Genomic DNA, 57,671 nt, shown 5'->3' with positions numbered 1-57,671 from the left:
GTTCCTGGCAGCCGGGCGCACCGTCGTCGAGCAGAGGGGCATCTACACGGCGGCCGTCGAGGACGCGGTCACCCGCCATCCCCACGACATCGACCGGGCTCATCGCAGCGCGCGACGGTTCCTGGCGACCGTCGCCGATTGGCGACCGCTCCCCGGCATCGTCCTGCTCAACGTGGACGAACCGGAGGCCATGGTCGAGCGATTGCGCACACAAGACCACGAAAAGTTGCTCGACCCGGCCCAACTCCAGCAGAAGGCCGTCCTGTTCGAACGGCTCGCGGCCGACGACACGGCCCGCTTCCGGGTCTTCGACCGGCGCGAGTCGACCGACGCCACGTCGACCGGGGCGGCGGTACGGGATTGGGTGGGTCGGGTCTTGTCGGAAGGAGCCGACGCCCGGATGGTCTGAACGCCGACGCGCCCCGGTACCCGGGCACCCGACGCCCGGCGACACCCGACAGCGCAGTCCTTTGATTCCTACCCGCGCGTATACCCGTCCCGGGTGACCGACTCGCCCTTCCACGGACGCACGCGCGGCGCCAACCTGCCCCCGGACTCCCTCCGCCGATGGATCGAGTCGTCACCCCTCACCCAGTCCGGGGAGCAACACAGTGCAACGAAGTCACACCGACACGACGGCCGGACGAAGCCTGCCCGGCCGGATCGCCACGGGCCTCGGCGTCGGCGCCGCGGCCCTGGCCGCCACCATCGCGACCACCGGACCGGCCCAGGCGGCCGACGACGACGCCAAGGCGTGCGGGTCGGTCGCCATCGAATGGTCCGTCGACGCCGGGAAGACCTGGTCCAGGGCGGGCCTTTTGGGTTCGCTCGCCACGAAGGTCGACGTGCGCGTCGCCGGCAACGTGGCCAAGTCCTGCACGTACAAAGTCACCCTCGCCGCGTACAGCGCGGACGGTCCCACCTGGAAGACCTCCGGGGTGCAGCGATACCTCGGATCGCGCACGGTATCCCTCACCGGTGCCCATCGCGGTGCCGCTCTCGACATCTCCCGTTACGCGCCGCCGTGCTTCGGCCAGATCGATCTGTACGGCAACGACAAGATCTTCGACGGCAAGGCCAATCCCCTGCCGCGTTATCCCGACGCGAAATTCCCGACCGACCTGATCGCCGGTTGGAACGGTGGCAAGGAATGCGCGCCGTCGTCACCCAAGCCGTCCACCAAGCCGCCGACCACCACACCGCCCACCACGGTTCCGCCGACGACGGCCGTGCCGAGCACCACCACGTCGACCTCGAAGCCGCCGAGCCCCTCGGCCTCCGCGTCCGCGTCGTCCACGCCCACACCCGACAGGACGGCGACACCCACCTCGGCGTCGACGCCCCCCGACGACCAGCGCACCCCACCCGCGTCCGGCGACGTGCCCGGCCAACTGGCGCAGACCGGCGCGAGCGACGGTGTACTGCGGATCGCCGGGGCGTCGGCGGCCGTGCTGATCTCCGGTGTCGGTGCACTTCTGCTGATCGGCCGCCGCCCTCGTGGACGCGGCCCCCACCGGCCCGGCACCGCACGCTGAGTGGGCGGGCCCACTCTCCGAACACGCCCGCGCCGGGCCCGACATCCCGAACACGCGGATCCCCCGACGCTCCTCGCACCCCGGAGGACCCTGCTCTAGGCTCCCGTCGTCGTACCGCGCCGGTGTCCCCTCCGAGGCCGGACCGTGCCGGGTCCCGGCCGGATTCGAGCCCCTGCCGATCGCGGGTAAGTCGACTTCGGTTGCCTCGAAGTACCGTGGAGGGCTCTTGCGATTTCGTTCGCTCAAATCCGTGTTGCCCGCGTTCCTGTTGGTCGGCGGTGCCGTCACCTTCGGGGTCGCGTCGGGTGACTCGGACAACTCCAAGACGACGGTGCCCACCACCGAGAACGCCTATGTGAGTCAGGTGGCTCCGGCCAAGACCCACGACTCGCAGACCTGGCTGTCGGTGTGTCCGGAGACCTGCGAGGGGGTCGCGCGCTCCGAGCGTCGCGCCTTCCTGCGGTTCACCGTCGCGGGCGTGCCCGCGGGCGCCCGGGACGTGCGGCTGAGTCTGGACCTGTACTCGGCCCGGACCACCGACACTTCCGTACGGGTGCACAAGGTCACCGGTTCCTGGTCGGCGAAGACGCTGACCTGGAACCGGCAGCCGGCGTTCGGGGACGAGGTGGGCTCGCGCGACGGGTTCGCCGCGGGGCAGGTCGGGTCCATCGACGTGTCCTCGACGTTCACCGGCAACGGGTCGTACTCCTTCGCGCTGACCGCGGCCAAGGGCGCGCAGGGCGTCTTCCAGTCCACACGCGCGGGGGCCGCCCAGGCTCCCCGTCTCTCGGTCCGCTGGACCGATCCGTCCGCCCCCACCACCGGAGCGCTGCCCTTCGAGATGCCGTCCACGGCGGCGCTGCGCGCGAGCGACAAGAAGGTGTACGCGCACTACTTCACCCCCTACCCCGCCTCCCTCGACAACAAGGAGCCGAATCAGGACTACTACCAGCGCAATTACCGCGCCCTCGGCCAACTCGGGGCACACCTGGGTCGACATCTCGGACTACTACCTGGTCCGGCTCAAGACCGGGGCGTGGCCCGCGATCACCCGGGACACGGCGTATCTCACGCATCGTGTGCAGTTCGCCGCGGCCCGGCCGACGGGCGGTCAGACGAAGTTGATGACCCCCAGGGCGGGGACCGACCCGCCCAGGGACTCGGTGGAGGTGCTCACGTTCCTCGTCGCCCCGGCGACGGTGAACGCGACGATCGGGGGCGCCGGCCAGAGCTACCAGGCCGCCGCCGGTGTGCAGGCGAGGCTGTTCCCGCTCGCCTATGGCACCAACTCGGCGTCGGTCGTGCGCGGTGCGGCCACGGTCGCCACGGTCTCCTCCGCACACGTGGTGCGGAAGGACTTCGCCGCGCAGGATCTCGGCTACCGAGGCACGAGCAGCGGCCGGCCCGGCGCCGGCTGACGCGTCACGGCAGGGAGTACGACCGGCGGGGCCGGGTCCGAACGGGCCCGGCCCCGCCGCCTGTTCGGGCTGTCCTCGGCACGTCGTCGAAAGCCTCGCACGGTACGGACTCCGACTGCGGAGCCGGCCCGCAACGCACAAACACGACGGCCCGGGTGCGCGATGGGGGTCGCGCATCCGGGCCGTCGTGGACGCGTACGGGATCGGGCGGGGGTGAGACCCCGAATGCCGTACGGGTACGGGCGGTGCGGGCTCGGGCGGCGAGTGCCGGGAGGGTACGTTTCCCCCGCGCCATTGAGGGGGTACGCCCGGCCGTCGCCCGAGCCCGCACCGCTCAGTTCCCTGAAGCCGCCTCGGCGGACGTCGGGTAATCGGCCGACCGGTCGCTGAACTCGACCGACCGGTGCACGCTCTGCGGAGGCTTCGTGCCGCCGGTGCGAGTACCGCCTCGGGTGCCGCCTCCGCGGCCTTCGCGGCCTCCACCCATGGACGAAGCAGAGCAAATCATGTCGGATTTCCTTCCGTTCCCGAAGGATGGCGAGGGTAGGTTCGGGAGAACCGTCGGGTTCGCATCGAAGGCGAGCGCCCGCTGCAGTCGGGTCGAGGCCCTTCGATGCGACCAGCCTGCGCCATCTCGCGCATCGGGCCAAGTCCGCACAGGCTGAGGGAATGTGGCGTGCAGGACCAGCGGCTCTGGCGCTTGTCGGCCCGCCACGACTCCCGATCCTCGAACTCCGCGTGGGATGCTGGGTGGGCGTGGTGCACAGGCGCGACATACGCGCGGTGCGCGCGGTACGGACCACGACCACGGAAACGATGGGTCGGACGGGGGCTGCATGGGCAAGTCGTTTGGTCGCGAACTCGCCTCCCTGGACGCGGAGTTGGGTATCGCCCTGCACACGGCCGTGGCCCGGATCCGGCGAGCGCTGACGCCGGGGACGATTCGCTCCGAGCGCGAACTACGGGCGTTGGAAGAGCGGTTCGCCGAACACGGGGTGATCCTCCCGACCGCGCGAGGTGCCCTCGACGCCCTCGCCGCGGCCGACCCCACCGCCGCGACCACGATGTCCACGGCGGCCGACTGGGCGTCGCGCTCGATCCTGCGCTCCCTCGCGGCCGAGGCCGCCGTCGCGCACCAGGTGTGGGACATGGCCTCCCTCGGCGCGCTCGGCCCGGACTCGGCGGCCTGGACGGCCTCCTGGACCGGGACCGCCGACGCCGGCGACCTCACCGGTGTTCTCGATCGGAACCGCTCCGCCGAGCCCACAACGATCGGCGATCCCATCTCGACCTGGCGCCCGCCCGCGCCTGTCGACAAGGCCGCCACGATCGTCGACCCGGCGATCTGGCAGAAGCAAATCGCCGAACCCCTATATGCGCTCGACGAGTTGTGGGGCCTGGCCTACGGCGCCGTGCTGCTTCGGGCACCCGAGGCCGATACGTTGTTGCGCCGCCTGGACGCGCTGGTGCCGACCTCGGACATCGGTATCGGCCGCCCGCTGTCCGGGGAGCCGGGATTGCGGGTCCTGGGTACGCGCATCGCCGAGGGGGCGATCGCCTGGACGGTTCCGGGCTCGCCCGTACGCCCGGCCCCGATGTGGGTTCCGGCTGCCGACGGCGCGCACCCCTGGTTGCGGCAGCTGCCCGGCGCGCTCCGGGCCCGCGAGTTCGTCGTCACCGTCTCTCGCGTGTGGTGGGAGTGGTTGCGCGGACTGTGGGCGAGATCGAACCGGCGGCTCGCCGCACCCATGGTGTCGGCGATGGCTGAGCTGATGCGGCACCTCCTGGCCCGTTTGGTCGCGCTCTACTCGACACACCTGCGCCGGCCCCCGTCGGCATCCCGTTCGATGCCCGTGGCCGGTACCGTCTCCGTCGCGCCGAGTACCCCGCCCGCGCCGAAGGTCCCACCCGCGCCGCTCACCCCACCCGCGCCGCTCACCCCACCGGTGGGCGAACCCACCCGGGCCGCCCCGGCCCCCTCCCCGACACGTGCCACCGCCCCACGCCGGCCGCAACTCGGCCCCCTGCCGTCGGGTCCCGGCACCGAACCGGTCCACAACCGGGCCACACCCACGCCGCCGGCACCCGCCGCGTCGGCCTCGCCCCCGCAGCGGGTGTCGTCGGTACGCACTCTCTCCCGCGGTCCCGGCGGCTCCCGCGCCGTATCGGACCCCCACGCCATGCGCGTCGACGGCGGCTACGCCGCCTCCATCGCCCGCACCGGTCTGCTCCCCGTCTCCAAACGATCCGCCCGCCCAGCGAACTCCGGCCGCTGACCGCCGGGTCCGACGACACCGTGGGCTCCGGGGCGCCGTCGGCCGATACCCGCCTCCCTTTTCCCGATTCCGCGCTTTCCGACCTATCGGGGCCCACGACAGCGCCTTAGGCTCTTCACGCGCCGGCGCGGCACCGGTCCCACGCGTCCGTGCGCGCGCGTCCACGCGTCCCGGCGAACACCCGGACGCCGAAGCGCCGTCGCTCCGCCGACCGGAACGGAAGTCCGTGATTCGCCGACGCCCACCCCTTCCTCTGATCCTGATGGTCGCCGCGGCGCTGTTGCTCACCGCGTGTTCGGCCGCCGTGTCCGGTGCCCCCAGGGTGCGCAATCCCATCGCGGAACCGGCGAAGGCGGCCAAGCTCGTGGTCCCGGCCCCGTACGACACGACGAATGGTTGGCAGGCCGACGTCCGCGACCGCGTGTACGTGGTGGCCCCGAAGGTGGGCGCGCTGATCAGCGTCGACGGACGCGGCGACATCCCGTCGGCGCAGGCCAAGTCGCGGACTCCGACCAAGACCGCGGTGATCGCGCGCGGCGCGTCCGACGGCAAGGTGTGGTGGTGGTCCAAGCCGGTGCTCCCGCTGCGCGACCAGAGCACGCCGAGCCTGACGCTGGTGACCATTCGCGACGTGGAGTACGTCGTGCTGGTCCGCGTGGGCACGATCCCCGAGGACGGACTCGTCCGGGCCCGACGGGTCGTGGTGACGGACAGTTTCGTGGTCACCAGCAGTGGTCGGGACGTGGCTCCGCACCAGCACCTGGTGCGGGACGTGAGCGAACGACTGAATGAAGTGCCCACCAGGGTCGGCAGCGGCGGGGTGCTGTTCCCCGACGACACCTCCTCACGGCAGCGCGGTGCGATCGACAAGGGTGTGCTGTGGAACCCGGAGACCGGCGAGTCCACACCCGTCGGCGTCGACGGGCCGACCTCACGGCGCTGCCTGCTGGGCGCCACCTGCTCGATGCTCTCGTTCCCGCTGCTTCCCACCTGGGCCGGCATGCTCAACGAGACATGGCAGGCCGCGCCCGGCCAGAAGCCGGGTACGCCGCCGGAGCGGTGCCGCTCGACCTATTCACGCACCAACCCCTGTGCCCGCGGTTTCGAGGTCGCCGGCCGCTGGAACAGCGGTTCGGTCGCCCCTCAGGGACGAGCCCTGGGTGTACCGGTGAGCGTGACCGACACGGCCGTGGTCGCGGCGTGGTGGACGCCGGCCGAGGGAAACACGCCGCAGGAGGTGCTGTACGTCGTGCACGACCTGATCACCGGCGCCGCGCTGGCCCAGGTGCCGTGTCGCACCGCCCGGGACGACAAACCGGACGACCAACACCCGCTGCTCGTCGGGCGGCACTCGCCGGACACCCGCTATCTCGTCGTGGGACCGCTGGCCGTGGACATGCGCGGCACGGCCGTGTGCCACTCCCAGGACGACCGTAACAACGAGGTCGAATTGGCTTCCGTATCCGACACCGGCATCGCGTACGGGACCATCCGCAGCTCGGCGGACCGCCAACGGGGCACCGCCGGACTGGCGGCGCTGAACGTCGCCACCGGGGCGATCGACACGCTGCCCCAGGGGTCTCGGATCCCGGTCGCGATGACCGCGTCCGGCGTCGGGGTCTTCGAGACCACCAGGGAGCAGTCGAACAAGCAGGTGCTGACGACGCTCACGATGTACCCGCCGCGTCCACCTGGTTCCCCGCCTCCGCCCACGAAGAGTCGATGAGCCTTCGCCGTCCGCCGCTGTCCGCATCGCGCGTCGCTTTCGCGCAACTCGGATAGTTCGGCGTCACGCCAAAAGCAAGGATTGCCATTCGTTCCCTGTTCCGGGAAGAGGATCCATGTCCCAGTCCGCACATTCCGAGCCCGCGCCGCGTTCGGGTCGAGCCGTCGGCGCGACCGGTTCGATCGACTCGCCCCGCGGCCATCTCGCCCAGGCCGTGGCCTCCTTGCGCCGTGGCCGGGAACGTTCGACGACCGTCGTCGCCGTGGCCGCCGCGGGATCGCTGATCGCGACGTCGATCGTGATCGGCGTCGGCGCCGCGGGTGCCGACGCCGACCTCGCCGACATCGGCGCCTGGTTGCCGAGCGCGAACGGCAGCATGGTCCATGTCAACGGCCTCTCCGGCGACGTCACCGGTCGAGTACGGCTGCCCTTCGCTCCCGGCGCCGACTACCAGGTGAGCGAGGACGGTGAGACCGTCCTGGTCCTGGATCGCTCCAGTGGCCAGGTCACCCGGATCGATCCGGCTCAGCTGACCGCGCCGCTGTCGCTGGACATGGGCGACGCCGGCATGCAGTTGCTCACCGGCGGCGACCGGGCCTGGTTGGTCGACGCCGGCCTGGCACCGGAGGCCACGACCGCCGTGGTGCGGCCGATCGACCCGACCACGCTCGCGCCGCTCGGACCGCCGATTCCGCTCGGGACCAAGGCGATCGGCCGTCCCCAGGCGGACACCAAGGGCACCCTGTGGATCCCGATTCCCGCCCGCGGCGAGGTGGTTCCGATCCGCGGTACGACCGCCGGCGCGCCGGTCAAGGTCGCCGACCCCGGCAGCGCCATCACCCTGGCGCTGGTGGCCGACACCCCGGTGGTCGTGGACCCCGTCGCCGGCGCCGCCAAGGTCTTGGGCGCGAACGGCGTGGACCGCACCGTCACCCTGCCGTCGGAGGTGTTCAAGGGCGGGGCCGACAAGACGGTGATCCCCGGCCGGACGGAGGGGCAGGTGTTGCCGGTTCTCGGCAGCGCGAACGGCACGCTGGTCCTGGTGGACATCGCGGCGGGCAAGGTGTCCGCCGTGCCGCTGGGCACCGGTGACAACTCCCTGGGCGAACCCCAGGTGTTGGGGGCCAAGGTCTACGTCGCGGACAAGACCGCCGGTTCGCTGATCGTCTACGACACGCGGCAGGCGAAGCTGGAGGCGCCGGTCAAGGTCACCGGGGTCAGCGGCGATCTGGAGACGTTCGTCCACCACGGTCTGCTCTGGGTCAACGACGAGAAACACGCCGCCGCGGTGGTCGTGGACGGCGACGGCACGCTGCACCAGGTCAAGAAGTACGACGAAAAGGGCGGCGACCCGGTCCCCGGGGACGAGGTGCCGCCGAGCGTGCCGCCCACGACGCCGCCGCCGGACGACCGGCAGCGTCCGGACAACCCGGGGCGGGGCAACGTCCCGCCCGCCCCCGACACACGGGACCACGAGGGGGACGGCAAGGACCGGCCGGGCGACGGCACGCCCACGCATCGGCCGACCCAGGGCGGCGGCGCCACCTCCAGGCCCGAGCCCACCACGACCGTCACCGTCACCGCGCCGCCGCTGCCCACGGCTACCGCTACGACCACCGCCACGGCTACGGCCACGGCCACGGCCACGGCGAGTAGTACCCCGACCGCGTCCGCTTCGCCGAGTGCGTCGCAGTCTTCGCCTCCGGCCACGAAGACCCCCGATCCGCCCAAGCAGACCGCGCCGGGATCACCCAAGGCGTCCTCCGGGGCCGGATTCATCACGGTCACGTTCTCCCCTTCCCAGGGCGCGACCCCTGAGAGCTATCGGATCGACGGCCTCAAGGACGGCATGAAGGCGCAGCCGGTGACCGTCGGCGGCAAGGGTCCGTTCTCGTTCAAGGTCACCGGCGGCCAGTGCGCGGCGGAGTACAGCTTCACCGTCACCGCGCTGTTCGCCGACGGCGTCGAGAAGAAGTCGACCGCCTCCACGGCCGTACGCCCGTGCGTGGTGCCCGCCGCGCCGAAGGTGACGGCGGCCACGCCCGCGGCCGGCGGTCACGGCGGCACGATCAAGTGGAGCGGGACCGCCGGCTCGACCTACACGGTCACCGTCGGTGGCAAGAGCACGACGACCAACCAGGGCAGCCACGTGGTGACCGGACTCAAGAACAGCGCCGCCTACGACGTGACGGTGACCGCCCGAAACGAGGCGGGCACCAGCGCCAAGGGCACCGGGCGACTGGATCTGACACCACCCGCTCGGACCTACAAGGTCGGCCCGAACATCAACAACAACATCGCGATCGGCATCCGAACGGGCCCCTCGGTGGCGGGTACCTCACGAGCCGGCTACATCGGAAGCAGCTACGTCGGCGACATCAAGGTCTTCTGCCAGGTCAAGGGCGAGCACCAGGTCCGAACAGGAACCAATGTGAGCAGCTCGATCTGGGACAAGGTCGATTTCCGGGGTACGGGCGAACCCGCCACGGGCTGGGTCAGCGATCTCTACATCCGCACCCCCAATTCCAGCAGCGGCACCTTCTCGTCGTCGGACCTTTGGCAGTGCGAGTAGCGCCGGGTCCGTCCCCGACGCCGATCCTCGTTCCGACGCGCCACGCCTGACCACGCGTCGGATCACCCCACTCGCGTCGGTGCCCTCCGGACCTGTACGGAGGGCACCAACGCGTTCCCCGACCCCCTCGGCGATTGCACGCGCGCCACGACGCGGCAAGCCCCACCCCTCCTCCACGACCGCCCCGGCACCGGGCGGCCGGCCGAACGACCTGGAGCGCCGTGACCACGATGCCCTCGACGACGAACGACGATCGTCGAACCGCCCCCGCGTTCCCCGCCCCGGACGCACTCGCCCTGTTCGGCGAGTGCTTCACGGCCCTGGCCGACAACATCGAGCGGGTGGTCGTCGGCAAACGGGAGCAGATCGAACTGGCGCTGATCTGCCTGTTCGCCGAGGGGCACCTGCTGATCGAGGACGTGCCCGGCACCGGCAAGACCACCTTGGCCCGCGCCCTGTCGGCTTCGCTCGACGCCACCTGGCAGCGGGTGCAGTTCACCCCCGACCTGTTGCCGTCGGACATCACCGGCGTGTCGATCTTCCGTCAGACGACCAACACGTTCGAGTTCCTGCCCGGACCGATCTTCGCCAACATCGTCATCGGCGACGAGATCAACCGGGCCTCGCCCAAGACCCAGTCCGCGCTCTTGGAGGTCATGGAGGAGGGGCGCGTGACCGTGGATGGTGTCGCGCACCCGGTCCCCCGCCCGTTCCTGGTGATCGCCACCCAGAACCCGGTCGACATGTCGGGCACATATCCGCTGCCCGAGGCCCAGTTGGACCGGTTCCTGATGCGCATGTCGCTCGGATATCCGGACCTGCGCTCCGAGGTGGCGGTCGCCTCCGGAACCGGCGGCGCGCCGTCGATCGACTCGCTGCCCACCATTGCCACGGCCCGGCACATCGAGGAGTTCGTACAGATCGCCCGCACCCGGGTGAAGGCGGTCGAGTCGGTCGTCGAGTACGCGGTACGGATCGGGCACGCCACGCGCGAGTCGCCGTACACCCGCCTCGGCGCCGGACCACGCGGCAGCGTGTCGCTGGTTCGCGCCGCCCGGGTGCGCGCGGCCGCGCAGCGTCGGGGCCACATCCTGCCCGAGGACGTCAAGGCACTGGCCGGCCCGGTGTTGACGCACCGTCTGTTGCTCACGCCGGAGGCCGAGTTGAGCGGGATCACCGCCGCCGGCGTGCTCGACGAGGTCCTGGCGCAGGTGAGTGTCCCGGCCGCGACGGCGTCGAAGGCGAACGGGTGATGTTGTCGTCCAGCGGTCGCGGGGTGCTGGCCGGCGGCGTGCTCCTGGCCGGCGTCGGGTGGGGGCTCGGCTACCGCGAGGCGGTGGTCCTGGGCGTCGCCGCACTGCTCGCGGTGGCCGTTGCGGCCCTCTGGACGATGCGCCGCTCCTCCGTGGCCGCCGTACGCGAGGTGGTGCCGGCCAAGGTCGCGCGCGGTGATGTCGCCCAGGGCCGAGTCACGTTGGCGAACACCGGGCGGCGGGCGCTGCGCGGGTTGCGCGCCGAGGACCGGGTCGCGGGGCTGGTGATTCCCCCCGTGGATCTGCCGGCGGTACCGGCCGGCGGCGAGTTGCGGGCGCGCTACGCACTGCCTACGCATCGCCGCGGCCGGGTGGAGATCGGCCCGATGTACCTGGTGCGCGGCGATCCCCTCGGCCTGACCCGGCGCTCGCGCCGGCACGGCGAGTTGGAGACACTGCTGGTGCGTCCGCGCACCGTCGCACTGGCGTCGTTGCCGGCCGGGCGCACACACCACCTCGAGGGCCCGAACTCGGATACCGCGGACGACGGCACACTCACCTTCCACTCGCTGCGCGAGTACGTCCTGGGCGACGACCTGCGCCGGGTGCACTGGCGTTCGACCGCGCGCACGGGAACGATGATGGTCCGCACGCTGATCGACGTGAGCCTGCCGCAGACCACGGTGGTCCTGGACACCGGGTCGGCCGCCTACGCCGAGGGATCGGACGGCGACGCGTGCGAGGAGGCGTTCGAGGTCGCCGTCGACATCGCGGCATCGGTGTCGCTGGCCGCCGCGCGCAACAACTTCCCCCTGCGGGTGTTGACCGGCAGGGGCGCGCTGCCCGCTCCGGTGGGCGATCATCGCGGCGCCGAGCACTGGTTGGACCTGCTCGCCGACGTCTCCGCGAGCGAGGACCACTCCCTGTCGGCGGCCTTCGACGAGGTCGAACGCACCGCGGCCGGCGACACGTTGGTCGTGATCACAGGTGGCGTCGACACACCGGGGTTGTCTCGACTGGATCGGATCGGCGGCCGTTTCGACCGCGTGCTGCTGATCCGCAGCGTCCCGCCCACGACGCCCGACGGCGGCCGAAACGGCGCCGGGCGAGCCGAGGGCACGACCCCGAACGTGCTGCGGGTGGCGCAGATCCGGGTGTCGGGCCTGGAAGAGATGGCCGTGGCGTGGCGCAAGGAGATATCCCGGTGACCATCATTGTCGACGATCTCGCGGTGCGCCCGCGAGATGCCCGGGAAACGGGCGAACCGGCGGTGAGGCTCCACGAATCCGCCGCCGGGGCCCCGCCCGAGGGTGCCTCCACCGCCGGTGAGCGCGCGTGGCGTGACGCGCGGCGCCGGGCGCTTCGGTCCCTGGTGCCCGTGATGATGGCCGCGCTCGCCGTCGGTGCGGCGTTCGTCCGCATCTTCGAACCGCGCGACCTGCTGCCGGTGATCGTGCCGTGCGCGCTCGCCCCGGTGCTGCTGTCCGTGCTGTGTTCGCGGCCGACTCGGGCCGCCGCCGAGGACGCCGCGAAGTCGACCGCCGCTAAGGCCGCTTCCGCTCCGCGGGTCACTCGGCCGTTGTGGCCGTCGCTCGTGCTGACGGTCGTCTGCTGGTTGGCGGCGATGTCCGCGACGCTCTTTCGGGCGGGCGCGGTCGGTGGGGTCTTGCCGGGCGCCGGGTTGATCCGCGACATCGGCCGGGACCTCTTGGACGCGCCGCACGCGGTGTTGGGCGTGGTGGCGCCGGCGGCCGGCGATGCGCGGTTGCTGGTTCTGCCGGCGGCGTGTGTCTGGCTCGCCGCCTTCGCGGGCGCCGAACTGGCCCTGCGCACCGGCACGGTGGTCGTCCCGGCTCTGCCCGCGCTGGTCCTGTTCGCGGTCCCGGTGGTGCTCGGCGTCGGCGGTCCCGGCGACAATGTCGCGGCGTCGATGTTCCTGGTCGGCTCGATCGGCCTGCTGCTGTCGTCGCGGCGTCCGGGGCGCGGGTCGTCGCTGCGGAACCTGTCGGTGGGCGTGCCGCTGGTGCTCGCCTGCGCGCTGTTCGCCGGTCTGGTGGGTCCCGCGCTCCCGGGCGCGGATCGGCGGGCCGCGCCGGACCTGCACCGACTGGTCGACCCGCCCGTCGATCTGCGGGTGAGCGGTGCCAGTCCCCTGGATCGCATCTCCGCGTGGTTGCAGACCCCCGAGCGCCCGTTGTTCACCGTCGCGGGACCGGCGCCGGCGGATCGCACCTGGCGGCTGGCCGTGTTCGACACGTACGACGGGGTGCGCTGGGCGCCCTCGGTCGATCTGCGGCCGACCACCGGCCGGATCCCCGACGAGGCCGACACGCACGCGGTGGCGAAGCTGCGCGAGTCGCACCAGGTGACGATCCGCGAACTCGGCGGTATCTGGCTGCCGACGGCCGACCGGCCGAGCGAGGTGCATCCGGCCGGCGGCCCGGAGATCTCGGTGGACCCGGGCAGCGGCGCGGTGATCGCACACCGGCGGTTGACTCCGGGAACACGCTACGAGTTCGACGCGCGGATCCCGGTGCCGGACCCCAACCGCCTCCAGTTCCTCCGGGTCGGCGCGAATCCGGCGGACACCGCGTTGCCGGAACGGGATGCCGGCGGCGAGCCCTTCGCGGCCCTGCCGGTATTTCGCCGACTGGCCGAGGAGGCCACGGCCGGCAGCAGTTTCCCGTACCAGCAGGCGCTTCGACTCGCGACCTGGCTGCGTACCAACTACCGCTACGACACCGCCGCCACGCCCGGCCACTCGTATCGCAATCTCCAGTACTTCCTGGAGTCCGGCAAGGTCGGCACGTCCGAGCAGTTCGCCACCGCGTTCGCGGTCATGGCCCGCTCGCTCGGCCTGCCGGCCCGGGTCGCGGTCGGCTTCTCCGCGGGCACCGACGTCGGCGGCGGGGTCCGCGAGGTGCGCGCGGGCGATGTGATCGCGTGGCCCGAGGTGCAGTTCGCCGGCGCCGGATGGGTTCCGTTCTCCCCGACCCCGGGCCGGCGCGGCGAGTCGGGCGAGCGGGAGCGGGCACCGGGTCAGGACGTCGCGCAGCCCGGAACGCCGGCCTCGGCACCGCCGGCCCAAGTCTCCCGGGAGCAGGCGGACGCCGGCATCGAGGGCACCGAGCACCGCGCCGCGCCGAACGACCGGGCGAAGCATTCCGGTTCGGGTACGGACGCGGGGTTCGCCTGGTGGATCCTGCCGGCGGCGATCGGCGCGCTCTTGGTGCTCGGATACCTCGCGGCGGGCGCCGCGGTCCCGTACCTGGAACGGCGCAGACGGCGCGCGAAGCCGGCCGACGAACGCCTCTTGGCCGCCTGGCAGTCGATCGGCGGCGAACTGGGCCGAGCGGCCGGTGTACCCGCCGCGAGCGCGTCCACGGCCCGCGAGATCGCGGTGCTCGGCGGCGCGTTGTTGCCCGAGGAGGTCGGCACCCGGTTGTCGGCGCTGGCGGATCTGGTCAACGACTGCGCGTACGGCGACCGGGTCGCCACGGACGCGGAGGCGAACGACGCGTGGGAGTTGTGGGCGGTCGTGGCCGGTTCGGTGCGCCGCGAGGCGTCCGCCGCCTCGCGCCGCCGGCGGGCGCTCGCCCGGTGGCGACCGGGCACGGTCGTCGCGGTATGGGGTTTCTCGAAGGGACGACGGGCGTGGGGACAGTGAGCGATGGGGGCGGTTCGCGAGCGCGCGCGGTCCGGCGAAGGGGGCCGGCATCACTGGCCGCCGTGCTCGCGGGTGTGACGTTGGCGGGATGCTCCGTGACGGGGTTGGATCAATTGGCCGTCGACAAGGCCACGACCATGATCCGGGGCGGTTCGAGCGACTCGCTGGATCCGTCCTCGATCCCGGAGAAGTACCGCAAGTACATCCCCCAGTTGGAAAGGGCCGGCAAGGCATGTAGCGACCTGACCGCGCCCCTGGTGGCGGCGCTGATCGAGACCGAGACCAGTTGGGACCCCCCGGAGGTGAACGACGACCGGGGCCGGGCCCAGGGGCTTGGCCAGTTCATGCCGGACACCTGGGGAAAGGACGGCAACGGCGCGGGCCGCGACGGCGACGGCGACGGGAAGAAGGAGGTCGGGAACCCCGCCGACGCGATCATCGCGATCGGTGACTACCTGTGCTCGATCGCCGAGAAGATCCGCAAGTTCCAGGAGGAAGGGAAGATCCCCAACGTCCGGCCGGGGGACCAGCTCAAGATGCCCGATCTGATCTTCGCGGGCTATCTGCGTGGCCCCTACGTCTGGGTCAGCCCGCCTGCGGGGACGACGTTCGCCTCGGACGGCATGCCGGACCTGGAAGACCCGAAGAACATGAAACCCCGGGACTACGCGGACAAGATCATCCGCTTGGCCAGGGAGAAGTATTCACTGAAGGGTGCCGGCAACGGGGTGCCCGCGATCGTGGGCGCGGATCGGCAGGCCATCCTGGCGCGGGCCAAGGTGTGGACCGACGCGCACATACCCTACGACCAGGGCACCACGAAGATGGGTCTGATGGCCGACGGCAAGACCAAGCAGTACTACCGGACCGACTGCTCGGGCTTCGTCACCATGGCCTGGGGGGTGGAGGCCGGTCCGACCACGGTCACGATGACCGGGATGACCGTGGCCATCCAGAAGAACGAGTTGACGGCGGGCGACATCCTGCTCGACTCCGATGCGGGCAACTCAGGGCACGTCGTGCTGTTCGAGAAGTGGGTCGACGACGCTCGGAGTTCGTATTGGGCGTACGAGGAGGCGGGCGGTTCGGGCGCCGTCTACCGCAAGATCCCCTACCCGTATTTCCAGGGGCACGGGCCGTTCGAGCCGCGCCGGTTGAAGTCGCTCAAGTAGCAGACCCGGATCCGGGACGCTTCGGCAAGCCATGCGGCTCGCCGAAGCGTCGACGTCTGTCGCGGGCGCGGATCGGGGCTCGGCCGATCAGCGCACCGGGGCCACGTGTTCGCGGACGGCGCCCTCCGCGCGAGTCGGCCCCCGGGTACCGCCGCCGGCGAGGCTTCGCTCGAGCGGTTCGGCCAGGCCGTCCTGTCCCAGTTGCTCACGGTAGGACTTCGGCGTCACCAGCGGTTGCACCACGGGGTCGAATCCGCGCGGTTTCGGGTCCGGCGCGGATGAGCCCGCCCCGGACCGGGCGCCGGAGCGCATGCCCAGCGGACTGAAGCCCCTCCCCCACCACACGCTCGACCCGGGTGCCGTCGGCGATGCCGCCACCCCCCGACTCGCGTCCGCGGTCCAGGGGTTGGCCTCGTTCGCCGACGGCCCGCTCTGCTTACTCACGTCGCCTCCCGGCCCGGGACTCCATCATCCGGCCACTATAGGTTGAACGCTTCGCGCGCCCGCTCGGGCACCCGGCCGTGCGGCATCAGTTCCTGCAGCCGCTCGCGCGCGGGCGCCGCATCCGCGGCGAACCCGGCCGCCCTGCGTCGCGCGGCGGCCGACTTCTGCCGTGACCGGACGGCCTTGCGCGCTGCCGCGGCCTGACGGCGGGCCGCGCTGCTTCGCTGGAGTCCGGGGGCGAACCGGCGGGTGTTGCCGGCCGCGATGTCCTGGAGCAGCATGATCTGGGCCCGGCTGCGGCTTGCCTGCATGCGCGCCTTGGCCTGGTTCGAGTCGCCCTTCCTGGCCTGGTTCTCGAACTTGCGGTAGGCACGAGCGCCGGCCCGCATCCCGGAGTTCTGCGCGTACAACTTCGCCGTTCTGGCCCGGTCCACGGTGTTGGTCGCCACGCGCCGCGCCGCCGCGGTGATGGGTTTGTAGTGTGCTTTGCGCTTGTTCTTCAGGAAGCTGCGTGCCTTGTCAAGGCGCTTGGAGACGGCGGAGACGATGGGCTGGAAGGTGGCGACCGCGTCGCCGATCGACTGGGGGCCACCGTTGGGGCCGAATTCGACGGCCTGGGTCATCGCTCATCCCTTCTGTCACCACTGGGGCGTCCGCGGCGGCTCACGGCCCGCCGACCCGGTTGAGTTTGCCCTTTTGGAGGTCGTACTGCTCCTTGCGGATCTTCGGTTGTTCCGGGGGTGCCTCGGCGTCGGCCTCGATGTCCTCGTCGGCGTCGGGGGCGGCCTCGTCGTACCAGGTCGCGTCGGGGTCGCGGGGCGCCACGCGGAACGCCGGGTCGTCCCACATCTCGGGCGGCGAGGGCTCGAGGGGCAGTTCGGCGAGGGGGCGGTCGGTGTGACCCTCCCGCGGGTCGCAGGCGACGAACGGGCCCATCTCCGGGTCCATCAGCACGCGCAGGTGCGGATCGGCGTGCTGGAGCCACCAGTTGGACATCCCCAACGCCGCGTCGTGACGCAGGTATTCGAAGGCGCGCCAGATCGCGGTGAGCCGGATGACCGCCTCGGGGTGCCGCCACCAGCCCGAACACCACATCAGCGAGGAACGGTTGAGCCGCCGTTCGATCACCTTGGCGAGGTATTCGACGACGAAGGCGTCGACCGATTCGAAGACGAACTCCGGTTCCGGCTCCTCGTCGTCGAAGTCGGGGTCCGGCTCGGGCGCCGGGTCGCGCGGCACGCTCGGGGCCGGGGCCGACCGGGCGGCTGCGTCCGTCGGCGCGACGCTCTCGCGCAGCCGCCGGGGAGCGTCGCCCTGTCCCCAGACGTCGTCGTCCGGAAGCTCGCCGCTCATCCCACGGCCTTCGCCATGTTCACCTTGGCCGCCACCATCACCTGGGACGGGTCGTAGGTGGCGATCGACTCCCGGATCCGGTCGGCGTATGCGGTCTCCCACCACGGCACCGTGCGCACCAGGGTCGGCCGCGAGCCGCTGATCTGGACGAAGGCCCTGCCGCGCGGCATGGACATCAGGTCGGCCGCGTCCAGCACCGCCTCGGCGCGGGTGGCGCGGCTGATACCGCGGTGATCGCCGAACTTGTGGCTGGTGGAGGTGGTCCGCGGCTCGAACACGCCCGCGGACTTGGCGAGGTTGTCCAGGAAGGAGACGTCGGAGACACCGCCGCCGTAGACCCGGATGTTCGCCGAACCCCACAGCTTGGACATACCGTTCTCGCCCCAGACCGAGACGCCCTGGGCCCAGGACTGGAGGATGACCATCACGATGACGCCGCGCGAGCCGAAGTGGGTGTACTTGTCGGGCAGGGCCTTCCACGGGCACACGTTCGCGGCCTCGTCGAGCACGAACAGGGCCGGGATGGGCAGGCGTCCGTTGGGCGAGTCGCGGGAGTAGTTCTCCGCCTCCTCGGCCAGGATCGTGGTCAGTGCCATCACCAGCGGGGCGGCGATCTTGTTGGTTTCCTCGGACAGCAGGTACAGGGTGTCCGACGGGGATCGCACGAAGGCCATGTAGTCGAACTCGGGCCGGCTGGGATCGCTGCCCGGCGTCACCCATTCGTTGATGTTCTCGGCGACCAGGAAGGACGCCATCTGGATGGCCGTGCCGTACACGCCCGCACGCTGGCGATCGGGCTGTCCGATCACCGACTCCACGGCCTCGGCGGGCATCCGGTGGCCCTGCTCGCGCAGGATGCGTACGGGCGTGTCGTCGGTCGGGCGGGTCAGCCAGACGTAGACGTCGGTGATCGGGCGCTTGTCGATCGAGGCCGCGAGCAGCATGTTGGCGAACAGGTCCTGCGCGGCGGGCTCGAAGTAGGCGTCGCTGCGCGCGTGTTCCTGCCGGTTGACGGAGACGAAGCGGGCGGCGAGCTTGACCGCTTTCACGATGCTGTCGCCGACGTAGGTGAGCGGGTTCCACCAGAACACCGGTTTGCCACCGGCCTGGTTCTGCGGGTCGAAGATGTAGACGGTGCCCATGTCCTCACGGATGGCGCGGGTGGCGTCGACCACGTCGCGCTTGTTGGAGGTGACCACCACGGCCCCGGGGGCGGCGACGATGTTGGGAATCGCCCTGGTCGCCGTCTTACCCGTACGCGGGCCCCAGATGTCGACGTGCATGTCCTCCCACGAGCCCCACAGCTCATTGCCGCCGCGCACGGTCTTGCCGATGAATACCCCGGGGGTGGTGTCCTTGTCGAGGCCGAACTTCCCCGCCGTACGCCGGACCTCGGGCGTGGTGGAGGGCCGCAGTTCGCGCGGCGAGGCGAGGTAGCGGATGGCTCGGTCGATGCGCTCGCTGCGGCCCCTGGTCTTGTTCCACACCGACCATCCGATGCCGATCAGAACGAGCACGGCGAGCAGTTGCAGGCTCAGGTACACGGTTGCCGCGGCACCCGGCCACCGATAGTCATCGGTGGCCAGGCGTACCCCGAGCACAAGGGGGTTGCCGCCCGGCTGCTCGGTCGGCCCGCCGCCCCAGGAGGCGGCGAACCAGGCCATCACGTGCACCGCCACCAGGGCGATCAGGCCGAACAGGAAGACCAGCGCCTCGAGTTCGACGTTGGGTCCTCTGCGCTTCTGCGTGGCGCTCATGTGCTACCTCCTGTCTCGGGCACGACGGTCGCGAACCCGGGTGCGCGCGGCGTTCACCAGCGTTGCGGTGCCGGGGCGCCGCCGGCGGGACCGCCGGGGGTGAGGACTCGAATCTGCTGCTGCGGGAGTCGCGGCTCGCGGTACTTGGGTTCGATCCGGAACGGGTTCTCGTCACCTCCACCGCTCTTGTTCAACTGGTGTTGGGCGGCCATACCCAGGCCGGTGTTGGAGGCGGCGAAAGCGAGCTTGCCGGTGCCGGGAGGCAGCCCGGTGAAGCTGGGGAGCGCGGCCTGCGCCACGAACTTCGCGGCCGTGTTGATCGCCGCGGATTTCGGCACCGGGGGCGGCGTCGGGACAGAGGGCGGCATCGGCGGTGCGGGCACCGGAGGCTGCTTGACCAGGGAAACCGGTGCCGGGCTCGGCGGGTTCGGCGTCGAGCGGTCTCGCGACGGACTCGACGGGCCGTTGTTCGACGGGCCGGTATTGGACGGTCCGGGCCGGCGGTTGGGCGGCGGCGGCCGATTCCCGCGCCGGTTGCGGGCTCCCTTGGCCATCGCGGCGGCCGCGCCCGTGCCGCCCGTGGCGGCGACCGCGCCGAGTGCGGCCACACCCTTGGCGCCCGCCGCCAGGGTTCCCATCACCGCGCCGTGGGCTCCCTTGCCGTCCTCGGCCACGAGTCCGACCAAAGGATTGACCATGCGCATCGTCGCCGGCAACGAAAGGGTGCCCGCGCCCAGGAGGATCACGCTGGCCAGGCCCTCGGCCGTACTTCCGTCGGCGGGATCCGCCCACATGCGAAACACCGGGACGATCACGAACGCGGCCGTGGGTTCGAGCAGCGCGAAGCCGACCGCGAAGCTGAAGCACTTCAGCAGCGCCGCCTTGCCGGTTTGCGTTCCCGACCCGGCCGCGAATATCGGCATGACTCCCAGGAGTAGGGTCATGCCGATGAGTCTCGCCAGCATGTACAGATAGAGCATGACGCCGGTGACGATGAGCAGGACCGCCGATATCAGGAACAGCACGAAGTTGATCGGGTGTTCCGTGCTGCCCATCGGCGCCACTTCGAGGTACTTCTGTACGGCGTTGCAGACTTCGGCCTGATTGATCGCGGTGTCGCCCTTACCGGACAAGCCTCTGATCATGAACCATTGCGTAAAGGTATGCCCCGCCTTGAGCAGTAGACCGAAGAACGCGATGCTCGACGTGGTGACCACGACCAGCGTGAACATCGCCTTGGCCATCGCTCCCACGGCCATCGGGTTGCGCGACAACGCCATCTTCCCGGCCACCCACAACAACGACAGCACCGCGACGATCGTCGTGATGAAGATCGTGTGACTGCGCAGCATATCCGTGATGCCGGAGGCGTTGCGGTCCTTACCGCCGGTGAAGGGGGCGTCGACCTTGAGCCACCAACTCAAGACCTCCGTGGCGAGTTGGCTCAGCTCGAAACGGGCCCACTCGATCGGCTGACCGAGGAAACTGTAGGGGTTGTTGGTCTTGTCGCTGGCCCACTTCCTGACCGCCCACTCCCACTCGCTGTCCTTGAGGGTGCAGGCGCTGTGCCAGTTGAAGCTTTCGTCGGGATGGAACTCGTGGCAACCGATCTTGCCGATCGCGTACGTGTCGGTCCAGGCGAAGTCACCCCGGACCAGTTCCCCGGAGTCGTATTGGTTGTCCTTGAGTTTGTCGGCGATGTTGGGGCCGTACGGGTTGACCGGCGCGAAATCACACATTGCCCCACCGCCTGTTCGTGTTGTTCACGTCGAGTTCGGCCGGGGTGAGATCGACGTGGACCGGAATTCCGGGCCGGCCGCCGACCTTGACCATGAAGTTCCCGAGCCCGGGCGGCGGTGCCTCCTCGCCGCGCGTGGAGTCCCAGGACGGCGGTGTGGACCAGTCCTCGATCATGCGTTGCTCGGCGCTGGTCATCGGTACGACCGAGTTGAGTTGCGGCATCTCCGCCGCGGGCAGACCGCCGGTGATCACCATGCCCGCTCGCTCGACGAAGCCCTTGGCCTTCATCCGGTCCTCCTCCGTCGGCAATGCGAGGAGGTCGGACATGGTGTGGGTGATCATCGCCATGCCCACGCCGCGTTGACGGTTGAGTCGGGTCAGCGCGTCCACCCGGTCGACCAGACCGCGACCGGCGCGCAGCACACGCCAGAGTTCGTCGAGAATGACGAAGTAGTTGCGTCGCGGTTCCAATCCCGCGTCGGCCAGGGCCTGGGCGACGGAGATCGCGCCGAAGCCGTAGCTCCAGCAGGCCAGCAGCGCCGCGGCCTGGAGGGAGCTCTCGCCGTCGTCGATGGCGCTGACGTCGAAGCAGACGGGGCTGTCCCGGCGCATCGGTTCGGAGGTCGGCTGGGAGAACATCTCCCCGAGCCGGCCGTCGCCGAGCAGGCCGATCAGCGAGGATTCGAGGTTTTCGGTGATCTCGCGATAGCGGGACAGGTCACCGCGGTCGAGGGCGACCGAGCGCAGGGCCTCGGGCGCCTCCTGGATGACCGCGAGCAGGTCGCCGAGCACCGGTACACCGTCGAAGCGCTCGTCGAGCAGTTTCAGCGCCGTGTTGAGGATGGTCTCCTCGCGGTCGGCGGGCGGATTCCCGCGCAGCACGGTGATCAGCGACGCGACCGCGTTCAGCCGCCGGCCGTGTGCGTCGGCGAGCAGCGAACGCCGCGCGGCCTCGGGCAGACGCGCCGCGGCGGCCCTGGACTCGCCCGGGTCGAGCACGTTGAGAAAGCCGCGACCTCGGCCGAGCGTGATCACCTGGCCGCCCAGGGCCCGGATCAGGTCGGCGTAGTCGGGCTTGAGGTCGCCGAACACCACCGGGTTGACGCCATATCCGGCCAGTCCCAGGGCCTGGCGGCGCACGATGGTCGACTTGCCCAGGCCGGGCTTGCCGAGCACGAACTCGCTGGGGTTGAGGATGAGTTTGGCGCGTTGGAACCAGCTGATCGGGTCGCAGCACAGGGTGCCGCCGCCGGTGAGCGAACGACCCAGCGGGACACCGACCGCCGGTGTCCCGGATCCGGCCGCGAACGGCCACAGGCCGCAGACCTGGACGGTGGTGCCGCGCCACTCGGGCGCCGCCTCCACATATCCGACCGAGCCCGCGCCGTAACCGGTCCAACCGCGCCAGCCCGCGGTGCGCGGACGCACTACGCGGGGCTTCTTCTCCTTCTTCGGCGCGGTCGGCTGCGCCTGCCCGTGCGGCAGCGACTTCTGCCGCTTGCCGCGCCGGCGACCGGCCTTGGTCGTCTCGTCGTCCTCGGGGACGACCCCCGTGGGGTGGTACGTGGTCATCTCGCCCCGTTCTCCCTGGCGCGTGCGCGAGCGCCCGGCGCATTCGCGGTCGGTGCCGGGTCGGCACTCACATCGCGTCCCGGATGGTCTGCGGCACCTTGAGGTGCTTCGGCAACACCAGGCCCAGCGGCAACGCCGCGGCGAACGCCGAGGCCTGCGAACCGTAGACCCGGCGGATGGCGATTCGCGCGGACGCGGACAGGTTGTCCATCGCCGACGCGGCCAGTTCCAGACCGTCGGCATCGTTCACCGTCGCGGTGACGAGCATGCCGAACTTCACCAGTCCGGCGCCGGTGGCCTCCTCCTGGGCGCTCTGCTGGGCGGCGCGCACCGCGATCGAGTCGCGGGCGTTGCCGACCTTGGCCTGCTTGGCCTTGAACATCGCGTCCTTGACGTCGCGCTCGACGATGCCGGCGGCGGTGGAGGAGTCGTGCGGACGGTACAAAAGGGTGACCCGCTTGCGGTCGATGTCGGGGTGCGGGCCGAGCAGTCGGGCCAGCACGTTGGAGAACACCTCGCCGCGCGGAGCGTCGGACATCGCCCAGGTCACCGACAGCGCGCCGTCGTGGCGGTAGTGGTCCCACGCCTCCTGGGTGGCGCTGGGCCCGGCATCGCTCCAGGTGATGCCGGCGCCGCCTTCGGAACGAGCCTGGTCGATCAGGCCCGCGACGCTGGGGTCGTACGCGACCCGGACGGCCTCGGCGAGGTCGCCGCCGCTCATCGGGTGCGCCTGTCCGGCCCCGGTCATCTGCAAGGTGGCGCACAACCCGGGCAGGCGGGTGCCCAGTTCGGTGGCCATCTCCTCCGGGGTGCGCTTGGGTACCCCGGGCCGGGGAGCTCCGGAGAAGGTCAGCGCGACGCGGGAGGAGACCCGGGCCGAACCCACCGGGTACAACTCCACCACCTCGTTGAGCACGTGGCGGGAGAGTTCGGGCGAGTCGGGGCGCAGGTGGTCGAAGACCTCGCGACGCAGGCGTTCTCCGGTGTCGAGGGCGGTCTCCACGGTGACCGAGGCGGCCACGATCCCGGGTTCGTTGCCCAGCGCGGCCAGCCACTGGCCCCAGTAGGCGACCCAGGTGTCCACCTGTTCGGTGTCGACCAACGAGCCGCCGTCGGCGTCGCATTCGATCACCACGGTGTGGTCGTTGGTCGAGGGCACGGTCAACAGTGCGAACGGGCGCTGGTAGGCGTCGCGGGCCTCGTACAGGCGTGACGCGGCGGCGAGCCCCGGCAGCGTGCAGGTGCCCAACGGGACCCGGCCGAGCGGGCCGGATCGGTAGAGGTGTTGCCCCTTCATCTTTCCCCGAGACCATGCTCCTCGGGCCACCAGCCACTGCAAACCCGTACGTCCTTGTCGGTCTCGATACAGCAGGGGGGCGAGCACGACCACGAGCAGCACCGCCAGGAACATCGCGACGACCAGCGAGATCATCATGCCGATGATGATCATGATCATGCCGCCGAGCAGGATCAGCGTCCCGGCCAGTCCCAGGCCCATGACGCCCGGCGAGGTCGGCTTGCGCCAGTTGCCGTAGGTGCGGATCTCGGGTGCGCTCACGTTCGTCTCCTCGATGCCTCGACCGGTGCCGCTCGTACGAGCGCGGTCGGAAGGTGCCCGATGCCGATCCGGGGATCGTCAGGGCGTCCACGCGACATAGCCGGCGCGTGACGGCACGGATCGAGCCGACGGGCGGCTGCCGTCCGGGGGCAGTTGCAGACGCCAGCCGTCGTCCCACACCACCGTCCAGGTGGTGGCGTCGAACGTGGCCGCGCGCTCACGCATGCGGACCAGGGTGACCGTGGCCGCCTGGGCGGAGTAGCCCTCCACTCGGAAGCCGACGAACTGCGGCTTGTCCTCGTTCGCCGGACTCTCCGCCACGGCGCGCGAGGTCGCCGCGGACCGGGCTCGGGCCAGGAAACTCTCCCGCCCGGGGCCCGCGGCCAACATCGTGCCCGCGGCCAGCGTCGGGGATTCCGTCGTCTCGTACCGTTCGCTCGCCTGGGCCGCGGCGATCAGCGCGCCGACGGGGGTGTGCGCGTAGCAGCGGACCGTGCCGGAGTCGGCGAGGGCCGGGCCGGCCGCCCGCGACACCGGTAGTCCGACGCCGTGGTAGGGCTCCCACACCACGCCGTCGGGTTGCCGCGTGGTGGGAATGCTCTGGTCCTGGTCGGACAGGGCGGGACACCGACCCACCGTGTCGGCCGGACCCGCTCCACCCGGTGCCGCCGGTCCGCCGGCACTCGTGGTCGACGAAACGCTCGGCCCCGATGTCGTGGCTCCTTCGGCGGCGCGCCCCGACGAGGGCGCCCCGTCGGGTTCGAAGACGATCACTCCGAGCGCGACGACGCACAGGAAGCCGAATCCCGCCGCGGCGGCGATGAATCCCCGTTGCGTGAACGGGTTTCCGTCGTCCCCCATCCGGTCGCCGGACTTGTCCCGCCGTAGAAAGGCCACTGTCGTTCCCCGGGGACCCGTCGGCCTACTTCTTCACCAGCAACAACTGGGCGAGCGTCGCGGAGCTGCCGACCAGGATGGCGGCGACCATGATCCAGCCGAGGCTCATGATGTGCTCGCCACTGCCGCCGCTCTTGTGCGACATGGCCATCCGCGCCGCGCAGGCGAGGACCGCGATCACACACACCACGGTGACGATCCACGCGCCGTAGCTGAGCAGGGTGTTGATGCCCTCGCCCAGTCCGGCGGGCGCGGTCGGCTTCGGGTCCTCGATGGTGTCCGATTTCCCGTCCTTGAACCCCGTGAGGGTCGCTGCGATCAGAGCCATTGTTACTCCCCGCTGTTTCGGTAGTTGGTGAGGTCGGCCAGTTCGGATGCCAACTTCCGTACGTCCTTGCCCGAGTTGCGCGCATCGGGCCACTCACCGAGCCGCCACGCCTCGTTCCATGAGACGCGCCACAGGCGCGGCACCCCTCCGGCGATCAACTTCAGCCACTGCTGGAGGCTCTTGGGCAGTGGACCGGGTGCGTCCGCCACGGCGACCAGTCCGAGCAGGTCTATCCCTTGCAACGCACCGGACGCCCACTGCCTCCCCGCGGTCTGCGCGGCGTGCAGGCCACCCGCATGGGTCCTGGCCACCAGGACCACCCCGGCATGTCCCCCCGGCGGGGGAATCGGCCACCCCCTGCCCTCCGCCGCGGCGCCCTGCGAGGCTGCCAGCGCGAGCGTGCTCTCCCCCGCTCCGCCATGGCAGCCCACCCACCACCAGGGGGGTCGGGCCGACTCCGGTGGCGACCAGGTGGGCAGTCCGCCCGCTCCGGGCGGCGCGATGCCGCCTTGAGGAGTCTGCGGTCCGAGGCTGACATAGGTGGGCGCCTCCACCGCGGGTGCCGCCTCGACCACGACCGCGGCGCGGGGCAACCATGGGTTTTCCTTCGGCTCTTCCGTCCGACGTGACACGGGTCCCCCGGCGTTACAACGGTCGGCGAGGCGTGACGAGGACGGCCAAGCACCGGTCCCGAGGACGCCCGGTCACACGATCGCCTTCGCGATCGATGCCGAACTCCCGGCCAGGGCACAGGCAACCATGACCCAACCCGCGCCGAACAGGGTCCCCTCCGCGTCGCCGTCGCGATACGTCATCGCCAACTTGGCCGCGGACAGCAGGAATCCCACCACGCAGACGACGAGGACCATGTAGAAGCCGTAGTCGACGATCGTCTGCAACGGTCCCGCGAAGGGCACGCCCGTGCCGGGATCCGGAGGCAACGGCTTCTTGACGTCCGACGGCACGATGTAGGTCGGTGGCGGCGGATCGTCCATCGGCAGCAGGTCCCACGGCACGATGCATGTCTCCAAACGTTCGGCGTTCGGCATCGCGGCCCACCGGCGAGCCCTCGCGCGCGTGCCCTCGCGCGACGGACCGACCTCCACGCATCGGTGTCGTCGGTGGCAACCGGCCGAGAGTGGGGTCTGTCACGAGATGGTGCTCCGTAGGACTGTCGGGGCCGAGTGATGCAAGGCGCACGCCGACAGTAGCCGGCCCCCTCACCACCCACTATCCAGATCGCGTGAGGCTCTACGCGCCAATGGGATGGCCTGCGCGCCGCGCCGCGCGTCCTCGGCCACGACCGTCCGGATCGATCAACTCCTGGGTTGAGTCGTGGGTTTGTTGCCCGCGGGGCACACCGGTTCGCCTCGGGCCACGCGCACCCCGTCGGCCTCCCCGATCAAGGTGGTCACCACGAAGCACGACGTGCTCGGGGCCTGCGCGAACACCGCGACGTGCTCGTCGGCGCCGACCAGGACACGCTCGATGAGACTGCCCGCCGGAGTCTGCGCCACGGCCACATAGCCGCTCACGTTCCGCGCGTCGACCGGTGCCTCCCAGGACAGCTTGAACGTCTTGTCGAAGCCGCTCACCGCTACGGAACGGGCCTGGCGGGCCGCGAGTTGGGCCTGGTCGACCGGACGCGCGGTCTGGGTGACCCATCCGCTCGCCGAGGCGGACGGATTCGCCGGCCCTGCGGGCCCCTTGGCCGCGGAAGGGGCCGGCTTCACGGTGCTGGGCAGGGCGGGGCCGGCGCTCGGCTTCTTGTCCTCGCCGCCCGCCAGCAACACCACGCCCACCCCCACCACCAACAACCCGGCCGCTCCCGCCGCCACCAGGAACATCGGCTTGAACTTCCGGCGGTCCGACTTCTCCTCGGCCCATTCCCAGTCGTGCGCGCGCGGGAAGTAGCCGGCGGTCGCCGCACCGTCCGAGCCGGTCGTCGGCTCCGGGTCGGCGACCGGGTTCGCGCCGGTGGGCGACGGGATGTCGTAGGTCGGTTCGTCGTCGTCGAGGCCGGCGTAGGGCGAGACGTAGGGGGGCGGCGGGTCGTCCGGGTCCGCCGGCGCCGGGGGGAAGGCGGCCTGTCGCGGCGGCGGGTCCTCGTCCAGGTCCTCGTAACCGGCGTACGGCGAGACGTAGGGCGGCGGATCGTCCGGGTCGCTCCCGGCAGCGGACGACGCGGGGGAGGTCGTGGGGGTGCCGGCGGTCGACGTGGTGGGGATGGTGCCGGCGGGCGGTTCGGGGGTCGCGACCTCGGCGGCCGGGGACTCGCCGACCGAAGGCTTGGCGAACCGCACTTCGGTGGCCCCGGGTTCGGGCTCGGCCGGTGGGGCGGTCGGGGATGAGGCGGCGAGTCCAGTCCCGACCGGGGCTGCCTCCAGGGGCGGCGGCGCGCTCGGTGGTGCTTCACGCAAAAGCGCGCTCTTGGGCCACCACAGGGGAACCGACGCCCGGTGCGGGGGTGTCCACCCTCCGGCGGACCGCGCGCCGGCCGGCGTCGCCGCAGCAGCCTCGTGGTCCGCCGCGTCCGCCACGGGCCACCAGTCCTCGTCCGGCGGCAGCAACCCGTCGCCGGTCGCCGGCTCGGGGTGGTGCGGGGCAGGGGCGGGAGCGGGCCACCACAGGTCGTCCGGAGGGATCAGCGCGCTCGGCGTGCGACCCGCCGGTTCCGGCTCACGCGCATCGAGGTCGCCGCGGTCGTATGTGCTCGTGACGCCGTTCCCGGCACCGTCCGGACGCTGGACCATCAGATCGTCCCACCTCGATGAGTCGTCGGCCCGAGGACCGCTGCTGACAGGGACTGCGCCGCCGGGCGACGGGTCGTCCCCGCCTCGCGCCGTCGCGACCGATGCCCGGGCGGGATCGCCCGGGCCTGCCCGGACCGGATGCGGGCCTTCCGGGCTCGTGCCGACGAGGCGACGCGCGCCCATGTGACCGGTCCGGCGGCGGTGTTCGCCGATGCGGGGTCGAACGTGCCCGCGCTCGCCCCCGGTCGATGCCGTCGGACACCGCCCCAGCGGGAGTATGCCCCACGGACCGTCCGCCCGGCACGACACCGGCCGGGCCCCGGGTATCGAATCCGGGTGACAGGGGCCGTCAGTCCAACAGGCGCAGCTCTTCCAACCAACGCCGAGCGACCTCCGTCGCCGGGTCGTCGGCTCCGTGAACTCTTACCTGGGCCCGCAGCACCGAGGGGCCGACGTCGAGGCCGGCCCGCAGCCGTGCCACGCGCCGCCAGCTGGTGTACGCGTTGCCCGCGAGCCGCCGGAGCACCGCTTCCGATTCGGTGTCCGCCTCCGGCTCCAGCACCAGCTCCGCGTAGATCCGAGCGGCCAGTTCGGGCTCGCCGCTCAGGGCCGCGACATATGCGCGCACTTCCCGGGCGCCGCGCGGAGGGTGGGGGTCGTCCGCGATGAGCTGCTCGGCGCGGGCGCGCGCCTCGGTCCAGTCCCCGGCCTCCACCGCGGCGCGGATCCGCACGAGCAGGTCGTGTCGGTGCTCGGCGACGGCGGGTTCGGGAGCGGATTCGGCCACGGGCGGCGCTGCCGCGGACACCGCCGGGGGTGCGGGCACGGGCGCCTGGACGGGCTCGAGGGCTCTCGCACGCGGGACCTCGACCGTCTCGAACCGCACCGGCGCCGCGACGGGTTGCCGGCCGGCCGGCCGAGCGGGAGCTTCCTCGACGGGGCCCCCCGGCGGACCGGGCCGGGCGTCCGGGGTCGGGTGCGCGTCCACGGCCGTCACCTCGCCGTCCACGTCGACGATCAGCGGCCATCGGGTGCCGTCCGCCTCCACGGCCACGGCCCGGACCGGCCGACCCAGGCTCAACGCCTTGACCGAGACCCAGCGGATCGCCTCCGCGCGGGCGAAGTCCGGTGGCGCGGGCACGAGAACGCCGTCCACCGCCGTCTCGCCCCGGTCGGTCATCTCGATCACGGTCACCGGTATGGCCGGCACCGAAGCCGGGTCGATCATGTGCGGCTCCCCCCTGGATCCTCGACGCGCGCCGAGCACACGCCGTCCGGTCTCGAGCGAGACCTCCCTGCGCGCCCGACAGTGCGAGTCGGCGCGCGCATCGGGGACACCATAGGGCCATCCGCGTCCAAGGGCGCGTATTTCCACGCCGAAATCGGAATGCCGCCGGTATACCCCGGTCGCGCAGAATGGATATTCGCCATCCGTCCTTGACGTCGGGATCCGCGCTTTGCTTCACTGTGGCGGGCGAATGGATCGGTAATACGGCACCGCCCCTCTCTTTTGGCGGGCCGGTCGCAGGCCGTCCGGCTCGCGGCAGTCGGCGCCCACGGTGGAGCGACGCTCACGCGTGATCGCGTCGGGGTGGCGCCGCCGGACCGATCGGTCCGATTTTCTCCCGATTTGGAGGCGGTACTCCTCCCGTAGTCCCCTTGAAGCACGTGCCGGAGTTCCGCTCCCACCGCACGTCCGCTCCCCGAGTGTCGCGCCCTTCCCAATTTCCCGCGGCATTTCGAATCGGCGATCTCGGCCACCGCCGGACCGCCGTCTCGAATATCGGAAACCCGACCCTGCATCGGAAAAGAAACCGGTCCCGGTCACGCGTCAGACGTCGATCGAACCGATCAAACCGCCTCCTCGAGGTCGGCTACCGGGGCCGCTTCCTCTTCGGGCATCGACCGGATCGACTCGTCGGCGCGCACGAAACGGCCCTGCAGGCATCGCCCGGCGAGCACGAACGCGTCCAGGGCGGCCTTCAGGAGCGGATTGTGGTTGGCGGTGCGATACAGCGCGAACACCCGGCGGTGCGACGGGGTCTGCGCCAGCGGTATGGCGACCATGCCCTCCCGGGGCTGGTAGGCCAGACCGGGCACGATGGCCACCCCCGCGCCGGCCGCGACCAGACCCTGGACCACGTCGTAGTCATTGCTCCGGAAGGCCACCCTGGGGGCGAACGTGTGCGCCGCGCAGATCCGGAACAGGCTGGTGGCACCCGCGGTTCCCGGCCTGCTGGCCACCCAGCGCTCTTCGGCCAGGTCCGCGAGGTCGATCCCGTCGGCGCGCCGCAGCGCGTGATGCCCGGTCGGTACCAGTACGACCAGCGTCTCCTCGATCAGCGGGAACACCGTGAGTTCGACGGGCCACACCCGCGGCACCAGGTCGTAGGCGAAGACCAGGGTCAGGTCCAGGTCGCCCTTTTGCACCTGCGGCAGCAGGTCGTCGGGCTCGGCCTCGTCGAGCAGGATCTCCGCGCCGGGATGCGAACGGGTCAACTCCGCCACCGCCGACGGGACCAGGCGTTCCCCGGCGGTCGGGAAGGTGCCCAGGCGCAGGCGCCCGCTGCGGCCCTGGACCACGTCGCGGATATCGCGCTCCAGGCTGTCCAGCACGGCGATCGACTCGCGGGCCCGTTCGGCGATCGTGAAGGCCATCCCGGTCGGTCGGATCCCGTGCGCCTCGCGCTCGAACAGCGGCGTGCCCACCGCCCGTTCCAGTGCGGCGATCTGTTGGGACACGGCGGAGGCCGTGTATCCGGTGCGGCGTGCGGCACGGGCGAACGATCCGGTGACCACCACCTCGACGAGCGTGCGCAGATGCAGGGGGTTGAGCATCACATGTCCTTGGCCTGGCTCGAACGGGGGTTGAGCATCAGAGTTCCTTGCCCTGGCTCGAAAGAGGTCGCGGTCTGGCGGATCTTGGCACCCGTGGTGTCGGCCACGACGCTGTTGGAGCACGTCGACCGAATCGATCGTTGGGCCTCGAGGAGTGCTTCGCCATGTCGGATGTCCTGTCGCTGATGGATCAGTGGGGGCCGGAGAAGGTCGTCTCCGTGTCGCACACCCGAACCGGTATGAAGGGCGTGTTGGTCATCGACAACACCGCCCGTGGGATGGGCAAGGGCGGTACCCGGATGTCCCCGACGGTGACCACCGGCGAAGTGGCCCGGTTGGCTCGGGTGATGACGTGGAAGTGGGCCGCGGTCGACCTCTTCTACGGGGGCGCCAAGGCCGGGATCGTCGGCGATCCCACCGGTCGGGACAAGGAGGCCGTCCTGCGGGCGTTCGCTCGGGCGTTGTCGAACGAGGTGCCCGCCGAGTACGTGTTCGGCCTGGACATGGGGTTGACCGAGGACGACGCCGCGATCATCCAGGACGAACTGGGCGACCGCGGGGCCGCGGTGGGCACCGATTCCGTGCTGGGCGGGGTGCCGTACGACCGACTCGGGGTGACCGGGTACGGGGTCGCGGAGGTGGCCGACGCGCTGGCCGCGCGCATCGGCCTGCCCCTGGCCGGGGCGCGGGTGGCGATCCAGGGGCTGGGCGCGGTCGGTTCGGCGGCGGTGCGCCGGTTCGCCGAGCTGGGCGCGACGGTGGTCGCGGTCTCCTCCGTGCACGGGGCCTTGTACGACCCGGCCGGTCTGGACGTCGAGCGCCTGTCGCGTCTGCACGCGGAGTTCGGCGATCTCGCGGTCAAGGAGTACGCCGGCGGGGTGGTGCAGGCGTTGGGGTCCGAACTGGTGGTGCCGGCGGAGGTGTTGGTCCCGGCGGCGCTGCAGGACGTGATCGACGAGAAGGTGGCCGATCGCATCACCGCCCGCTTGGTGGTGGAGGGTGCCAATCTGCCCACCTCGCCGGCCGCGCAGCGCGTCCTCGCGGAGCGCGGGGTCGTGGTGGTACCCGACTTCATCGCGAACGCGGGTGGCGTGGTGGCCGCCGGGTTCGCGATGGACGCGCGGTATTCCGCGTTCCGGCCCGACGCGGAGGTGATCCGGGCGAGCGTGTCCACGAAGTTGCGGGAGAACGCGGTGCGGGTGTACGAGGAGAGCGCGCGTCGTGGGGTCACGTCGCACGAGGCCGCCCGCGCGTTGGCGCAGGAGCGGGTCCTGGCGGCGATGCGGCTGAAGGGGCGGGTGGCCTCCTGACCGTGGCGTCGCGGCGCGAACTCCGGCTTCGGGTCCGCCCGTCGGCGTGCGCGACGTGCTCGCGCGGTGGCGCCGGCGAGGTTCCCGGGAATTCATCCGGCTCAGGTGTTGGTGTCCACGGACGGCGGCGTCTGGCAGAAAGTCTCGATTTCCTCCTGGAGTTCGCGCACCCGCGTCTCGCGCACGCGCATGGGCCGGCGAAGACGCCCGTGCACCAGCATGACGAGGGAGCGCAGTCCGTCGACGCGCCAGGACGGTTCGATGCGCAGCACGGGGCGCAGTGCCTCGGTGGTCGCGTCGATCTCGTCCAGGTTCGCGTAGGCGAGCGCGATGGACACCCGGGCGATCATCTCGTCGGTGCTCGAATAACGTTCGGGTGTGATCGCGGCGTACATGCCGAGCGCGGTCTCGCCGCATTCGATCGCGCGGCGTTCGGCGCCGGGGATGAAGACCCGGGTCAGTGCCTCGTAGGCGCTTTGTTCGGCCGGGTCGAAGGCGAGCAGGCCGCCGATCTCGTCCAGTTCGTCGCGGCGGCCCAACTTGCGCGCGTCGGCCGCCTCGCGCAGTGCCGCCGAGGCGGCGAGGGCGTCGCCGAGGGTGGCCTGGGTGAGGGCGACCAGGGAGTGCAGCCAGACCGATGCGGTACCCACCCCCATGTCCCGTACGGAGGCGCCCAGTCGGGCGTAGCGCAGTGCCTCGTGGACCCAGCCGGCGCGGTAGGCGATCAGCGACTGTACGCCGCGCAGCCAGACCTCGGCGCTGGGGTCGCGCGCCTCCACGACCGCGTCGAGCAGTCCGGCCTGGGCCATCGCCAGTGCCTCGCGCGTGTCGCCGAGGTCGTGCAGGGCCCATGCGGACACACCGCGCGCCAGCGCCTTGGTCAGCGGGTCCACGCGCGAGTCGTCGGGGTCGCCCGGTGCCCGCAGGGTGGTGGCGTGTCGCCGGACGGCGACCAGTTCCTCGTGGATGCTCGGCAGGGCGGTGTGCGGGTACACCGCCGCGAGCCGCCGGATCGCCGCGGCCGTCCGGGCCGGGGACGGGAACTCGATCGTGTCCCTGGGCCCGCCGAGAACGTCGACCTTGTTCGTGAGTTTCATGCGTCGTCTCTCCGCCGATGCGAGATCGTGCCTGGCGGTTGCCAGGATCCCGGCGCGCGGGGGACGCGCAAAGGTCGCCACGGTTACCCGTTCTCGGTAAACCGAAAGGTAACCGCATGGAATGCGGGACATTGCGGACCCGGGCCGCCGGGTCGCCCCCGGCGGGCGCCGCCCCGGGGGTGCCGACGGATGGTAATACGCCGGAAACATCGATGCCGTGAATCGGCCGCCGGGAAATATCGGAACCCAAGAGTTCGACGTCGAACTGTTGCGCCGTTCGAGGTCCTGTCGCTGTTCGTCGAACGCTGTCCTATGTATGCTCCGATTCTGTTCCGCTCGGTTCCGCCCCGTTTCATTCCGGCCGAGGTCGCCGTCGACGGCGCCGAAGGCATTCGATCGCGCCCCCGTGGATCGGCGCCGTAACCGGATTTCCACTGCGCGTCACCGTCGTGTCGCGTAAGAGCCGATTCTGATATCGAGGAGCCTTTCGTGGCAATTGACGTCGCAGCCGATCAACCCGTCGTCCTCGTCGAGATCTCGGCCGATCACTCCGTGCGCGTGGCCGGCGAGGTGGTCGCCGTGGCCCCGGGCGGCGATCCGCGAGGGGCCGCGCTCGCGGTGGTCGCCGAGCGGGCGCGACTGCTCGGGCAGCCGGTGCGAGTACACGCCCGGGAGCCGGACGGCACGATCTTCCCGTTGGACGTCTACGCGGATCGCTCGATCGCCGAGGCGGGAGCACCGATCCCGCCCATGCGTCGTCGCGGCATGTTCGGCCTGCGTCGACCCGGATCCTCCTCGGCGGCCGAGCCGACCGAAACCGAGGTCGCGCCGCCGCCGACGGTGGCGCCGTCGGCGCCGACCGGGGCCGGGACCGACGTGGCGCCCCCCTCGTGGACCCCGCCGCGGTCGGCCGCGAACGCACATCCGCCGGCCCCCGCGCCGCACCCCTTCGGCGCCGGCGTACCGACACCCGGCGCCGAACAGCGCCGACTGCTCGACCTGATCCGGTCGGCGATGGGCACCGGGGACCACGCCGGCGCGTTGACGCTGGCCGCCGAGTTGGACTCCCGCACGGGCACGACGGCGGCCGGGCCGGCGGAGCGCTTGGCCGCGCGCGAGGTCTACGGATACGTGGCGCTGGCCACCGGGCACCCCGAGGTGGCGGTGCGGTTGTACGCCGAGGCGGCCACACTCGGTGACGGCGGGGCCGGGGATGCGCCGGCCCGGATGGCCGCCAACGCGCACTTTTGCTGGCTGCGCGTGACCGACCCGGTCGCGGCGGACGCGGCGGGCGCGTTGGTGCTGCACGCGTACGCCGTCGGCGGGGTCACGGACTCTCCGGGGGCGCGCGCGGCACGGCGGCGACTGACGGCGGCGCGGGCCGGCTCCTGAGCGGCCGACCGGGCCCGATCATGGGCCCGGTGGGCGGGGTCGGAGGTGGGCAAGCGGGCGCGGCGGCGGCGGGTTTCCACTGCCGCCGACGCGCGGCCCCTCGGCCCAGAGGCGGTGCAGGTCGTCGGGGATCAGCGGGCTGCGGTAGGCCGCGCGCACCACCTCGTGGGCCACCGGGCCGCCCTCCTCGATCAGTCGGACGAACCAGTCGAATCCGGCGGGATACGCCCACAGGTAGGAACGCAGGAGCGGGTTGGCCCCCCGGTCGCCGATCAGGTCCGCGATCTGCTGGTCGTCCCAGAACGGCACCCGCGCGCGGGCGTGCGCCGCACACGCGCCGACGCCGACGCCCCGATTGATCGCCAAGTGCAGTTCGCTGCGCACCAGTTGCAGATAGTGGTCCAGCCGTACACGGGCGATCAGCACGTCGTCGTCGGGTGCCACGAGCAGCGGCATCGCCTGGGCCAGGCCCTCCAGGACCACCTGGGTGGGCCCGTGTACGGACAACACCCGCACCCACGGCACGTCCTCGCCGCCGCAGCGGTCCGCGAAGCTCGCCGCCTGGAGGCCGTGGCCGAGCACCTCGTGCAGGGCGAACTGCCGGGTGCCGGCCCGGGTGAAGCGGGCGTTGCGCGGATTGAGCCGCAGCCGCACGTTCAGCCCGGCGCCGTCGAGCCAGTAGGCCCAGTAGGCGTCGACGTCGACACATTCGATGCTCAGCTCGTACGCCGCGTGCGCGCCGGTGAGCGCACGGACGGCCGGCTCGTACGCGGCGGCGGCCGCCCGGATCCCGGCGGACACCTCCTCGGGGGCCACCGGCTCCTCCAGGACGCACAGATCCCGATCAGTGGCCCCGTGCCAGCCGATGCCCAGCTTGTCCAGGAGCCGCTGGGCCAGCAGGCCGCGTTCGCCGACGTAGTCGGCCGACCAGCCCGCGACCGCGCATCCCTGGGTGGCCCGCACATACGGACCGAGCGCGGGCCGTTCGCCCAACTGCGTTCCCAGATACGCGAGATCGGCGGCCAGCCGGCCGGCCAGGCCGGGCACCTCGGCCACCTCCGGCGCCGCCGCGAGCGCGCTCAGCCGCGCGTACACCTCCAGCCGGCTGCCCGCGGCCGGCACCGGATCGGCCGGCGGAAGGAAGTCGAATTCGATGATCGCGGCACCGCCCCGCTCGATCTCGAAGCGGTGCCAGGCGCGGATCGCCGCCTCGACCTCGTCACGCACTGTCATGAACCACATCCCAACGCAGCGTCACGTATTCGTTGGCCACCAGGTCCTGCCTGGAGAGCGTCACGTGCAGTCGGTCCTCGTCGAGGCTCCAGCGGGTGTGCTGGGTGATCGAGTTCTCCGAGCCGTCCGGATGTTCCTCGACCGCGCCGCACCCGCGGAACTCGGCGACGCCGTGGTGGGTCACGCTCAGGGAGAACTGCCGCGTGGGCCGCGCGATGGCCTGGTGCCAGTACGTCGCATCCACGAACAACCCTCCCTCGCACACGTATTCGATGACGGTAGTCTCCCCGGGCGGCACCGGGGGTGAGATCTGGCAGGCGAACTTGGTCAGCCCGGTGGTGTCGTACAGCCGCTGGATCGCGATCTGTCGGTCGCAGGCGTCGGTGGGGGTGATGGTGAGTCGGCCGCGGGTGCGCTCGAACCACAACTCGCGGACCATCCGGGTGAGCGGGCGGCCGGTCAGGTTGAGCACCACCTGGCGGTAGGTCAGCCGCACGTGCCCGTCCCGGTCCACCACGATGTCCACGTCGAGCGAGAGTTCGACCGCGTCGCCGAACGGGTGCGGCGCGTGCGGGGACGTGTCCCGGGAGGTCGGCTCCCAGTAGTCGGCCACGCCGCGCTGCCCGGGCTCGCGGCGGTCGGTGTCGGCGCTGCGCGGTGCGGGGGGCCGGGTCCCGGGCGCGACCGGGTCGGGCGCCTGCGCGGGCACGTCCTCCTCCCACGGCTGCGGGGCCAGACCCAGCATCTCCCCGGGAATGCGCAGGCCCTGGGAAACACGCTCGACCACGTGCTGTTGGCGGACCTGGGCCCTTCCCTTGACGTAATCGGCGACGCGGCTCGGCGTCATCTCGCACAGCCGCGCCAATTTGCTCAGAGTAAATCCGAGGTCTTCCTGGGCGAGCCGGAATATGGCCCCCAGATCGCGGTCGGCGCAGGCCCTGATCATGGCCGGGGTGGCCAACAACGCGGTAGGCAGCGGGTTTCGGTCTTCAATTTTCGACATTCTGAGCCCCCGTGACTGAGCCGACCCTACGCGGCCCACGTAGTTACCGGTGAATTTACCAGTCCTAGGTAACGTCCTCGACCTTATGTCGATTCCCGCTCCGATACACAATCTACAAACCGGCGTTCAATCGAACGCGGTCCGTGACATTCGAATGTCCCAAACGATCGGCGGACGCAATGCGGGACGGGCAAATGGGGCCGACGGGTACGTATCACCGGCGCCCGATTCTCCCGCCCACGGGCAGCCGCGCCGCTGCCCACGGCCCGGTCGCCGGGTCGCCGATCCGGGACCCGTCCGTCGCGTCGGTGCGCCCGCCGCGCCGCGACGACGGGCGCACCGTATCCCCCGTGAACCGTACCCGCGACGTGAAAAGCCAGGAGATCATGTCCGCATCGACAGACTTTCGACCCGTCCTGGTCGAGCGGAAGCAGGGCGGCCCCGGGTCCGCGCCCGCGATACCGCGCCCCCGGCCGACCGATGCCGGCCCCCACCGACGTGTGCTCTACCGCGGTACCGACCCGGCCGCGGTGCATGCGGCGGTCGCGTCCCGCCTGGGCCCGCACCGCCTGCGCGTGCCCGGCGGTCGGATCAACGCCACCTTCCGGGCCCTGCACGAGGGCATCGTCACGATCCACGAACTCGCCTACGGCGCTCGGGCCGACGTGTACCTCGACGGCAGCTCGCCGGACTACCTGATTCCCATCCGCCACCGCGGTTGGGGCCGGGTGCTGATCGACGGCACGGAGAACACGCTCTCCCCCTGTGTCCTGGGCCCCGACCGCCCGTCGCGCCTGTCCTGGGAGCCCGACACGTCCGTGGTGCTCCTGCGCATCCCCGGCGAGGTGATGCAGCGCGCGATGGGCAACGGCGTGGTCCGCTCGCCCTGGGGTTCCCGCGAGTTGGGGCCCTACCTGGACGCCGGCGACCTCGGCGTGCGGCAGTGGCTCTCCCTGGCCCGAGACTTCGCCACGATGGTCGACTCCGGCGGCGGCCACCTGGTCGGTTCGCGCACGGCGACCCGGCACTTCGAGCAGGTCCTCGTACACGGCCTGCTCTCCTGCGCGCCCGCCCACGGCGCCGGTCCGCTGCGGACCGGCTCGGGGGCGGACGAGCCGAACGGGCTGCGCCGGGCGTTGGCGTACTGCGCCGAACACGCCGGGGAGCCGATCTCGGTCGGCGCCGTGGCCGCGGCGGCCGGGATGAGCGTGCGCACCCTCCAGGAGAAGTTCCGCGTGCACCTGGGCGTGACCCCCGTCGGCCACCTGCGCCGGGTGCGCCTGGCGGGCGCGCACGCCGACCTGATCAACGTGGCCGAGGGCAGGTCCCGGGACACCGTGACCGACATCGCCCTGCGCTGGGGCTTCGGCCACCTCGGGCGCTTCGGGTCGATGTACCGCGAAACCTATGGGCAGTTGCCGTCGTACACCCTGCGGCACGGGGCCGCCGAGGACAAGGTGTCGCGCGCCGCGGGATGAGGCGGGCACGATCCGGCGGTCGGCGGCGTCGCCGGCCGCCGGATCACCACGACGGCAGCGGCACCGTGGCCCGGAAGTGCTCGCGGGCATCGGCGGTGCGCCCGTTGCCGTATACGCGCAACACCTCGGCCAGGCCCGGATGCTCCGCCGCGAGCAGTTCGGCCGCGGCCTCGATCTCGGCGGCCGAGGCCGCCGCCCGCAACACGGCCTGCACCGAGACGACCGGATCGGCGGCCGGCCCGGTCAGCACCTCCGGCCCGTTCAGGCGCAACGCCGTACGAGTACTGGGCTGATGCGACCTGATCCGCTCCAGCGCACCGGCCCGCTCGGCGTCCGGCAGGCGCTCGAAGTCGGTGGAGGCGACCAGCGCCTCGATCTCCTGGAGCCGCGACAACACGGCCGGATTGCCGATCTTGGCCCGCTGCCCGGACATCAGTTGGGAGAGCATCGGCGCGGACAGGCCCAGCACGGCGGCGAGTTCCAACTGCGACGCGCCCAGGCGTCCCAGGAGCCGGCGGAAGCGATTCTGCAACGGCTCGCCGTACCACTGGGTTTGCCGCGCGCGGTTGCGCGCGATGGCTTCCTCGTCCCCCGGTGCCTTCGTCATCGTCGCATGATGCCCCTCGAACGACCCGTTTGCAATTGCAATTTCGGGGTCGGTGACGGGCCCTCACGTGGCCTTCGGCACAGGGTAGGGATCGGGGCCGGCTCCGACTCGGGTCACCGGATCCCGAGTGGGGTCCAGCGAAACGTCCCGTCGTCGCCGTAGGTACAGCGCACCCACGCGCCCGAGGTGGTGCGCGCCTCGGTCGACACCTCGTAGAAGGCGCACGGGGCACCACCCGCGACGGGCGTCGAGGGGCCGGTGCCGCGCGGGGACGGGGCCGATCGGTTGCCGGGGGACACGGCCTCCGTCACGGCGGCGTCCGTCATCTGCGGCGTCGGCTCCGGGACGGGCGGCTCGGCCGAGTCGTTGCCGACGGTCAACCACGCCGTGGTCGCCGCCATGGCGAGCAGCCCGCCCAGGAGCAGCCACCCGCGCCGCCGCACGACACGTGTCGACGGGCGTGGATCCCCGGCCTGCGGCGAGAGAGGCGGGAAGGGGCCGGAAGACGTGCCGGGAAGGCCGGGGTCGCGGCTTGGCGGCGTGGCGGGGGTCGGTGTGGGTGGGGGCGTCGGTGCGGGCGTGGGCGCGGTTGCGGGCGCGGAAGTGACGCCGGACGTGGGTCCGTAGACAGGTGGCGGCGTGGGTCCGGGCAGCGGCACGAATCGCAGCGCGGCGCTCCCCCGGGCTCCGGGGCCACCGTCGATCCGGATCTCCGGGTCGCGCGGCATGCCCCGCAGGACCGGACCCACCGGGGCGTACTCGGGCAGCGGACCGAGCACGTCGAAGACCTCGATCGGCTCCCCGTCGGCGGTGAACGCCGGTACCACCGAACTCCGTTGCCCGGCACCGCCCTCGATTTCGCGCAACCGGGCCCGCGCCCCCGCGGCGCTCTCGGGCCGCTCGTGCGGGTCGGCGGCGGTCAACGCGGCCACCAGGTCCCACAGCGGACCGACCTCGGTCGGCAAGGTCGGCGGCTCGTCGGTCGGGTCCTCGTGGCCGGTGAGCAGTTGCCACGCCAGCACGCCCAGCGCGTACAAGTCGCGCCGCACGTCGGGCGCCGCACCGAGTGAGGCCTCGGGCGGCAGGTAGCCCGGGGTGCCCACCACGTGCCCGGACTCGGTCAGTCTCGGTCCCTCCCGGGGCAGCGCCAGACCGAAGTCGCCCAGCAGACAGCGGGGCATGTCGTGTCCGGTCACGTCGAGCAGCACGTTCGCCGGTTTGACGTCGCGATGCAGGAGGCCGACCGTGTGTACGTGATCCAACGCGTCGAGGAGTTGGCCGAGAATCGCCGCCGCGTACGCCTCCGGCAGGGCGCCGTAGTCGCGGATCAGCGACTCCAGCGATCCGCCCGCGAACAGCTCCATCGCGATCAGAACATCACCGTCGGCCACCCACGTGTAAGGCGACGCGACGTGCCGGTGCTCCAACCGGAAGCCCTGTTCGCGCACCACGCGCAGCAGTAGACCCGCGTCGGTCGGACGCACCAGCTTCGCGGCACAGTAGCCGTCCAACCGATGGTCGAACGCCCGCCATACCGAGCCGGACATTCCGGTCCCGACCGGGTCGACGAGGGTGAAACGGCCGGCGAGCGGTGAGGGCACGGCGTCACCCTAGCGCAGGGGTTGCGACCTCCCTTCACCCCGTTACCGGTCGGTAGTCGACGATGTGTGGACGCAATCCGGATCGTTGCCCCGCGTGATCGGGACAACCCGGTTTCGAAGTCGCGCGCCGGGGGGTGTCGGACCCCGTTCAGGGCTACTTCGGACTACCCGTCGGACAGGCGGGAGCGCAGTGCGCGCATACGGTCGCGGACCGCCTCGCGCCCGGGGGCGTCGGGCACGGTCTCGTAGGCCCGCAGTACGGTCGAGCCGAGGTCGTACGCGGACTCCGGCTCGACGACGCGCAACCACGAGAAGTGCGCGTTCCGGGCCATCCGGGCGGTCTCCTCGGGCAGATCGAGCCAGGCCGGGGCGGCATCGGCGTACAACTCCACCGCGAGTCCGGGCCGGTCCGTCATCAGCGCCACGTACGCGTGCACCTCACGTGCGGCGGGCACGGCCCGATGGTCGGTCCCCGCCTCGACGGCCGCGTCGAGGGCGGCGGCCAGCGTGATCGCCCGCTCGCTGTCGCCGGCTTGGAGCAGCCGAGCTATCTCGGCGACGGCGCGGGCCTGTTCGATGGTCGGTCCGGGCGGGGAGGCGGGGGCCGGCGCGGGCGCCGGCGTTGGCGGTACGGAGGGCTCCGCCGCGAACGAGAACACCTGCGGCTCATCGTCCACCGACGCCGGCGCGGCACGCCGGGCCGGGGGCTGCCAGGAGGGCACGTCGGGAAGGGGGTCGACCACCTCCTGAGCCGGCGGGGCGACGGCGTGCACGAACGAGGTCTGCTCGGGGGCGGGCTCGGCGGGGACTGCGGGCGCGGAAGCCGCTGCGAGAGTGGGCGTCGGGGCCGGGGCGGGCGCCCAGGCGGGCGCGGGCACGTCGGGCGAAGCCCCATCGGGGACCGAACCCGGAACCGAGACCGAAGGTGCGCCCGACCCGAAGTCGACCCCCGCCCCGATCTGTCGACCCGCCGTCGAAGCGGGCGCGGGCGCGGCCGTCTGAGCGGGCGCGGGCGCGGCTGTCGGCGCGGGCGCGGGCGTCTGAGCAGGCGCGGGCGCGGGCGTCTGAGCAGGCGCGGGCATCGGCGCGGGCGCGGGCTCCGCCGCTGCCGGTGTCGGCGCACTCGCCGCTGGTGTCGGCTCCACCTTCGGCAGCGCGAACCCACCTGTCGGCGGCACGAGTTCCTCCGGCGCCATGGGTATGGGCGTCAGTCCGGTGCCCCGCCCGGCCGAGACACCCCGCTTCGTCGGTTCGGGACCGCCGAACATCCCCGTCGCCCCGCCCGATCCAGCGGCCTCCCGAGCGGGCGCAGCCGCGGCCTCCGAGCCCCGCTTGCGTCGGCCCGGCCGCGAGCGCCGTTTCTGGGGCGGGGAAACCGGATCGTCCGCCGCCGCCACCTCACCATCCTCGGCGACGATGAGCGGAAACAGGGTGCCGTCCGGCTCGATTGCGTCGGCTCGCACCGGACGACCCAGAAGACGCGCCGTCGCCGAAGCGGCCTCCAACGCGGTCGCGCGCGGGTCGGCACCCGCCGGCACCGGAACCTCGGTCCCGTCCACCCGGACCCTGCCGTCCGTCGACAGTTCGATGCGGACGACGGGCCACGCGGGCACCGCGGAAGGGTCGGTCACGAGGGCTCCTTCGGTCGGGCGAAGTGCGGCGCGGCGCGGCGCGGACGGACGACTCGACCACGGTCCGGCGGGACCGAGCCGGGCGCCGCGGACGCGGCGTCGACATCGACTTCGGCTTCGATTTCGGTCAGGGCTTCGATTCCGGTTTCCTCGTCGCGCCCTTCGGCGGCGTCGCCCCGGACGCACCGGGCCCACCCGCCGCGCACACCGGTCCGCCCGGGGCCACCTTCATCCCGGGTGCTCCGCCGACCAGGGTCACCACGACCACACACGAGTCGGCGTTCACCGGACTCCCCGAGAGCAGGGCGTCCATCGTGTCCCGAGCCGGGAAGGCGGTCTTCTGGTAGGCACCGGACGGACTTTGCGCGATGGCCAGGTATCCCGCGATCCCTTCGGTGCGCGTGGGCGCCTGCCAGGTCACCCGGATCCCGCCCTCGACGGCGCGTCTGGTCACCTGCTGTGGCTGATAAACGGCCAGGAGTTCGCCGGCGAGCGGGCTCGCGGTGTTCGGGGCCGACGCCGGCGCCGGAACCGAACCGGACGCCTCCGAGCCGGGCGCCCCCGAGGTGCCCGGCCCGGAAGACGTCGACCGCGCGGGTGACGCCGCCACGTCGGCGGAGTCGTCACCACCGGTCAACAAAACGGTGGCGACGACGGCGCCGGCGACCAGGAGCAACGCCGCGAGCACGAGCCTCCCCCGAGACCCCCACTCCTGGTCGACGAACTCCCGGCTATGGCGGCCCCGTTCGTCCGGAGCCACGGGTCGGCCGTACCCGAACGGCCGGTCTGTCCCCGCCGCTGTTCCCGGTGCGAGCGGGATCGGCGGCGGCGCGAACGCCCGTCGGGACGTGCGATCCGACCTCCGGACGCGCACGGTGTCCCCCTGGATGGCATGGCGAATGAACGGGTCGAACACCCGCGTCGACGCCCGGGGCCACGGCCGAATATCGGCCCGACGCCCCACGATCCCGGTGGAACCCATGGGGAGTCTAGAAACCGCCCGGCGCGGCCGATAGGCCGAAACGCGCGCGGCAACCCACCCCCCGCACGCGATTCGGCTGACCCCCGGCCTCCGGCCCCGGCCGCCGCGCCTCCCTACCGCCGCACCCGACCCCGCCCCGTCACAGGCGACAGCTGATCTCCATCCCGTCCTCGACCGGGAAGCTCACGCTCTCGTAGCCGTTGCCCGAGTCACGTACGTAGTCCAGGTACGGCTGCATCGAGCTCTGGTCGATGTCGTCGGCCACCACGAGCGTGCCCGGCCGCAGGCGCGGCTCCAGCAGGCGCAGCACCGGCAGGCACAGGTCCTTCCAGCCGTCGAGCAGTACGAAGTCGGCGGGTGCGTCCAGTGCGGCGAGGGTGTCGAGGGCATCTCCCTCCAGCACGGTGATCAGGTCGTCGACGCCGGTCTCGGCGAACGTGCCGCGGGCGGCGGCGATCTTCTCCTTGCTGAGTTCCGTGGTGAACACGCGTCCGGTGCCGTTGTCCCGCAGGGCCGCGGCCAGGTGCAGCGTGGAGATCCCGAACGACATGCCGAACTCGACCACCGTGGTCGGACGCGTGGCCCGGACCAGGTTGTAGAGCAGCACCCCGCCCGCGGCGGAGATCGGCATGTGGATCCCCGCCGCGGCGTCGGCCTTGTCGTGGGCCGACATCGAGGCGTAGCCGGCGGGAAGTGTCGCGGCGATGGCGTCGTCGCGCTCGGCCAGGGCGAACATCCGGTCGAGGGCGGTGCGGATGCGGGGGTCGGCAAGCGTGTGAGTGAATGTCATGTCGGCTAGCGTAGACGCAACGTCGCGTCTACGCTAGCCGCTTTTTCCGGATGCAATACCCTCGACCCGAGGAGGCGAGATGACATCGAGGACACCGGGCGCCGACGCCCGCACCACCCCCACCGTCGGCGGATCGGACGCTCCCGGCGGATCGGCTCGACAGCACCACGGCAACCGACACGGGCGCAGCGAACAGGCCCGCCTGGCGGTGATCGAGGCGGCCGACGACCTGCTCGTCGAGAAGGGCTTCGCCGGCGTCACGATGGAGGGCATCGCCGCCCGCGCCGGGGTGGCCAAGCAGACCATCTACCGGTGGTGGAGCACCAAGACCGACGTACTGATGGACGCCTTCCTCGAGGACGCCGCCGAGGACCTGACGGTGCCCGACTCCGGAGACCTCGCCCGTGACCTGCGCGACTACCTGCGCCGGCTCGCGCACTTCCTCGCGAAGTCCGACTCCGGCGCCGTCTTCCGCGCGCTGATCGCCCAGGCCCAGCACGATCCGGCGTTCGGCCGCGACTTCCGCGCCAAGTGGCTCGACCCGCAACGCCGACGCGACCGCCTCGCCCTGGAACGCGCCATCGCCGACGGCCGGTTGCCCGCCGACCTCGACATCGCCGGCGAGACCGACCGACTGGTGGGCCCGCTCTACTACCGGGTCCTGATCACCGACGAGCCGGTCGACGCCCCCTACACCGACGCCCTCGTCGAAGCCTTCCTCGATCGCCACGCCCGCCCGGCAGCCCCCTGACCGACCCGGACCGACCCGGACCGGATCGGGCGTCCCACCCCGCGCGGTTCAGCCCATCCGCTCGACCGAACCCGCTCGCGCCGCGTAGTCCCGGAGCGTGAGCGCGCTCGCGGCCTCGTCCGTCCCGTCGCCGCTCGCCCACGGCAGGCGCGGCAGGTGCCGCATCCACGGCAACATGCGCGTGGTGCGATCGCGCACCCACACCGCGGTCCGGCTCCCGGGCAGGATCGCCGGCGTGTTGTCGAGCGCGAGGCGTTGGCACCGCTCGACGTAGTCGGCCATCTCGTGCCGGTAGCGGGCGAACGCCGGGCGGTACTCGCCGCCCGCGCTCGCGAGTTCGCCGGCCAGCACGTACGCGCCGACCAGGGCGAGGCTGGTACCCATGCCGGAAAGCGGCGCGGGACAGTGCGCCGCGTCGCCGGCCAGCACGACGCGACCCTTCGACCAGCGCGGCATGTGTACCTGACTCGCCGCGTCGAGGTGGAAGTCCGGTACGTCCCACATGGCGTCCAACAGCGCGGGTACGACCCAGCCCGCGCCCCGGAAGCGGTCGGCGACGAACTCCCGGCCGGCCACCGGGTCGTGCCGGTCGAACTCCGGGGGCGGCGCGTCGAAGAAGAACATCGCCCGAGCCTCGCCGTCGACGCCGATCGGGTACAGCCCCGCCGTCCGCGCCCCGCCGCGAACCGGGTCGCTGTACAGCTTCCACCAGCCGTCGAGCGGCACGGGGCTGCGCGTGGCGAAGATCGCGAGGTGTGAGCCGAGCGGCCGCACGTACGACGCTTCCGGGCCGAAGACGGCGGCCCGCACCCCGGAATGCAGCCCGTCGGCGCCCACGACCAGATCGAACCTGCGATCGGCGCCGCCGACGAAGTGCGCCGTGACGCCGTCGTCGTCCTGGTCGAGGCCGATCACGCCGTCGCCGAAGACGTATTCGGCGTCCGCGCGGGTGGCTTCGTGCAGGATGCGCACCAGGTCGCCGCGGGTGATCTCGATCTCGGCGACCGCGCCGCCGGAGTGGCCGAGCAGGTCGACCGGCACGGTGGCGGTACTGCGCCCGGCGGCGTCGACGAAGGCCAGGCCACGTGCCCCGGTGTGGGCACGGCGGATCTCGGCGGCCAGACCCATCCGCTCGACGACCTCCCGGGCGACGCCCCGGATGTCCACGGCCTGCCCACCCAGCCGCAGCGCCGGCGCCCGCTCGGCGACGGTGACGTCGAACCCGTATCGATGCAGCCAGTAGGCGAGCGCGGGCCCGGCCACACTCGCACCGACGACGAGCACGTTGCGGTTCTCCATGATTACTCCTCGTTCTCTTCCCGAACGCGACTTGAACGGTGTTCATGTAGAACACTGTTCAGGTTAGGTAGGGTGGCGGTACGTGTCAACACGGTGACGAAGGGATCGACAGGGTGCGCCTACACCGCTCGGACGTGCTCGCGGGGGCCATGGCCATGCTCGAAACGGACGGCCTCGACAAGCTGACGATGCGTCGGCTCGCCGGTGTGCTCAGCGTGCAACCGAGCGCCCTCTACTGGCACTTCGCGCACAAGCAGGCGCTGCTGGACGCGATGTCCGAGCGGCTGATGGAAGGCGTCGGCGACGTCGATCCCGGCCGACCGGGCCTGGATCGGCTCGCGGAGTTGGCCTGGCGACTGCGCACCGCGCTGATGTCCCACCGCGACGGCGCCCGGGTCGTCTCCGGCACCTACGTGCGCGAACCGAACACGCTGCGGGTCGGCCAGGTCGCCATCCAGGCGGTCATCGCCGCCGGGGCGCCGCGCGAGGAGGCCGCCCTGGCCGCGTTCTCCGTGCTCCACTTCGTGTTCGGCCACACCATCGAGGAGCAGGCGCGGGACGAACTCGTCGCCCGGGGCGCCTGGGAGGAACACACCGTCGACATCGACGCGCACGAATACCCCGACGTCGGCCCCGCACTCGACGCCCTGACGGCCACCGACTCCGCGGAGCGTTTCCGCTACGGCGTACGACTGATCCTCGACGGCCTTGCCGCCCGAATCGGTAGCACGACGGGTGCAACAGGGGTGTAGCCGGGACGAATTCGGGTCCGCCGACAATGTCCCGAACAAGCGCAAATCGGTGTATTGACCATCCGGCAAACCCGGCGGACTCTGCTGGGTATCCGGGTGTGCCGCCACGGCGGCGGGCGGCGCCGCGCTGTCCCCTTCGCTCCTCGCTCCCCCGCTCTCCGCTTCTCGCTCTCCGCTCTCCGCTCTCCGTGGTTCACCCTCACCGGCAGGCGGCAACGCGCCGTGTCGCGTTGCAGAAAGGCGGGATGGGCCACATGCCGAATCTCCGGAGCGTTCACGGCACGGTTCTCACCGACTCGACCCCCGCCCACTCGATCCCCGACCCGTCGATCCCCACGCCGCGCGCAGGGGATCCCGCGCCGGCGCCGATCCCGCAACCGCTCCCCCGGCCCGCGCCGCGCCCGATTCCGGTACCGGTGCCGCCGATTCCCGGTCACCGTTTCCGGATCTTCAAGCAGGACCCGACGGTCGCCGACCCGGCCGTGCGCTCGGTCTTCATACCCACGGTCGTGCTCAACGGCCCCACCGACGCCCGCGTCTCGACCGAGCTTCCCGGGGTGACCCCGGTCGCCAGAAACACCACCGGCGACTTCGAATTCGAGCCGGGCACCGCCGAGTTCGACTGCGCGCACGCGTTCGCGGTGGTGCACGAGACCGTGTCGATGTACGAGCGGCACAACGACGGCGCGCCCATCCCGTTCGCCTGGAACGTCGGCGGCAACATCGACCGGCTGACCGTCTTCCCCCGAGCCGGATCCGGGGCCAACGCCTTCTACAGCCGGGCGGCCAAGGCGCTGAAGTTCCTGTTCTTCACACCCCAGGGCGGCACTTCGCCGGTCTTCACGTGCCGGTCCCTGGACATCGTCGCGCACGAGACCGGGCACTCCATCCTCGACGGCCTCAAGCCCGGCTGGCTGAGCAGCGCCAACACCCCACAGACCGGCGGGCTGCACGAGTCCTTCGGCGACCTCACCGCGATCTTCCTGGCCCTGTCCCAGCCGGACCAGGCCGAGGCCCTGGTCGCACTCGCCAAGGCCGACCTGCACGCCCGCCAGTTCCTGTCCGCCCTCGCCGAACAGTTCGGCCGGGCCCTCGGACTCCCATTCGGACTACGCAACGCCGACAACGACCTCAAACTCGGCGAGGTCGGCATCGAAGTACACGCGATCTCGCAGGTGTTCACCGGCGGAATCTACGACACACTCGCCGACATCTACGCGTTCGAGCGCATCCGCCAGGCCCGAACCAAGGACCCCACGATCGTCCTGATCGAGGTCGCCGACCACCTCTGCAAACTCCTGTTCGACGCGATCGTGGCCGCACCCGCAACCGACGCGACCTACGCCGACGTGGTCAACCAGATGTTGCGCCTGTCCGCCGAACGCAACGACCCGGCCAACCACCGCACGTTCCTGCGCAACAGATTCGCCCTCCGCGAGGTCGTCGTCTCCCCAACCCCACTCGACGCGGTACTGGAGGGCCGCCTCAACCTGACCGACCCCGACTACACGGGCGACGGCACCCACGAGGTGACGAGGGTCGACCCGGCAAACCAAAACTCCCCGAGCCTACGCGCGGACCAGGACCGATCCACCTGCTGCGGCACCATGCAAATGCCCGAATTCCACCACATCGACCCAGACACCTTGGCCACCGGCGGCCCCCTGAGCGACCAGGACATCCTGTCCCACGAACTAGCCAACCTCCGCAGGGCGTTCAACAAATAGCCCACCCCCACAGCCGAGCAGGCTGCCGGGAACCCGGCCGGCAGCAGGGAGCGGGAGGGTGGTCGGTTCGAGTGCTTCCGGCGTGCGTTGCGCTTGTGGTTGCGGCCGGCCGGTCCGGGGCTGGTCAGAGTCGGCGATGAGCCGCCGCCGGCGTGCGGGGCTCCAAGCCCCCAAACTCCCGACGAGACGGGCGTGTTGGTCGGCAAAAGACCGGCCGGCAGCAGGGGCGGGAGGGTGGTCGGGTCGAGTTCCCTGCGGTGCCTTTCCGAGTGGGTCGAGTGCTTCCGGCAGGCGCTGCGCTTCGGGTTGCGTGGTACCCGGTCCGGGGTTGGCCAGAGTCGGTGGTGGGCCGCCGCCGGCGTGCGGGGCTCCAAGCCCCCAAGCTCCCGACGAGACGGGTGAATTGGTCGGCGAAGAACCGGCCGGCAGCGGGAACGGGAGGGAGCTCGGGTCGAGTTCCCTGAGTGGCCTTCCCGAGTGGGTCGGCTGGTGTCGGCGAGAGCTGCGCCTTGGGCGGCGGCGGTGCCGGTGCAGCGAGGGCTGTGGGGTCGAGTTCGCCGGGGAGCCTTCCCGAGTGTGGGTTGGCGGCGGTTTGGGGGCGTTTGGAGAGGAGCTGGGGTCGAAACCGGATCGCGTTGGGCGGTCGTGGGCTTCGAGCTTCGCTGAACTGCGGTTTTGTGGTGTCGAGGCGGAAAGTCGGGCGCCGAGTGCCGGTTTCGTGCGCTCAACCCCCTCAACACCGGCGTTGAGACCAAAACTGCCCAGTCGAAGCTGAGTTCGCGTGCCGCAACCTCACAAAAGCCGTCGAGAAGACCGAAAGTGCCCAGTGAGAGCCAAAACCGGATCCCGAGGCGCTCCAGTAGGCATCCCTTCACACTGACCTGCGGTTTTCTCTCCCACCGAGGCTCCAGCACCTCACGCCGTCCGGTTCTGTGAACCCTCGCCACCCACGCGCCCACAACCCGCCGAGAACTCCCGACCCACCAGGGAAGGCTCCACGAAAAACTCGACCCGACCACCCACCCTGCCCCCCGCTGCCGGCCGGCTTTTCGCCGACCAACACGCCCGTCTCGTCAGGAGCTTCGCGCCTCGGAGCCCCGCACGCCGGCGGCGGCCCACCATCGACTCTGACCACCCGCGCACCAGCCACCCGCAACCAAAAGCGCAACGCGCGCCGGGAACGCCCAACCCACTCGGGAAGGCCCCTGCCGAAGGACCGACCCGCCCCGACCCGAATGGTGGCGGCGCAGCGGCGCGGTGCGGGCTCGGCCCCATGTCCTTTCACCGGTCCGTGAGTTGCTCCACGCGGTTGTGGAGGTGGGCGACGTAGGCTTCCGACTCCGGCTTCATCAGTACGCTGCGGAGGATTCGGGCGCCGTCCGCGTCGGCGGTGAGTTTGGGGTGGCGCGTGGTCAGACGGCCCGCGTCTATTCGGAGTGTGCTCAGGAAGATCGGGTCGTCGCTGTCGCGCATGCCCTCGTGCAGGACGCGGGCGGCGGCCTCGTCGATTCGGGCGAGGGTGTACGGCGAGGTGATCGGGAAGTAGCTCACGATGTCCAACTCCGGGGGTTGGTACAGCTCCAGCCGGTCGGACCCGTCGATCAACTCCGCCCACCGCAACGCCGCACGTCGACCGGCCGCCAATGTCCGGCCCAGTCCTTCCCGGGTGGGCGGCAGCAGTTGAAAGGTCAGCCACAGCGCGGCGGCCGCCGCGCCGGCGCGTGAGCACTCCAGGCTGATCTCGCCGAGGTGCAACTCGTCGGAGGTGAAGTAGGTATAGGGCGAGTCGTGTAGGTAGAACCGGCCGACCGAGGGGTCCCGAAACAACACGGCACCGCACCCGTACGGCTGGAGGGCGTGCTTGTGCGGGTCCACCACGATCGAGTCGCACTCGGCGATCGCCCGCCACGGCGCGGGCGGCAGCCCCTCCGGGCCGTCCAGTCCGGCGAGCAGGGTGAAGAATCCCCCGTAGGCGGCGTCGACGTGGATCCGTATGCCGTACCGCTCGCGCAACTGCAACGCCTCGTGGATCGGTTCGACGGCGCCGAGGCCGGTGGTGCCGGCGGTGAGTACGACCGTGCCGACCCGTCCGGTCCGCAGCAGTTCCTCCAGCGCGTCGAGGTCCATGCGGCCGAGGTCGTCCACCGGTACGGAGTGTCCCTCCACGCCCAGCACGCCGCACATGCGCCCGTGGGTGTAGTGGGCCTCGGTGCTGTACGCGATGCCCTTCCCGGGATGGAGTTCGCGCGCCACGAAGAGTGCTTCGAGGTTGGCGATCGTCCCGCTGGTGGTGAGGTGCCCGAGGTGGGTGTCGTAGCCGAACATGTCGGCGAGCCGCTGTACGACCTCGCGTTCCATCTCGGCGGTCGCGGGTCCCCCGTCCAGGGCGTGGTTGTTGGGGTTGATCAGCATCGCGGCGAGGTAGCCCACGACCGCCGCCGGATGCGGCGGCTTGAGCATCTGGCCGGCGTAACGCGGATGGAAGAAGGGGTAGTTGTCCGTCAGCCGCTCGGTGAACGTGGCGAAGACCTCGGCGAATCGTTCGTCGTCCACGTCCAGGGCCGGATGGCCCCGGTAGGACCCGAACCCCGCCGCCCAGTGCTCGTTGGATGTCACGGCGGCCTCGAGCCAGTGGCGCAGATCCATACCGCTCTCCTTGGCGTTCGTTCTCCTCCGAGGATTGTTTGGCGCCAAACAAGCTAGGCCGCGCACAAAAGGCCGGTCAAGACTCGAGACACCCGACATACGCGCACACCCCCGTGATGACGATCCGATTTTTCGGGCGCGTTGCCGGGGCTTTCGGGGCGGGTGTCGCAATAGTGGGGTCGTTCGGCCCATTTCCACCCGGGAGAGAACGACCATGCCCCACCCCGAAGCCCCGAAGCCACCGGCCCCGACCCCGACCCCGGCCCCGGCCCCGGCCCCGGCCCCATCACACCCCGTACGCCAACTGCGTCTCGTCGTCGAGGCCGAGGACTTCGACGCCGCGCTCGCCTTCTACCGTGACGCCCTCGGCCTGCCCGAGGAGGCGGCCTATTCCGGGGACGGCGGGGCCCGTGTCGCGATCCTCGACGCCGGTCGGGCCACGTTGGAGATCGCGAACCCGCAGCAGAAGCGGATGATCGACGACGTCGAGGTCGGCCGCCAGGTCGCGCCCCGGATCCGAGTCGCCTTCGAGGTCACCGACGGCCGGGCCGTGACCGATCGCCTCGTCGACGCGGGCGCCACCCCGGTCGCACCCCCGACCATCACGCCATGGCAGTCCCTGAACTCCAGGCTCGACGCACCCGCCGACCTCCACATCACCGTCTTCCAGGAACTCTCGGACGGAAACCGCGAAAACACCGAACACACCGAAAACACCGAAACCGATACCCCCGCGCCGACGACCCCGCCCGACTCCTGACCCGCCCACGCCCCTCGCCCACGCCCACGCCCCCCCGCCACGCCACGCGCCCCGGTCCCGCCCCCACCCCCGCACCCGGCTCCAACCGATCCGCCCCATTCCTGCGGACTCGCGGACGGTGTTCGCCCTCGGGCGACAACCGGTTAACCGGAACGTGGCATTCGGGTCCCTCGACCGCGATTGGCTGCCTGTGGCCCGGTGCTCCCGACCGGGCCGAGCCATTGCGCGAGGCCGCGCCGCCGTGCTCCGATCGGTGGATCCTCGCATGCGTTGAGGAGCTGAAGTCCCCGTGTCACCACCCCGCATGGGCATGCGCCCGGCCCGCCCCCGCCCCGCGGCGGCCGCGCTCGCCCTGACCTCCCTGCTCGTGGCCGGCCTCACCGCCGCCGCCCCCGCCGCTCTGGCCGACGAGGCGCCGCAGACCGCCGCGAAGCCGCAGGCGGGCGGCGGCGGCGCCGACGGCCTCGTGCTCGACCGTCCCGGCGAGTCCGTCGTCACCCGCCGTGAGGTCACCCCGATCGCGCCCGGCCTGACCCGGACGTCCTTCGACCGCATCGGCCGGGCCGGCTGGATCCGCGGAAACGTTTTGGTCGCCGACCTCAACACCAAGGGCCTGAGCGTCGACTACCTGTCCTCGGGCAAGGTGACGACCCGGCAGACCGTGTCCGAACAGGCTCGCAACGCGGGCGCGGTGGCCGCCATCAACGGCGACTACTTCGACATGAACGCCTCCGAAGCCCCGCTCGGCGCCGGCGTCTCGCGCGACAAGGGCCTGATCCACGCGCCGATCGAGGGCTGGAACCAGGCCGTGACCGTCGGTACCGACGGACTGGCCCGGATGGCACAGGTGTTCCTGGAGGGCAGTGCCACACTGCCCGGCGGCCGAGAGGTGCCGCTGTCGGGCGTCAACACCTACGGCCTACCCGAGGGCGGCGTCGGCGTGTTCACCTCGGCGTGGGGCAACGCGTCCCTGGCGCACGTCGCGGGCGGCTCGGGCAACGTGGTCGAGGTCGAGATCCGCGAGGGCCGCGTCGTCGCCGTGCGCGACCGGCTCGGCGGCGGGCCGATCGCCGACGGCACGACACTGCTGGTCGGCCGCGACGGCGGCGCGGACCGGCTGCGCGAGCTGAAGGCCGGCGACCCGGTCGGCATCGGCTACAAGCCGCGCGCCTCCTTCGGCGAGGTCGCGGTCGCGGTCGGCGGCTACCAGGTCCTGGTCCGCGACGGGGTCGCGACCGAGTCCGGCGAGAACGACGGCAACGAGCCCAACGCCCGCACCGCCGTGGGCTTCTCCGCCGACGGCAGGCGTATGTACCTGGTCACCATCGACGGTCGCCAGGCCGACAGCCCGGGCATCAACCTGAGCAACCTGGCCGTGTTGATGCGGGACATGGGCGCGCACAACGCGCTCAACATGGACGGCGGCGGCTCCGCCGACATGGTCGCCCGGCTGCCCGGACAGGCGCAGTCCGGCGTGGTGAGCAGCCCGTCGGACAACGGCGGCGAACGGCCGGTGGCGAATGGCCTGGGCCTGTTCACCACCCCGGGCTCCGGCGAGACGCGCGGCTTCCGGCTGCGGCCGGTCCCGACGGTCGACACGGGCGTGCGGGTGTTCCCCGGGCTGCACCGGACCGTACGCGCGCTGCCGCACGACGAGTCGTTCGGCGCGGTCAAGGGCGCTGTGCCCAAGCCCAAGTGGTCGACGGACACGGCCGCGAAGCTGACCGTGGCCGGCAACGGCACCGAGGCGGTGGTGACCGGTCGCGCCCCCGGCCCGGCGTCGGTGACGATCAAGGCCAAGGGCGCCGAGGACGCGAAGTTGCCGCTGACCGTGCTCGGCGCACCCGTGCGCGTCACCGCCGGCGACGACCCGGTCGGCCTGGCCGCCCCCGGCGCCTTCGCGCACCTGGCGGTCACAGGCTACGACGCCACCGGCCACGCGGCGCCCGTCGAGGCCGCCGACGTCAAGGTCTCCGGCGGCGAGGGCATCGTCGAGGTCACCCCCGCCCCCGACGGCACGCTGAACCTCAAGGCGCTCGCCGACGGCCGCTCGGCCACCCTCAAGCTCACCGTCGGCACACTGGAGACCGCCGTCGCGGTCACCGTCGGCATGACCGAGAAGTCCTTCGCCGACTTCTCGAACGCCGCCGCCTGGAAGTCGGGCAACGACCGCGCCCCCGGCGGCTCGGTCGCCCCCGCGCCCGGGCCCGACGGCAAGCCGGGTCTGTCGCTGGCCTACGACTTCACCACGTCGACCGGCACGCGCGGCCAGTACGCCATCGCGCCCGAGGGCATCGTCCTGCCCGGTCAGCCGCGCGCGCTCACGATGTGGATCGAGGGCGACGGCAACGGCGCCTGGCCGCGCATCCAGTACCGGACGGCGGCGGGCGTGGTGTCCAACCTCGACGCTCCGATGGTCACCTGGAAGGGCTGGCAAAAGGTCGAGTTCCCGGTCCCGGCCGGGGTGCAATACCCGCTCACGTTCCAGCGGTTCCGGCTGATGGAGACCAACGCCGAGCGCCAGTACACCGGCCGGCTCGGCCTGAGCGACCTGCGGGTCCAGGTGCCGCCGGACGTACAACTGCCCAAGCAGCCGTACGTCAAGGACCCGGTGATCCTCACCAACGGCACCGTCGACGCCAAGCCGCTGCGCGTGGCGGTGATGTCCGACGCCCAGTTCGTGGCCCGCGACCCGAATAGCGACCGGGTGCGGGACGCGCGCCGCACGCTGCGCGAAGTGGCGGCGGCCAAGCCGGAGTTCATGGTGATCACCGGCGACTTCGTGGACGAGGCCGCACCCGAGGACTTCGCGCTCGCCCGCACCCTGCTCGACGAGTTCGACCAGTACACCAACCGCACCATCCCGTGGCACTACGTGCCGGGCAACCACGAGGTGATGGGCCCCGGGAACATCGCCAACTTCAAGGCCGCCTTCGGCGAGACCTCGAAGGTGTTCGACCACAAGGGCACCCGCTTCGTCACCGTGGACAGCTCCATGGGCACGCTGCGCGGCGGCGGCTTCGAGCAGGTCGCCGGGCTGCGCAAGGCGCTGGACGACGCGGCGAAGGATCCGAACATCACCGGCCTGCTGCTGTTCGACCACCACCCCACCAACGACCCCCTGCCGGACAAGGGCAGCCAACTCGGCGACCGCAAGGAAGCCCGGATGGTCGAGCAGTGGCTCGGCGCGTTCCGGGCGGACAGCGGCAAGTCGGCGGCGATGGTCAGCGGCCACGTCGGCGCGTTCCACGCCGCGAGCGTCGACGGCGTCCCGTACCTGATCAACGGCAACTCGAGCAAGGGCCCGGCCGCCGAGCCCGACCGCGGCGGCTTCGTCGGCTGGACCATGCTCGGCATCGATCCCGCCAGGGGCCGCGTCACCGACCCGTTCGCGGTGCCGACCGACGACGCCGCGTGGCTGCGCGCCGAGGTCAAGCCGCACGCGGAGTCGGTCGCTCTCAAGGCCCCGGCCACGCTCGGCGTGCTGAACACCCAACCGGTCACCACCACGATGGCCCAGGACGGCCGCACCGTCCCGGTCGCCTGGCCGGTCACCGCCCAGTGGGGCGGCACCGGCGTACACATCGGCTCGCCGGCCTCCGCCCCGCGCGGCACGATCGTGGCCTACGACCCGGCCTACGGCACCCTGACCGGTCTGCGCCCCGGCGTGGCCACACTCACCGTCACGGTCGGCGGCGTCAAGGCCGAACAGCCGGTCAAGGTCGGCGACGTCGACCCGGCCGCCTGCACCACCACGATCCGCGGCACCACCGCCAAGCCCCTGGCCGTCACGTCGGGCATCACCTGCCTGGACAACGCCACGGTCAAGGGCCCGATCCTGGTGCAGCCCGGAGCCGGCCTCATCGCCACCAACTCCACGGTCACCGGCCCGATTTCCTCCCGGGGCGCGACCGTCCTCGTGCTGGCCGACACCACCGTCGGCGGCCCGGTCGCGGCAAGCGGCAGCACCGGCCCGGTCATGCTCCTGTGGTCCGGGCTCGGCGGCCCGGCCGACCTGAGCCTCAACCGGGGCGTCACGGTAGTCGCCGGCAACACCGTCGCCGGCCCGCTGAGTTGCCGCCTCAACACCCCGCCGCCGACCAACGGCGGCATCCCCAACAAGGTCTCCGGACCGAAGTCCGACCAGTGCGGCGCGCTGTAACCCCCTGCCCGCCGCAGGCGCCGCAGCCGCCGCATCGGGCCACATAGGCCCACCTCGCACCCCGCGTCCCGCACGACCGCAACCAACGGTCTTGCGGGGCGCGGCCGTTCCGACGCACGCAGGCAATCCCACGCAAAGTCTTGACTGGTATAGACCACTGGTATTGAGTGAGCCCCGCACCATCCCGTCCAGGGGCCTCGAACGAGGCAGGCGCCGGTCCCGGCACGGCAGTCGAAGTACCCGCATCGGTACTTCCGTCGATCAGGCGCGGCGTGTTTCGCGCGCCGGGGAGTGGGCTTTCCATGGCGAGAAAACGAATCATCGGGTTCCTGTTGGCCATCGCGATCGTGGGCATGGGGGCGGCGGCGCTGCCCTTCGCCTCGACCGCCGCCGCCGCGAGTTGCGCGGCCGGATGGAACGCGTCGGCCGTCTACACGGGCGGCGCCACCGCCTCGTACAACGGCCACAACTGGGGCGCCAAGTGGTGGACCCAGGGCGAGACCCCCGGGGCCGCCGACGTATGGACGGACCAGGGCGCATGCGGAGGCGGCGGCACCACCGGAGGCTCCACGGGCGGGGCCACCGGCGGTACGACCGGCGGTGGCGGCACCTGTACCTACCCGGACTGGGTGGCCGGCCGGTCCTACGCGGTCGGTGACGTGGTGCGCTACACGAACGGCAACTACTACCGGGCCAAGAACGCCAACCCGGGCTACGACCCGGTGATCAGCACCTGGTACTGGGAGCCGTACGCGTGCGGCGGATCCACCACCGGATCGACGACCGGAAGCACCACCGGATCCACCACCGACGGCAGCACCGGCGGCAACGGCGGCAATCCCGGCGACTTCGTGGTGAGCCAGGCGCAGTTCGAGCGCATGTTCCCGAACCGGAACCCGTTCTACACCTACGCCGGCCTGACCGCCGCGCTCGGCTCCTACCCGGGCTTCGCCAAGACCGGCAGCGACACGGTGCGCAAGCAGGAGGCGGCGGCGTTCCTGGCCAACGTCAATCACGAGACCGGCGGCCTCGTCTACATCGTCGAGCAGAACACCGCCAACTACCCGCACTACTGCGACGCCGGTCGGCCCTACGGATGCCCCGCCGGCCAGGCCGCCTACTACGGACGCGGCCCGATCCAACTGAGCTGGAACTTCAACTACAAGGCGGCGGGTGACGCGCTGGGCATCGACCTGCTGAACAATCCCAACCTCGTCCAGAACGACCCGGCCGTCGCCTGGCGGACCGGCCTCTGGTACTGGAACACCCAGAACGGGCCGGGCACCATGACCCCGCACAACGCGATGGTCAACGGCGCGGGCTTCGGCGAGACCATCCGCAGCATCAACGGCTCGTTGGAATGCAACGGCGGCAATCCCGCGCAGGTGCAGAGCCGGATCAACAGCTACCAGTCGTTCGTGTCGATCCTGGGCACCACGCCCGGGAACAACCTGAGCTGCTGAGCCCGACGGGCGGGGGGGGGGGGGGCCGGCCCCCGCCCCCCCCCCCCCCCCCCCCCCCCCCCCCCCCAAAACCCCCCCCCCCACCCCCGCCCCCAACCCCCCCACCCCCCCCCCCCCCCCCCCCCCCC

43 protein-coding genes and 1 pseudogene (1 of these 44 running past the window's edge) are annotated in these 57,671 nt (G+C 71.6%); 20 read left to right on the top strand and 24 right to left on the bottom strand.

The genetic code is table 11. The annotated features are described in order from the left end of the window. The 11 genes and pseudogenes from ACH4XV_RS28320 to ACH4XV_RS28270 form a co-directional block, all read left to right on the top strand. On the top strand, positions 1-409 hold the 3' portion of the coding sequence (locus tag ACH4XV_RS28320; protein ID WP_395794547.1) for a hypothetical protein. The gene continues 323 nt to the left of window position 1, outside the view; 409 of the gene's 732 nt are visible here — the last part of the coding sequence; the start codon falls outside the window, past its left edge; the stop codon is at positions 407-409. A gap of 202 nt (positions 410-611) precedes the next feature. Next, positions 612-1,535, top strand: a complete 924-nt coding sequence (locus tag ACH4XV_RS28315) for a hypothetical protein (protein ID WP_395794545.1) — start codon at positions 612-614, stop codon at positions 1,533-1,535. Continuing rightward, a pseudogene (locus tag ACH4XV_RS28310) lies at positions 1,498-2,268 on the top strand (DNRLRE domain-containing protein); the annotation flags it as partial. The gene ACH4XV_RS28315 and the pseudogene ACH4XV_RS28310, both read left to right, overlap by 38 nt. A 70-nt stretch (positions 2,269-2,338) precedes the next feature. Further along, entirely contained in the window at positions 2,339-2,953 is a 615-nt protein-coding gene (locus tag ACH4XV_RS28305) for an endo-1,3-alpha-glucanase family glycosylhydrolase (RefSeq protein ID WP_395795059.1), read from the top strand. An 836-nt stretch (positions 2,954-3,789) separates the two neighbouring features. Continuing rightward, positions 3,790-5,229, top strand: coding sequence for a hypothetical protein (locus tag ACH4XV_RS28300; protein ID WP_395794543.1), 1,440 nt, complete (start codon positions 3,790-3,792; stop codon positions 5,227-5,229). Between the two features lie 226 nt (positions 5,230-5,455). Continuing rightward, positions 5,456-6,955: a hypothetical protein gene (locus tag ACH4XV_RS28295; protein ID WP_395794541.1), complete on the top strand. Its 1,500-nt coding sequence runs from the start codon at positions 5,456-5,458 to the stop codon at positions 6,953-6,955. A gap of 262 nt (positions 6,956-7,217) precedes the next feature. Then, on the top strand, positions 7,218-9,527 hold the full coding sequence (locus ACH4XV_RS28290) for a hypothetical protein (protein ID WP_395794539.1): 2,310 nt from the start codon (positions 7,218-7,220) through the stop codon (positions 9,525-9,527). Positions 9,528-9,757: 230 nt separating this feature from the next. Next, positions 9,758-10,780: an AAA family ATPase gene (locus tag ACH4XV_RS28285; RefSeq protein ID WP_395795057.1), complete on the top strand. Its 1,023-nt coding sequence runs from the start codon at positions 9,758-9,760 to the stop codon at positions 10,778-10,780. Then, positions 10,780-11,988, top strand: coding sequence for a DUF58 domain-containing protein (locus tag ACH4XV_RS28280; protein ID WP_395794537.1), 1,209 nt, complete (start codon positions 10,780-10,782; stop codon positions 11,986-11,988). The genes ACH4XV_RS28285 and ACH4XV_RS28280 overlap by 1 nt, the downstream gene beginning before the upstream one ends. Then, entirely contained in the window at positions 11,985-14,447 is a 2,463-nt protein-coding gene (locus tag ACH4XV_RS28275) for a DUF3488 and transglutaminase-like domain-containing protein (RefSeq protein WP_395794535.1), read from the top strand. Before ACH4XV_RS28280 ends, ACH4XV_RS28275 begins: the two co-directional genes overlap by 4 nt. 95 nt (positions 14,448-14,542) lie before the next feature. After that, a complete protein-coding gene (locus tag ACH4XV_RS28270; RefSeq protein WP_395794533.1) occupies positions 14,543-15,619 on the top strand; it encodes a transglycosylase SLT domain-containing protein in 1,077 nt (358 codons plus the stop codon). Between the two features lie 87 nt (positions 15,620-15,706). On the opposite strand, the gene ACH4XV_RS28265 is transcribed toward ACH4XV_RS28270, so the two are convergent. The 14 genes from ACH4XV_RS28265 to ACH4XV_RS28200 all read right to left on the bottom strand — a co-directional run bounded on the left by ACH4XV_RS28265 (position 15,707) and on the right by ACH4XV_RS28200 (position 30,859). Further along, positions 15,707-16,063 carry a hypothetical protein gene (locus ACH4XV_RS28265; RefSeq protein WP_395794531.1) on the bottom strand — a complete coding sequence of 119 codons (357 nt, stop codon included), beginning with the start codon at positions 16,061-16,063 and terminating at the stop codon, positions 15,707-15,709. 35 nt (positions 16,064-16,098) lie between these two features. Further along, positions 16,099-16,686: a hypothetical protein gene (locus ACH4XV_RS28260; protein WP_395794529.1), complete on the bottom strand. Its 588-nt coding sequence runs from the start codon at positions 16,684-16,686 to the stop codon at positions 16,099-16,101. A 40-nt stretch (positions 16,687-16,726) separates the two neighbouring features. Further along, positions 16,727-17,416 carry a DUF4913 domain-containing protein gene (locus tag ACH4XV_RS28255; RefSeq protein WP_395794527.1) on the bottom strand — a complete coding sequence of 230 codons (690 nt, stop codon included), beginning with the start codon at positions 17,414-17,416 and terminating at the stop codon, positions 16,727-16,729. Next, positions 17,413-19,173, bottom strand: a complete 1,761-nt coding sequence (locus tag ACH4XV_RS28250) for a type IV secretory system conjugative DNA transfer family protein (protein ID WP_395794525.1) — start codon at positions 19,171-19,173, stop codon at positions 17,413-17,415. The genes ACH4XV_RS28255 and ACH4XV_RS28250 overlap by 4 nt, the downstream gene beginning before the upstream one ends. 53 nt (positions 19,174-19,226) lie before the next feature. After that, positions 19,227-20,912 (bottom strand): hypothetical protein, encoded by a 1,686-nt coding sequence (locus ACH4XV_RS28245; RefSeq protein WP_395794523.1) that lies wholly within the window; start codon positions 20,910-20,912, stop codon positions 19,227-19,229. After that, on the bottom strand, positions 20,905-22,485 hold the full coding sequence (locus tag ACH4XV_RS28240) for an ATP/GTP-binding protein (RefSeq protein ID WP_395794521.1): 1,581 nt from the start codon (positions 22,483-22,485) through the stop codon (positions 20,905-20,907). Before ACH4XV_RS28240 ends, ACH4XV_RS28245 begins: the two co-directional genes overlap by 8 nt. A 67-nt stretch (positions 22,486-22,552) precedes the next feature. Continuing rightward, entirely contained in the window at positions 22,553-24,043 is a 1,491-nt protein-coding gene (locus tag ACH4XV_RS28235; RefSeq protein ID WP_395794519.1) for an SCO6880 family protein, read from the bottom strand. A gap of 78 nt (positions 24,044-24,121) precedes the next feature. After that, positions 24,122-24,940 carry a hypothetical protein gene (locus tag ACH4XV_RS28230; RefSeq protein ID WP_395794517.1) on the bottom strand — a complete coding sequence of 273 codons (819 nt, stop codon included), beginning with the start codon at positions 24,938-24,940 and terminating at the stop codon, positions 24,122-24,124. A 25-nt stretch (positions 24,941-24,965) separates the two neighbouring features. Continuing rightward, a complete protein-coding gene (locus ACH4XV_RS28225) occupies positions 24,966-25,268 on the bottom strand; it encodes a hypothetical protein (RefSeq protein ID WP_395794515.1) in 303 nt (100 codons plus the stop codon). A gap of 2 nt (positions 25,269-25,270) precedes the next feature. Beyond that, a complete protein-coding gene (locus tag ACH4XV_RS28220; RefSeq protein WP_395794513.1) occupies positions 25,271-25,861 on the bottom strand; it encodes a DUF6668 family protein in 591 nt (196 codons plus the stop codon). Positions 25,862-25,972: 111 nt separating this feature from the next. Continuing rightward, on the bottom strand, positions 25,973-26,317 hold the full coding sequence (locus ACH4XV_RS28215) for a hypothetical protein (protein WP_395794511.1): 345 nt from the start codon (positions 26,315-26,317) through the stop codon (positions 25,973-25,975). Between the two features lie 267 nt (positions 26,318-26,584). Next, entirely contained in the window at positions 26,585-28,021 is a 1,437-nt protein-coding gene (locus tag ACH4XV_RS28210) for a hypothetical protein (RefSeq protein WP_395794509.1), read from the bottom strand. Positions 28,022-28,370: 349 nt separating this feature from the next. Further along, complete coding sequence (locus ACH4XV_RS28205; protein ID WP_395794507.1) at positions 28,371-29,249, bottom strand: tetratricopeptide repeat protein; 879 nt, start codon at positions 29,247-29,249, stop codon at positions 28,371-28,373. A gap of 623 nt (positions 29,250-29,872) precedes the next feature. Next, on the bottom strand, positions 29,873-30,859 hold the full coding sequence (locus tag ACH4XV_RS28200) for a LysR family transcriptional regulator (RefSeq protein WP_395794505.1): 987 nt from the start codon (positions 30,857-30,859) through the stop codon (positions 29,873-29,875). A 164-nt stretch (positions 30,860-31,023) separates the two neighbouring features. On the opposite strand from ACH4XV_RS28200, the gene ACH4XV_RS28195 reads away from it, so the two are divergent. Next, positions 31,024-32,169 carry a Glu/Leu/Phe/Val dehydrogenase gene (locus tag ACH4XV_RS28195; protein WP_395794503.1) on the top strand — a complete coding sequence of 382 codons (1,146 nt, stop codon included), beginning with the start codon at positions 31,024-31,026 and terminating at the stop codon, positions 32,167-32,169. 101 nt (positions 32,170-32,270) lie between these two features. Here the strand turns inward: ACH4XV_RS28195 and ACH4XV_RS28190 are convergent, their stop codons facing one another. Then, positions 32,271-33,266, bottom strand: a complete 996-nt coding sequence (locus ACH4XV_RS28190; RefSeq protein ID WP_395794501.1) for a hypothetical protein — start codon at positions 33,264-33,266, stop codon at positions 32,271-32,273. Between the two features lie 489 nt (positions 33,267-33,755). On the opposite strand from ACH4XV_RS28190, the gene ACH4XV_RS28185 reads away from it, so the two are divergent. Then, positions 33,756-34,658: a hypothetical protein gene (locus ACH4XV_RS28185; RefSeq protein ID WP_395794499.1), complete on the top strand. Its 903-nt coding sequence runs from the start codon at positions 33,756-33,758 to the stop codon at positions 34,656-34,658. A gap of 18 nt (positions 34,659-34,676) precedes the next feature. Here ACH4XV_RS28185 and ACH4XV_RS28180 read toward each other — a convergent pair whose 3' ends face one another. Then, on the bottom strand, positions 34,677-35,891 hold the full coding sequence (locus ACH4XV_RS28180; RefSeq protein ID WP_395794497.1) for a hypothetical protein: 1,215 nt from the start codon (positions 35,889-35,891) through the stop codon (positions 34,677-34,679). Next, positions 35,878-36,894: a helix-turn-helix domain-containing protein gene (locus tag ACH4XV_RS28175; protein ID WP_395794496.1), complete on the bottom strand. Its 1,017-nt coding sequence runs from the start codon at positions 36,892-36,894 to the stop codon at positions 35,878-35,880. The genes ACH4XV_RS28180 and ACH4XV_RS28175 overlap by 14 nt, the downstream gene beginning before the upstream one ends. Positions 36,895-37,280: 386 nt before the next feature. Here ACH4XV_RS28175 and ACH4XV_RS28170 point away from each other — a divergent pair, with 386 nt between their 5' ends. After that, positions 37,281-38,372: an AraC family transcriptional regulator gene (locus ACH4XV_RS28170; protein ID WP_380008017.1), complete on the top strand. Its 1,092-nt coding sequence runs from the start codon at positions 37,281-37,283 to the stop codon at positions 38,370-38,372. A 43-nt stretch (positions 38,373-38,415) separates the two neighbouring features. Here the strand turns inward: ACH4XV_RS28170 and ACH4XV_RS28165 are convergent, their stop codons facing one another. The 5 genes from ACH4XV_RS28165 to ACH4XV_RS28145 all read right to left on the bottom strand — a co-directional run bounded on the left by ACH4XV_RS28165 (position 38,416) and on the right by ACH4XV_RS28145 (position 43,983). Next, complete coding sequence (locus ACH4XV_RS28165; RefSeq protein ID WP_395794494.1) at positions 38,416-38,979, bottom strand: helix-turn-helix domain-containing protein; 564 nt, start codon at positions 38,977-38,979, stop codon at positions 38,416-38,418. Positions 38,980-39,092: 113 nt separating this feature from the next. Continuing rightward, positions 39,093-40,580 carry a serine/threonine-protein kinase gene (locus ACH4XV_RS28160; RefSeq protein ID WP_395794492.1) on the bottom strand — a complete coding sequence of 496 codons (1,488 nt, stop codon included), beginning with the start codon at positions 40,578-40,580 and terminating at the stop codon, positions 39,093-39,095. A gap of 164 nt (positions 40,581-40,744) precedes the next feature. Next, complete coding sequence (locus tag ACH4XV_RS28155) at positions 40,745-41,458, bottom strand: hypothetical protein (protein ID WP_395794490.1); 714 nt, start codon at positions 41,456-41,458, stop codon at positions 40,745-40,747. Positions 41,459-42,338: 880 nt separating this feature from the next. Beyond that, positions 42,339-42,971 (bottom strand): hypothetical protein, encoded by a 633-nt coding sequence (locus ACH4XV_RS28150; RefSeq protein WP_395794488.1) that lies wholly within the window; start codon positions 42,969-42,971, stop codon positions 42,339-42,341. A gap of 361 nt (positions 42,972-43,332) precedes the next feature. Next, the gene (locus ACH4XV_RS28145; RefSeq protein WP_395794486.1) at positions 43,333-43,983 is read right to left on the bottom strand and encodes an O-methyltransferase; all 651 of its coding nucleotides are present in this window, start codon (positions 43,981-43,983) and stop codon (positions 43,333-43,335) included. Positions 43,984-44,062: 79 nt separating this feature from the next. Here ACH4XV_RS28145 and ACH4XV_RS28140 point away from each other — a divergent pair, with 79 nt between their 5' ends. Beyond that, positions 44,063-44,734, top strand: a complete 672-nt coding sequence (locus ACH4XV_RS28140; protein ID WP_395794484.1) for a TetR/AcrR family transcriptional regulator — start codon at positions 44,063-44,065, stop codon at positions 44,732-44,734. A gap of 48 nt (positions 44,735-44,782) precedes the next feature. Here the strand turns inward: ACH4XV_RS28140 and ACH4XV_RS28135 are convergent, their stop codons facing one another. After that, positions 44,783-46,033: an FAD-dependent monooxygenase gene (locus ACH4XV_RS28135; RefSeq protein ID WP_395794482.1), complete on the bottom strand. Its 1,251-nt coding sequence runs from the start codon at positions 46,031-46,033 to the stop codon at positions 44,783-44,785. Between the two features lie 113 nt (positions 46,034-46,146). Here ACH4XV_RS28135 and ACH4XV_RS28130 point away from each other — a divergent pair, with 113 nt between their 5' ends. Both ACH4XV_RS28130 and ACH4XV_RS28125 read left to right on the top strand, forming a co-directional pair. Continuing rightward, on the top strand, positions 46,147-46,785 hold the full coding sequence (locus ACH4XV_RS28130; RefSeq protein WP_395794481.1) for a TetR/AcrR family transcriptional regulator C-terminal domain-containing protein: 639 nt from the start codon (positions 46,147-46,149) through the stop codon (positions 46,783-46,785). A gap of 254 nt (positions 46,786-47,039) precedes the next feature. Next, positions 47,040-48,512 (top strand): hypothetical protein, encoded by a 1,473-nt coding sequence (locus ACH4XV_RS28125; RefSeq protein ID WP_395794479.1) that lies wholly within the window; start codon positions 47,040-47,042, stop codon positions 48,510-48,512. Between the two features lie 1,281 nt (positions 48,513-49,793). On the opposite strand, the gene ACH4XV_RS28120 is transcribed toward ACH4XV_RS28125, so the two are convergent. Continuing rightward, on the bottom strand, positions 49,794-51,158 hold the full coding sequence (locus ACH4XV_RS28120; RefSeq protein WP_395794477.1) for a pyridoxal phosphate-dependent decarboxylase family protein: 1,365 nt from the start codon (positions 51,156-51,158) through the stop codon (positions 49,794-49,796). 214 nt (positions 51,159-51,372) lie between these two features. Here ACH4XV_RS28120 and ACH4XV_RS28115 point away from each other — a divergent pair, with 214 nt between their 5' ends. The 3 genes from ACH4XV_RS28115 to ACH4XV_RS28105 all read left to right on the top strand — a co-directional run bounded on the left by ACH4XV_RS28115 (position 51,373) and on the right by ACH4XV_RS28105 (position 57,543). Then, positions 51,373-51,918, top strand: a complete 546-nt coding sequence (locus ACH4XV_RS28115; protein WP_395794475.1) for a VOC family protein — start codon at positions 51,373-51,375, stop codon at positions 51,916-51,918. 289 nt (positions 51,919-52,207) lie between these two features. After that, the gene (locus ACH4XV_RS28110) at positions 52,208-56,080 is read left to right on the top strand and encodes a phosphodiester glycosidase family protein (RefSeq protein ID WP_395794473.1); all 3,873 of its coding nucleotides are present in this window, start codon (positions 52,208-52,210) and stop codon (positions 56,078-56,080) included. A gap of 302 nt (positions 56,081-56,382) precedes the next feature. Beyond that, positions 56,383-57,543 (top strand): glycoside hydrolase family 19 protein, encoded by a 1,161-nt coding sequence (locus ACH4XV_RS28105; RefSeq protein WP_395794471.1) that lies wholly within the window; start codon positions 56,383-56,385, stop codon positions 57,541-57,543. Positions 57,544-57,671: the final 128 nt, after the last annotated feature.

The organism is Embleya sp. NPDC020630 (genome assembly GCF_044334985.1).
Lineage (GTDB): Bacteria > Actinomycetota > Actinomycetes > Streptomycetales > Streptomycetaceae > Embleya.
This window is presented reverse-complemented; position numbering and strand designations above follow the sequence as displayed.

Excerpts from the sequence above, each read along its gene's own strand:
- ACH4XV_RS28115 (WP_395794475.1), top strand. The coding sequence starts at position 51,373 with ATGCCCCACCCCGAAGCCCCGAAGCCACCGGCCCCGACCCCGACCCCG.
- ACH4XV_RS28255 (WP_395794527.1), bottom strand. The coding sequence starts at position 17,416 with ATGAGCGGCGAGCTTCCGGACGACGACGTCTGGGGACAGGGCGACGCT.
- ACH4XV_RS28165 (WP_395794494.1), bottom strand. The coding sequence starts at position 38,979 with ATGACGAAGGCACCGGGGGACGAGGAAGCCATCGCGCGCAACCGCGCG.
- ACH4XV_RS28285 (WP_395795057.1), top strand. The coding sequence starts at position 9,758 with ATGCCCTCGACGACGAACGACGATCGTCGAACCGCCCCCGCGTTCCCC.
- ACH4XV_RS28125 (WP_395794479.1), top strand. The coding sequence starts at position 47,040 with ATGCCGAATCTCCGGAGCGTTCACGGCACGGTTCTCACCGACTCGACC.
- ACH4XV_RS28190 (WP_395794501.1), bottom strand. The coding sequence starts at position 33,266 with ATGAAACTCACGAACAAGGTCGACGTTCTCGGCGGGCCCAGGGACACG.
- ACH4XV_RS28200 (WP_395794505.1), bottom strand. The coding sequence starts at position 30,859 with ATGCTCAACCCCCTGCATCTGCGCACGCTCGTCGAGGTGGTGGTCACC.
- ACH4XV_RS28215 (WP_395794511.1), bottom strand. The coding sequence starts at position 26,317 with ATGCCGAACGCCGAACGTTTGGAGACATGCATCGTGCCGTGGGACCTG.
- ACH4XV_RS28170 (WP_380008017.1), top strand. The coding sequence starts at position 37,281 with ATGTCCGCATCGACAGACTTTCGACCCGTCCTGGTCGAGCGGAAGCAG.
- ACH4XV_RS28210 (WP_395794509.1), bottom strand. The coding sequence starts at position 28,021 with ATGGTCCAGCGTCCGGACGGTGCCGGGAACGGCGTCACGAGCACATAC.
- ACH4XV_RS28225 (WP_395794515.1), bottom strand. The coding sequence starts at position 25,268 with ATGGCTCTGATCGCAGCGACCCTCACGGGGTTCAAGGACGGGAAATCG.
- ACH4XV_RS28240 (WP_395794521.1), bottom strand. The coding sequence starts at position 22,485 with ATGACCACGTACCACCCCACGGGGGTCGTCCCCGAGGACGACGAGACG.
- ACH4XV_RS28135 (WP_395794482.1), bottom strand. The coding sequence starts at position 46,033 with ATGGAGAACCGCAACGTGCTCGTCGTCGGTGCGAGTGTGGCCGGGCCC.
- ACH4XV_RS28180 (WP_395794497.1), bottom strand. The coding sequence starts at position 35,891 with ATGACAGTGCGTGACGAGGTCGAGGCGGCGATCCGCGCCTGGCACCGC.
- ACH4XV_RS28105 (WP_395794471.1), top strand. The coding sequence starts at position 56,383 with ATGGCGAGAAAACGAATCATCGGGTTCCTGTTGGCCATCGCGATCGTG.
- ACH4XV_RS28140 (WP_395794484.1), top strand. The coding sequence starts at position 44,063 with ATGACATCGAGGACACCGGGCGCCGACGCCCGCACCACCCCCACCGTC.
- ACH4XV_RS28120 (WP_395794477.1), bottom strand. The coding sequence starts at position 51,158 with ATGGATCTGCGCCACTGGCTCGAGGCCGCCGTGACATCCAACGAGCAC.
- ACH4XV_RS28280 (WP_395794537.1), top strand. The coding sequence starts at position 10,780 with ATGTTGTCGTCCAGCGGTCGCGGGGTGCTGGCCGGCGGCGTGCTCCTG.
- ACH4XV_RS28250 (WP_395794525.1), bottom strand. The coding sequence starts at position 19,173 with ATGAGCGCCACGCAGAAGCGCAGAGGACCCAACGTCGAACTCGAGGCG.
- ACH4XV_RS28300 (WP_395794543.1), top strand. The coding sequence starts at position 3,790 with ATGGGCAAGTCGTTTGGTCGCGAACTCGCCTCCCTGGACGCGGAGTTG.
- ACH4XV_RS28195 (WP_395794503.1), top strand. The coding sequence starts at position 31,024 with ATGTCGGATGTCCTGTCGCTGATGGATCAGTGGGGGCCGGAGAAGGTC.
- ACH4XV_RS28175 (WP_395794496.1), bottom strand. The coding sequence starts at position 36,894 with ATGTCGAAAATTGAAGACCGAAACCCGCTGCCTACCGCGTTGTTGGCC.
- ACH4XV_RS28245 (WP_395794523.1), bottom strand. The coding sequence starts at position 20,912 with ATGTGTGATTTCGCGCCGGTCAACCCGTACGGCCCCAACATCGCCGAC.
- ACH4XV_RS28205 (WP_395794507.1), bottom strand. The coding sequence starts at position 29,249 with ATGATCGACCCGGCTTCGGTGCCGGCCATACCGGTGACCGTGATCGAG.
- ACH4XV_RS28260 (WP_395794529.1), bottom strand. The coding sequence starts at position 16,686 with ATGACCCAGGCCGTCGAATTCGGCCCCAACGGTGGCCCCCAGTCGATC.
- ACH4XV_RS28145 (WP_395794486.1), bottom strand. The coding sequence starts at position 43,983 with ATGACATTCACTCACACGCTTGCCGACCCCCGCATCCGCACCGCCCTC.